The sequence below is a fragment of the Thioalkalivibrio sp. ALJ2 genome (assembly GCF_000378325.1).
Taxonomy (GTDB): Bacteria; Pseudomonadota; Gammaproteobacteria; order Ectothiorhodospirales; family Ectothiorhodospiraceae; genus Thioalkalivibrio.
In genome coordinates this window covers 569,509-617,500 of sequence record NZ_KB899554.1, presented here as the reverse complement: position 1 = coordinate 617,500, position 47,992 = coordinate 569,509, and the positions used below count along the sequence as shown (strand labels likewise).

The following is a 47,992-nucleotide window of genomic DNA, read 5'->3' as shown; positions in this document are numbered from 1 at the left end:
CCAGCAACTACTGGGATCCACCGGCCTGAAGGCCCAGGACATCCTGGCCATCGGTTCGCACGGACAAACTGTCCACCATGCACCCGGCGCCGACCCCGCATTCACCTGGCAGATTGGCGACCCATTCCGGATCGCCGAAGCCACGGGCATCGACGTGATCGCGCACTTTCGCCAACGCGACCTCGCGGCGGGCGGCGAGGGGGCTCCGCTGGCCTGCGCGTTCCATGCCGCCTGGCTGGGCCACCCCTCCGAGACACGCGCGATCCTGAACCTCGGAGGGATCGCCAATCTGACCTGGCTGGAGCCGGGCCAGCCGGTACGCGGATGCGACAGTGGACCCGCCAACACCCTGATGGACGGGTGGACCCGACGGCACCTGGGTCAGCCTTATGATGCCGACGGCGCCTGGGCGCGCACGGGACACATCGACCGGCCACTACTGGAACAGCTCCTCGCGGACCCGTACTTTCAGCGCCCTGCCCCAAAGAGCACGGGGCCCGAGCATTTCTCGCCCCACTGGCTCCGCCAGGTTGGCGGCGAACGGCTCGACCGCCTGAACACCGAGGACGTTCAGGCCACCCTGGTCGAACTTACGGTGGAGGGGGTGCGGCTGACGCTCGAATCCCTGCGCACAACCGCACCCGATCGCGTCATCGTCTGCGGCGGCGGCGCCCACAATGGCTACCTGATGGAACGACTGCAAAGCCAGCTGGCCGGCAGCACGGTCGAGACCTCCGAACACCACGGAATCCCGCCTCAGCAGGTGGAGGGGGCCGCCTTTGCCTGGCTGGCGTATCGCCATCTGCAACACGAGGCCGGCAACCTGCCGGAAGTCACGGGTGCCCGTGGACCACGCATCCTCGGCTGCCGGATCCCCGGACGCGCACCGGAATCCACATAGAAATACGCACAAAAAAGGCCCGACCGAAACGGCCGGGCCCTGACAATGCGATAACAGCCCTGGACGTCAGACCGAGAAGCTGGACCCGCAACCGCAGGTGGTCGTGGCGTTCGGATTGCGAATCACGAACTGCGCGCCTTCCAGACCCTCGGTGTAGTCGATCTCGGCACCCGCGAGATACTGAAAGCTCATCGGATCGATCAGCAGGGTCACCCCTCCGTTCTCGACCACGGTATCGCCGTCGCCCACCGTCTCGTCAAAGGTAAAACCGTACTGGAAGCCGGAGCAACCACCACCACTGACGAACACCCTCAGCTTGAGGTTGTCGTTGTTCTCCTCCTCGATCAGCCCCTTCACCTTGTTCGCGGCGGCGTCACTGAAGATCAGCGGGCTCGGGATCTCCATGTCCATGTCTGCCTCGGTATTGGACGTCATGGCTTCGGACATTGGGTGCCTCCTGTAAGAATCATTTTCATTCACGCTACGGAATACTGACCGTCAGCGTCAAGAATACCCCACGAATGATGCTGGGCCACCTTTGGCGAAACGCGGGTCGCACCGGCCACCGTCAGGAGACCGCAGTCTGCGGCTCACCCTGCTCCACGGGCAGCTCCTCGAGTTCGCCCTGCAGCGGCTCTTCCATTCGCTCGAGCTGGCCGTCGATACTCGCACCCTCGGTGATCTGCAGACTCTTGTAGTACAGATGCCCGTGCAGCCGCGCGGTCGCACCGAGTTCGACGTACTCGCTCATATGCATGTCGCCGCGCACTTCGCCGTTCACGACCAGGTGCGGCACCATCACCTGCCCCTCGACGACCCCCTGGGGAGCGACCATCAGAACGGCGGAGGGATCACTCAGCGCACGAATGCTGCCGACCACGCGCCCCTCGACATACAAGCCCCCGCTAAACTCCAGCTCGCCGCGCACCACGGCGTTCTCCCCAATCATGGTGTCGACCCGGCGCGTCCGCTTGCTGCCGCGCCCCTTCTTGCGTCCGATCATGCCCCTTCTCCCGCCATGCGGCCCCACTCTCCGCGCTTCATGACTGCGTCGGGGCCATCGTCTTCATCGGGCTCCACCCTAACGGCTACAGCTTCCGGGGTGAAATCCTCCGGCAATACAACGCGTACGCGCGCGTTTCGCAGCAACCGGAAACCCTCGATTGTACGTTCCTGCTCCACGCCCAGGTCATCGTGATCGAGGGTTGTATCTTCATCGTCCCCCTCGAAACGCCCGGTAATCTCTACCGACCAACGCACATCCAGCGACCGGTTCAGGCCCGGTCGGTAGATCTGAAACACGACGTCCCAGACCCCGGACTGGCCTGTCTCCTGCAACGCCAGGTCGCGCAAGCCCAGACTCGAGTCATCATTGTTTTCCGCCAGTCGCTCGTAGAACGCCACTTCATCGCGCAACCGTGCGAGCTCGGTCTCCTGACGCTCGACATCGTCGCGATAGGCATCGACCTCGGTCTCCAGCAGCGACAGCCGCCGCAGCGCACGCTGCTGCTCGGCCTCTGCCTGCTGACGCGCCTCGACCTCGCGCTGCAGTTCGTCCGTCAGGGCATCAATGCGTACCTGGGGGTCAATCACGCCCTCGTCCGGCCAGTGCATCCACAACCAGCCGCCGATCCCGGCCACCAGCAGAAAAGGCGCCAGCAACAACACGCCCAACCCCCAGCGCCGCCGACGCTGTCGCACCGGCCGTGGTGGCGGGATCCGGGGGCGGCGTCGCGGCACCGGCGTCGGGAGCTTGGACATAAGGCAACCGAGCTAAGGGAAGACCGCCAACTCGCGCAACCCCTCGTCCTCCGGGCAATCGAACATGAGGTTCATGTTCTGTACGGCCTGCCCGGCCGCCCCCTTGACCAGGTTGTCGATCACCGACAGCACCACCAGTCGATCCGAGTGCGGCGACCGTGCCACCGCGATCCGGCAGCGGTTGGTGCCCCGCACGCTGGCCGTTTCGGGATGCGATCCCGGCGGCAGGACGTCGACGAACGGCTCATCGGCGTAGCGTTGCTCGAAGCAGGCCTGCCAGTCGGTCTCGGACTGTCGCGGCCGCAGATAGAGGGTTGCATGGATGCCGCGCGTCATCGGCACCAAGTGCGGCTGGAAGATCAGCCCGACCTCGCCGCCGGCCACACCACTCAGGGTCTGATGAATCTCCGGCCAGTGCCGGTGACCGCCGGCCGCGTAGGCGCGGAAGTTCTCTTGCACCTCGGCGAACAGACCGCCGATCTGCGCCTTGCGCCCCGCACCGCTGACGCCACTCTTGGCATCCGCGATCACGTCGGCCGGGTCGACCAGACCCTGTTCCAGCAGCGGCAGAACACCAAGCGTCACGGCCGTCGGATAGCAGCCGGGCACCGCAATCAGCCGCGCCGGCCGGATCCGGTCACGATGAATCTCCGGCAGGCCGTAAACGGCCTCGTCCAGGTATTCCGGGGCCCCGTGCGCCTGCCCATACCAGCGCGCCCACAGTTCCGGGTCGCGTATACGAAAGTCGGCCGAGAGATCGATGACCCGCACTCCGCGCTCCAGCAACGCACCGGCCATCGCATGCGCCACACCATGCGGCGTGGCAAAGAACACCACATCACAATCGCCCAGCACATCCGGATCCGGCTCGCGAAAGACCGCGTCCACCGCCCCGCGCAGACTGGGGAACAAGTCGGCTACGGCCGTCCCGGCCTCGCCGCGCGAGGTCACCACCGCCAGTTCCGCCGAAGGGTGCCGGGCCAGCAGGCGCAGCAACTCCACGCCGGTGTACCCGGTCGCACCGACAACCCCGATGCGGATAGGTTTGCTATTGGTTGTTGCTGTCATGCTGCGGCATGATACCGGGTTACCACATGGCACGGAACGAAGGCCCACTCAGGCCAGTCGAAACCGACGAATCATTCGAACCCAACGGGAACCTCTGTATCCATGAGCAGCTTTCGTATCGACCGCAAGGCCATCATTGGCGGCATCTTCATCCTGGCCCTGATCGGGGTTGCCCTGGCGATCTGGCTGACCGATGACGGCATGCGCCCGGCGCCCGACTTTACCGCCACCACCCTCGATGGCGAGGAGGTCTCGCTGTCGGATTACGAGGGGCGCCCGGTGATGATCTCCTTCTGGGCCACCAACTGCCCATCCTGCGTGCGCGAGATCCCGAAGCTGATTCACCTGCACGAGACCTATGCCGAGAAGGGCTTCGAGCTGCTGGCGGTCGCCGTCTCCTATGACCCGATCAACCGGGTGGAGTCGATGCGCGAGGACCGCGAGATGCCGTACAAGGTGATCCACGACGCTGAGGACGGCATGTCGCAGGCCTTCGGAGGCGTGCGCCTGACCCCGACCACCTTCGTGATCTCGCCCGGCGGCCGCATCGTCTACCAGAAACTGGGCGACCCGGACTTCGAACAGATCGAACGCCACCTGCAACGCTGGCTGTCCTGAGCCAACCACCACCGGCACCCTGGGAGACCTGAAGCATGGAAGCCTACAACTGGCTGGTCAGCCTGCATGTGATCTTCATGGTCACCTGGTTCGCCGGGCTGTTCTATCTGCCGCGGCTGTTCGTCTATCACGCGATGACCGACGACGCCCTGGGTCACGAGCGCTTCAAGATCATGGAGCGCAAGCTGTTCTACGGGATCATGACGCCCGGCGGGGTGCTGACTATCGCGTTTGGCGGGGCCATGCTGGCCCTGATCCCGGGGTATCTGAACGAGCCCTGGATGCACTTCAAGCTGACGCTGGTGGCCTTGCTGGTGATTTACCACATCTGGTGCGGCTGGATCGTGCGCGACTTCCGGGATGATCTGAACCGTCGCGAACACACCTGGTTTCGCTGGTTCAACGAGTTTCCGGTGCCGATCCTGGTCGGGGTGGTGGTGCTGGTGATCAACCGCTCCATCGAGGATGCATTGATCGCAATCGGGGTCGTGCTGGCGATCTTTGTGCTGGCCGCACTGATCGGCTGGTGGAAACGCCGGCGCGAGGCCGCCTAACGCAACCGAATCAGTTCTTCCCCGCGCGCACCAGCCCACCGAGCCCGGCCTGCACCAGGGCATTGTTCAGCAGCGAGCGGATCTGCTCCGCGTTCTCCAGCATGCGGCACTGGGCCAGCAGCGCCTCGGCGCGATCCGTGGAGAAGCTGCGGATCACCCATTTCACCCGCGGGATTGCGGAAACACTGACGCTGAGGCTGTCGATCCCCATCCCCAGCAGCAGGATCACCGCGGCCGGATCGGCCGCCATCTCGCCACAGACACTAACCGGCTTGCCCGCCCGGTGGGCCCCGTCGGTGATGGTTTCCAGCGCGCTGATGCAGGCCGGGTGCAGGGTGTCATAGAGGCTGGCCACTCGCGCGTTGTTGCGATCCACCGCCAGCAGGTACTGCACAAGGTCATTGGTCCCCACCGACAGGAAGTCCACGCGCCGCGCCAGCGTCTCCGACAGATAGACCGCGGCCGGGACCTCGACCATCACCCCGACCTTGGGCATCGGGATCATGAACCCCTCGTCCAGCAACTCCTCGCGGGCGCGGTTGAGCAGGGTCATCGCCCCCTTCAGCTCGTCCAGCGCCGAGATCATCGGGAACAGGATCTGCAGGTTGTCGTGCGCACAGCTCGCCTTGAGCATCGCGCGCAGCTGGGTCAGGAAGATCTCCGGGTGGTCCAGCGAGATACGGATGCCACGCCACCCCAGGAACGGGTTGTCCTCCTTGACCGGGAAATACGGCAGCGCCTTGTCGCCGCCGATATCCAGCGTGCGCAGCGTGACCGGCATCGGATCGAATGATGCCAGCACCTGTTCGTAGAGCTGGACCTGCTCTTCCTCCCCGGGGAAGCGGTCGCGAATCATGAACGGGACCTCGGTGCGATAAAGCCCCACGCCTTCGGCCCCGGACTCCAGCGACGGCTTGATATCGGCCAGCAACCCGGAGTTCGCCAGCACCGGGACCGCCACACCGTCACGGGTGGCCGCCGGGTCCTTGGCCAGGGCCCGCAGGTCCTCGGCCAGCTCGCGTTCCTCGCGCACCAGACGCTCAAACTCGGTGCGCAACTCCGCATTGGGGTTCACGAACAACCGGCCACGATAGCCGTCGACCAGGATCTCGCGGTTCTCCAGTCGGCCCACCGGCAGCTCAGAAACCCCCATCACCGCCGGGATGTTGAGCGCCCGCGCCAGGATCGCGATGTGCGAGGAGCCCGTGCCCTTGGCCGAGACCATCGCTCCCAGCCGCTCGATCGGCACCTCGGCCAGGTGGGATGCGGTCAGGTCATCACCCACCAGGATGCCGCCATCCGGGAATTCCTCCTGGCTGCGCTCGGCCGGCAACAGGTGCGACAGCACCCGCCGACCCAGGTCTCGCACATCGGACGCGCGCTCGCGCAGGTACGGGTCCTCCATGTCGTTAAACACGCGAACGCTCTCACGCACGGTGTCACGCAGGGCGGCGGGGGCCCACTGGCCGTTGCGAATGCGCGCCTCCGTCTTTTGCACCAGCGAGTCCGAGCCCAGCAGCATCAGATAGGCGTCGAACAGCACCTGCTCGTCCGCGCCAAGGGCCTCGCCCATGCGCTGCTTGAGATCCTCGATTTCGGTGCGCGTCTCGGCCACCGCCTTGGCAAGGCGTTCGAGTTCCTCGTCGACCCCGACCCCCTCGCGGTCCGGGATGGAGTCGAGATCCGCCAGCCGATAGGCGACCACGGCCCGGCCAATCGCAACCCCGGGAGACCCGGCGATCCCGGTCGCCTCGACATTGACGTGCCCAATCAGCGGGGTCTCGGAGGAGATCTCGTCGTTGAATTCCGCGTAGGCAATCGCACCGGCCAACTGCGCGGCCAGGGTAATCAGAAAGGAGACGTGCTCGTCATCGAACTTGCGCGCCTGGTGCTGCTGCACGACCAACACCCCCAGCAGGCTGCGCTGGTGGATGATCGGCACCCCGAGAAAGGCCAGGAAGTGCTCCTCGCCGGTCTCCGGGAAATAGCGAAAGCGCGGGTGATCCTGGGCACTGTCCAGGTTGACCGGCTCGGCGCGCGAGGCGACCAGGCCCACCAGGCCCTCGGAGGGGTCCATCTCGACATGTCCGATGGATTCCTCGCGCAGACCCTCCGATGCCATCAGCACCAGGCGGCCCGACTGCGGCGACTTCAGGTAGATCGAGCAGACGTCGATATCCAGCGCGGCCTTCACGCGGGTCACAATGATATGCAGCGCTTCGAAGAAATCGGCAGCGCCATTCACCTCCTGCACCACGCGGCGCAGGACCTCCAGCATCGAGGGGGGATTCGGGTTCGTCAACGTGGCGACACCGGGGAGACCTGTGACGGGGCCTGATCGCTGGCGTCACGTCCGTGGGCATTGCGCGGGCGCCGGGCTTCCAGTTCCGGGAACATCAGCGGCACCAGCTCGCACAGCGCACGGCGATAGACCTGGCGCTTGAAATGCACGACCTCGCGTGCCGGGCGCCAGTAATCGATCCAGCGCCAGTCGTCGAATTCGGGGGTACCCATCGCATCCAGGATCACGTCGCTCTCGTTGCCCATCATCCGTAACAGGAACCAGCGCTGTTTCTGGCCGATGCAGACCGGGCGGCGATGACGCCGCACCATGCGCTCCGGCAGGCGGTAGCGCAGCCAGTGCTGGGTATTGCCGAGCACATCGACATGCTCGGGCAGCAGGCCCGTCTCCTCGCGCAACTCGCGGTACATCGCCTGCTCCGGCGTCTCTTCCGCGCGGATACCGCCCTGGGGAAACTGCCAGGCATCCTGGCCCACGCGCTTGCCCCAGAACAGCTGGCGCTCCCGATTGCACAGGATGATGCCTACGTTGGCTCTATACCCCTCACAATCAATCACTTGCATCAACCAGACGCTTTCTTCACTGATTGCATTGTTCCACAGCCCGAGGCCCCGCGGCAAAGACCTTGGGAAACGCTGATGAATGTACACACTCGCGTTGGTACCCCAGGTTTTCCGAGACAAGGCGCGCCGTGCAGCGGGTAGTGGTTCTACCCACAAGCGGCGCAACGCAGGATCGGGGAACCTGAGGTACCAACCCCGCAAGCGATTGAATGCCGGGGCTCGGCCGCTTTTGCATGCGCACGGCGTTGCGGCTCCCTTGTGCAGAATGACTGCACGACAGTCGCCGCGCCTTGTTCGCAAGCAAAAGCGACTTGAGCGCGAGCGTGTACATCCATCACCGTTTCCCACGCATCCCCCGTGGCAGGACGGGCAAAGCTGCGTGCGAAGTCATGCCCCGGTAAACTCCCGCCGTATTCCCAGCGCGACCTCTAATCCGCGGAGCGATCCATGAACCTGGCCCTGTTCGACCTCGACAATACCCTGCTCGCCGGCGACAGCGATCACGCCTGGAACCAGTTCCTGGCCGAGGTGGGTGCCGTGCACCCGACCTGTCACGCCGAGACCAATGACCGCTTCTATCAGGAGTATGTCGCGGGGACCCTCGACATCCACGAGTTCTGCCGCTTCGCGTTCAGCCCGCTGGCCGAGCACCCGCGCGCACAGCTGGAACAATGGCGGGAGCAGTTCATCGAGACGCTAATCCGCCCGATGATCGCCCCCGGCGCCAAGCGTCTGCTGGCCCGGCACCGGGAGGCCGGTGACGAGCTGGTGATCATCACCGCGACCAACCAGTTCGTGACCCAGCCAATCGCCGACATCCTCGGCGTGGATCACCTGATCGCCACCCTGGCGGAAGAACGCGAGGACCGGGAGTTCACCGGTGAGCTGACGGGCGTACCCTGCTTCCAGGAAGGCAAGATCGAGCGCCTGCGTCAGCACCTCGCGGATCACCCGGACCCCGAGGGCACCATCACGCAGGCCAGCTTCTACAGTGACTCGCGCAACGACATCCCGCTACTGGAGCAGGTCGGCCGCCCGGTGGCCGTGGACCCCGACCCGACTCTGGCCGCGCATGCCCGCGAACGGGGCTGGCCAGTGATCTCGCTGCGCGAGCCGGAAGGCTCGGTCAGCTGAACAGACCGGCCATCTGCTCCAGCCGCTGACCGGCCGGAGTATCCCCCTTGCCGGCGGCCACAACCGCATCGCGGTAGCCGGTCACGAGCTCCGGCACCACGGCCGTCACCTGCTTGCGGCGCAGACGCCCGGCGCCAGTGACCGGCCAGGTCGCGCGGAAGTCGCAGTTATCGAGCGCATCACAGACCCACAGGCTCCACTCGTGCCGCGTCACGTCGATCTCGTGCTGGCGGATCACCAGGCGATAGACATGCTCGGCATTCATGTCCGCCATGCCCACCCCGGGACCCACGTGCTCCACCTGCAGCTCGGCGGCGATCCGGTTGATCTCCTGCTCCAGCGCGGCCAGGGCCTGGTCGACCTCCGCATTCAGCGTACCGCCGGCCTTGGCGGCGGCGACCAGGGGACGGATAGTCTCGACTTCGAACTCGTGGCTCATGCTGCGTACACTCCCGGGATTCGGAACAGGAACGCCCCGGGGGTGCCGGGGCGCGCGCAACCTTAGCACGGGAGCCCCCATTCATGAATCATCCCCCGATCGCGCTGACCATTGCCGGCTCCGACCCCGGCGGCGGTGCAGGCCTGCAGGCCGACCTGACCACCTTCACCCGCCTCGGGGTGCACGGGGCCACGGCCGTGACCGCGATCACCGTGCAGGACACCCGCAACGTGGTGGATTTCACCGTGCTGCCGCCGGAGCAGCTGCGCGCCCAGATCGAGGTCACCCTGGCCGATCTCGAGGTCGCGGCGATCAAGATCGGCATGCTGGGCTCGGTGGAAAATGTCACCATCGTCTCCGCACTGCTGAACGCACACCCGCACATCCCGGTGGTACTGGACCCGGTGATGGTCGCCGGCGGCGGCGGGGCACTGGCCACCGAGGCGGTCGTCGACGCCACGCGCGAGGCCCTGCTGCCGCGCGCCACGCTGATCACCCCGAACGGCCCCGAGGCCGCCCGCCTGGCCCGCAGCGAGGACCCCGCGCAGTGGGGCCACCAGCTGCGCCAACTGGGCGCGCGCAACGTGCTGGTCACCGGCGGGCACGAGGGCACCGAACAGGACCCGATCATCAATCGCCTCTACCGCGAGGACGACCACGTGCGCCCGTTCGATCTGCCGCGCCACTCGGCCGGCTTCCACGGCTCCGGCTGCACCCTGGCCGCGGCGATCGCCGCCTTCCTTACCCGCGGCCGCGATATCGAACCGGCCGTGATCGAGGCCCAGGCCTTCATGAACGATGCCATCGCCCGTGGCTACGCCCCCGGCCACGGCCAGCACATCCCCAACCGCCTGTGCCCGCATGACGACTGACAGCCGAGCGCCCCTGCGCGGGCTTTACTTCATCACCCCCGCGGTACCGGAGAGTGCGGACCCGCGCGCGACCCACCTCGCCCATGCCGCGGCCGCGCTGCGCGGCGGCGCCAGCCTGATCCAGTTCCGCGACAAGGAGCTGCAAGGAGACGCGCGCGAGGCGATCACCCGCGAGCTGGTCGCCCTCGCCCACGCGCACGGGGCGCGCTGCATCATCAACGACGACACCGAGCTGGCCGCGCGCATCCAGGCCGATGGCGTACATCTGGGCCGCGACGACCCGGACCCGGCCGCGGCCCGCACGCTCCTGGGGCCGAACGCGGTCATCGGGGTCTCCTGCTACAACGAGCTGGCGCGCGCCGAAGCTGCCGCCCGGGCCGGCGCCAGCTATGTCGCCTTCGGCACCATGTTCGCCTCCCCGACCAAGCCGCAGGCCGCCCATGCCGGGCCGGAGCTGATCCGCCAGGCACGCGCGGCCCTGGACCTGCCGATCTGCGGCATCGGCGGCATCACCCCGGACAACGCGGCGGAGGTGGTCGCGGCCGGGGCGGATCTGGTCGCCGTGATCCAGGGCATCAGCGCCGCGCCCGCCCCGGAGGCCGCCGCCCGGCGCATCAGCACACTGTTCGACTGACCACTTTGCACCGCCCGGCGGCCGCCGCTATGGTTGCCGGGCCTACCGATTCCATTGAACTACAGGAACACCGTCATGCAGGAAACCGAGCGTCTGTTCGAGGCCGCCAAGCAGCACATCCCCGGGGGCGTGAACTCCCCGGTCCGCGCATTCAAGGGCGTGGGCGGCACCCCGATCTTCATGGATCGCGCCAACGGCGCCTACATGTGGGACGCCGACGGCCAGCGCTACATCGACTACATCGGCTCCTGGGGCCCGATGGTCGCCGGCCACGCCCACCCCGAGGTGATCGAGGCGGTGCGCGAGGCCTGCAACAACGGCCTGTCCTTCGGCTGCCCGACGCGGCTGGAAAACGACATGGCCGCGAAGGTCTGCGAACTGGTGCCGTCGATGGACCTGGTGCGCATGACCAACTCGGGCTCCGAGGCCACGATGAGCGCGATCCGGCTGGCACGAGGCTACACCGGGCGCGACCGCATCGTGAAGTTCGAGGGCAACTACCATGGCCATGGCGACTCCCTGCTGGTGAAGGCCGGCTCCGGCGCCCTGACCCTCGGCCAGCCGAGCTCCCCCGGCGTGCCGAAGGAGCTGGCCGCGCTGACCAGCACCCTGACCTACAACGACGCCGATGGCGTGCGCGCCTTCTTCGCCGAGAAGGGCGACGAGGTCGCCTGCATCATCGTCGAGCCGATCGCCGGCAACATGAACTGCATCCCGCCGGAACCGGGCTTTCTCGAGACCCTGCGCGAGGTCTGTGACCAGCACGGCGCGGTACTGATCTTCGACGAGGTGATGACCGGCTTCCGCGTGTCGAAGAACTGCGCCCAGGGCTATCTCGGCGTCACCCCGGACCTGACCACGCTGGGCAAGATCATCGGCGGCGGCATGCCGGTGGGGGCCTTCGGCGGCAAGCGCGCGATCATGGAACACCTCTCGCCGCTGGGCCCGGTCTATCAGGCCGGCACCCTGTCCGGAAACCCGATCGCGATGACCGCCGGGCTCAAGACCCTGGAGATCCTGTCCCGTCCGGGCTTCCACGACGAACTGGAGCAGCGCACGAAGAAGGTCGTCGCGGGCTTCGAGGACGCCGCGCGCGAGGCCGGGGTCGCCCTGACCACCAACCAGGTGCCGGGCATGTTCGGCCTGTTCTTCTCGGACCAGAAGGTCACCGACTTCGCCGGGGCCACCGCCTGCGACACCGCCGCCTTCGGCCGCTTCTTCCACGCGATGCTGGGCGAGGGCATCTACCTGGCGCCCAGTGCCTTCGAGGCCGGCTTCATGTCCAACGCCCACTCGGACGCGGACCTCGACGCCACCGTCGAGGCCGCCCGCAAGTGCTTCAAGGCGCTCTGAGCGCCTGCCCCGTTTCTCCGGCCCGGCCGGCTCCATGCTTGCCGGCCGGGCCCTACCTGACGGCCTCACCCTCACGCCCCGAACATGCTTGAGGCCCTGACCCAGTCACCGTTGGCGCTGGCGCTGCTATTTGTGCTTCTGGGCCTGGTTGCCGGCATCCCGGCCGGGATGTTCGGCATTGGCGGCGGGCTGATCCTGGTGCCGGTGTTCGTCGCGATCTTCAGCCTGCTGGCCTTCGACTCGGCCAGCCTGGTGCAGCTCGCGGTCGGCTCCTCTCTGGGTGCCATCATCCCCACCGCGATCCTCTCCGCACGCGCCCATCATCGCCGCGGCGGGGTGGACGGCACGGCCGTGCGCCGCCTGCTGCCGGGGATCATCGTCGGGGCCCTGCTCGGGGCCTGGCTGGCCACGCGCATCGACTCCGACCACCTGGGGCGCATCTTCGGCGCCTTCGAGGTCGCGATCGGGATCTGGATGCTGCTCAACGTTCAGCCGCCGAAAGCGCCCGTGCCGAGGCGCAGCATCTGGCTGGGCGGCGGCACCGTGATCGGGGCCGTCTCCGCGCTGATCGGCATCGGCGGCGGCACGCTGACCACGCCGTTCCTGGTCAGCCAGGGACTGGAACTACGCCGGGCGATCGGCTCGGCCGCGGCCCTCGGCGTGCCGATCTCCATCGGCGCGAGCCTGGTGTTCGCCCTGCCGCAGTGGACCGATCCGGCCTACCAGGCGCCAGAATGGGCGCTGGGGTATCTCTACCTGCCGGCCATCCTCGGCGTGGTCATCGGCACAGCCATCAGCGTGCGCGCGGGCGTCTGGCTCACGCATCACCTGCCCGTCGCCATCCTCCGCCGCGGCTTCGCCGGCGTCCTGATCCTCGCCGGTATCCTGATGCTCCTGCGCTAGTCCAGCTCATCGCAGCGCCCCCATGCGCGACCACGCGGCCCTGTGCCTCCGCCTGCCTTGTTGAGGCTGGCCTTAGCTCGGCATCCGGTGTTTACGTGCCCTCGTCCGGCCGCCTGCCAAGCGCTCACTCGCGAGCGCGCCGCGAGGCACTTTCTTGCTTGCCCAAGAAAGTACCCAAAGAAGGGCACCCGGATTCCGCCCGGGAACCTTGCTCCAGGGCCCTCGGGCCGGCGGCGCTGAAACTCGCTACGCCTTTGGCTTCGCTCAGACAGTCAGCGCCTCTCTTCCGTCCCGAGGACCCTTCCGCAAGGGGCTTCATACGGGGGGATAAGGTCAAGACAACGGCTGGCCTGACGTTCGTGCCAATGGATGGAGGCAAGGTGTCGCGACATCCCGGGCACGCGCGGCCTGCGGCCCTGGCGTGCCGCGCCCGCCAGCGGGCGCCAGATCCCATCGTAGGATGCCGATGAGCGTAGCGAATCGCATCAGGGTTGCCCCGGTGTCGGGATGGTGCGTTGCGCTGCGCTCAACCGCACCCTACAGTTCGGGGCTTATAACAGGCGCTTGAATACCACCTGTTTTGACCTTCCCTCCCGATATGAGCCCCTTGTGGAGGGCGTGACAGGCCGGACGATTCAAAATAGACACGGGGCGCTGACTGTCTGAGCGAAGCCAAAGGCGCAGCGAGTTTCAGCGCCGCCGGCCTGGCGCGCCCGGAGCAAGGTTCCTGGGCGAATCCCGGGCGTGTTTCTTGGTTACTTCTTTGCACGAGCAAAGAAGCCCGTTTTTGATCAACAACGGGCGCGGCGCGCTCGCGAGTGAGCGCTTGGCAGGCGGCCGGACGAAGGCACGTAAACACCAGAGGACGAACCGGGGCCAGCCTGAAAAGACGGAGCTACCGACGAAGGCGCTCCAGGCACTCGGGGGTGGAGACCCGGGGGGCCCAGCCGAGGTGCTCGCGGGCGCGCGAGCAGTCCATCTGGAGGGCGCCGTCGAGGCCCTGGACCCATCCGGGATCGCCGGCATGGCGGGTGAATCGCCAGGCCAACGGGTGAATCGCCCGGATCAGGCCCGGGGGCACCGGAATGCCCCAGCGGCGCCGGTGTAGCGCCATCCGGCGCATGGACCAGACGGGCTCGGCCCCGAGGTTGAAGATGCCCTCCGCCTGGCGCGTGACCGCTCGTACCACGGCGTCCGCGGCGTCGTCCTCCCACAGGATCTGCACCGGCACCTCGGCGCCACCCGGATACACGCGACTGCGCGCAACCTGGCGCAGCAGCGGGTGGGCATGCGGCCCGACGATTGCCGGGGGCCGGAGGATGCAGGTGGTCAGATCGGGGTACTGCACGCCGACCGCCAGCAGGGCCTGCTCGGTGGCGACCTTGTCCTCGGCGTACGGGAAGCGCGGCCGCGCCGGGCTGCGCTCGGTCAGCGGGCGCGGCGAATTCGGCCACGGCCCGTAGACCGCGGCGCTGGAGAGGAAGACGATCTGGCGCACACCGGCCGCGGCGGCTGCCTGAAAGACGTGGCGGCTCAGCTCGACATTCTGCGCACGCACCCAGTCGCGGTCGCGGCGCCGGCGCCCGCCCTGCCCACCCATCAATTGGAAGGCGAGGTGGATCAGGCTGTCATGCCCGGCCAGGTGTTCCGCGCCGAGATCCGCGAGATCGGCTTGTAAAGGGGTCGTATGCGCGTTCGCCACAACCGGGCGGCGGTCGATCGCGGTAACAGACCGGATACCTTCGGCGGCGGCCAGGGCCGGAACAAGCACCTGGCCCAGGCGCCCGGCGGCGCCGGTCACGGCGACCCGCATGGACGGCTATCCAGCCGTGCCGGTGGCGCCCGGGGCGCGTTCGGCAAAGGCCGGCATGACCTCCTCGGCAAAGCAGTCCATGGACTCCAGCGCGAGTTCGTGGGGCACGGCTCCGGCCCCGAAGGCCAGCAGGACCTGGTCGACCCCCGCCTCGCGCAGCCCCTCGATGCGCTCGCGACACTCGGCGGGCGTGCCGACCAGCGTCATGCCCAGCATGTCGAGGATCTTCAGGTTGATCCCGGCCTTGACCAGATGGCGGAAACGGCCCAGCGAACGGTAGTAGTCGTAGCCCTCGATCAGGCGCTCCAGCACCGGCAGGGTCTGCTGGAACATGTGGCGATAGAACCACTCGAATGCGGGCTTGGCCTCGCGGCGGGCGCGCTTGCCGTCGGGCAGGCACAGCACCCCGAGGGTCATCCCGACGCGCGGCGGGTGGGCGATGTCGGTGCGCGTCGTGTCCCAGGCTTCGTGGTACAGGCGGATGTCCTCACGGATCATCTGCCAGGGCTTGAACGGACCCGCCAGCGCGCCGATGCCCTGCTCGGCGGCCCAGGTGAAGGACTCCGGGCTGACCGCGGCGGTCCAGATCGGCGGGTGCGGGTCCTGCACCGGGCGCGGCATCACGGGCACGTCTTCCAGGTGATGGAACGGGCCGTCCTGGGTGATCCGACCGGTGGCGAAGGCCTGGCGTAGCGCATCCAGACCGGCATCGACCCGCGCGCGGGACTCGCTCATCTCGGCGCCGAATGTGGCATATTCGCGCGGCGAGAAACCGCGCCCGATGCCCAGGTCCAGACGCCCGCCGGAGAGCTGGTCGAGCATGCCGACCCGCTGTGCGACCCGCAGCGGGTGGTGGTAGGGCAGCGGGACCACGCCGAGGCCCAGACGCAGGCGTTCGGTGCGCTGGCTGGCCGCGGCCAGTACCAGATCCGGCGCGGTGCTGTGGGAGAATTCCGGCATCAGGTGGTGTTCCACCAGCCAGGCCGTGCCGTAGCCAAGACGGTCGGCCTGCTCCCACAGGGCCAGGGTCCGGTCGATCACCTCGGTCTCGGAGGTCTGCAGAAACTCCGGGACCGAGAGCTCATGAAAGAGGTCGAAGCGCATGGCATCAACTGTGCCGCGCGCGCGTTGGGGATACAAGCAAGCCCGTCAGACTACGGTTGAACGAAGGACACGCGGATGTCGAAGGATCAACAAGCGCTGGAGCTGCAGGCTGCCGGGGTCGCGGGCCCCGGTGAGCCCTGGTGGGAGACCTTTTTCCCGGACGACCTCCCGACCGACTGGCAGCTGGAGTACTACACCCACTATCACAGCCGTCTGTTGCTGCCCGCCACTGCCTGGGCGGCACCGGATGAAGGCCCGTTCGGGCCCTGGGCCGAGGCGGTCCCCGCCAAGCTGCAGCTGACACTGGAGTGGCCCGGGGGTCTTCCGCCGGAGGCGGGTGCGGCCGCCCTGGCCCGAATCGAGAACGACCTGGGTGAGACGCTGCAGGGTGTGGCCCTCGGTGTCATGGGTGCCGAGGATGCCGCCGCCGTGGAGGCGGCACTCGAGGCCGGCCACGTGAAAACCGCCGTGCTGACCGGACCTGCCGAGGCACACACACTGCCGGGCACCCGCGAGGCCCTGTGGTATCCGGGCCGAGACGGCGCTGGCCTGTGGCAGATCGAACCGGAGGCGGACCTGGACCCGATGGGGTGGCGCGCCCTGGTGGAGGCCCTGACCGCGGCCGGCGGCCAGGCTCCAACACCCGTGTTCCTGAGAGCGAGACCGGATCGACTTTCCGAGTTTCGCACCATCGCCCAGTTGCTGGGGGTGGGATGAACTACCCCCAAACCGGTTTGACCGGGCATCGGTCCCGCGCCAGACTCCCGAGTCCCATAGGCCGTACGGCAAGAGGTGCCCGTGGCTGAGCCGGTCGCCGAAGACAGTCCGCATATCGTCATCGAGAACCTGCGCTTCCGGCGCGGGCGCAAGGTGATCTTCGAGGACCTGTCCATGCGCATCCCGCGCGGGCAGGTGACCACGGTCATGGGCCCGAGTGGCAGCGGCAAGACGACCCTGCTGCGCCTGATCGGCGGCCAGCTGCGCCCGGACGAAGGCCGCATCTGGGTCGACGGCCAGGAGGTCGCACGACTCTCGACCCGACGCCTGTACGCCCTGCGCAAACGCATGGGCATGCTGTTCCAGAGCGGGGCCCTGTTGACCGATCTCTCGGTGTTCGAGAATGTCGCCTTCCCGCTGCGCGAGCACACCGACCTCCCCGAGGACGTGCTGCGCACCCTGGTGCTGCTCAAGCTCGAGGCGGTGGGTCTGCGTTCCGCGCGCGACCTGGACCCTGCCTCGCTGTCCGGCGGCATGGCGCGGCGCGTGGCGCTGGCGCGCGCGATCGCGCTGGACCCGGACCTGATCATGTACGACGAACCCTTTACCGGCCTGGACCCGATCACCATGGGCCAGATCGTGACCCTGATCAGGCGCACCAACCAGAGCCTGGGGCTGACCAGCGTACTGGTCTCGCACGACGTTACCGAGGCCATGACCATCTCCGATCACGTGGTGCTGATTGCCGATGGCCGGGCAGTGGATGCCGGGGCACCCGACGACCTGCGTGCCCGCGCCTCCGACTGGAGCGCACAGTTCCTCGAGGGCCGCCCCGATGGCCCGGTTCCGTTTCATTATCCCGGCGACAGCTACCGCGAGGATCTGCTCGGGGTACGGGAGCGGCGCGATGATTGACGGAATTGCCTCGCTGGGTCGCAGCTCGCTGAATGCCCTGGTGGTCTTCGGCCGCGCGTTCCTCTTTCTGCTCCAGGTGCTCGCCAGCCTCGATATCGTGATCCGGCGGTTCGGGCTGACAGTGGTGCAGATCTATTCGGTGGGCGTGCGCTCGCTGCTGATCATCATCGTCTCCGGACTGTTCGTCGGCATGGTGCTGGGCTACCAGGGATACATCACCCTGGTGAACTTCGGTGCCGCAGAGGCCCTGGGCGGCGTGGTCGCCCTGTCGCTGGTGCGCGAACTGGGCCCGGTGGTGACCGCACTGCTATTCGCCGGTCGCGCGGGCTCGGCACTGACGGCCGAGCTGGGCCTGATGAAGACCACCGAGCAGCTCTCGGCGATGGAGATGATGGCGGTGAACCCCTATCGCCGCATCTTCGCCCCGCGCTTCGTGGCCGGATTCCTCTCCATGCCGCTGCTGGCCGCGATCTTCAGCGCAGTGGGCGTGATGGGCGGTTACATCGTCGGCGTGGGCATGCTGGGCGTGGACAGCGGCGCGTACTTCTCGCAGATGCAGTCGGTGACCGACTGGAACGAGGATGTGCTCTCCGGCGTGATCAAGAGCATTGTGTTCGGCTTCGTGGTGACCTGGATCGCGGTATTCCAGGGCTTCAACGCGATGCCGACCTCCGAGGGCATCTCGCGCGCGACGACCCAGACGGTGGTGGTCTCCTCGCTGGCGGTGCTGGGCCTCGATTTCATCCTGACCGGGCTGATGTTCGGCACGGGCTGACCAACCAGTGTTTTCCTAGGCAGGTGGCAACAATGAAGGTACGTTTCTTCGAACTGGCGGTCGGCGTGTTTGTGCTGCTGGGTGTGGCGGCACTGTTCTACCTGGCGATTCAGGTGAGCAACGTGACCGACTACCACGACCGGGACACCTACACGGTGACGGCCTACTTCGACAACATCGGCGGGCTCAAGACGCGCGCGCCGGTCACGGTCTCGGGCGTGCGCATCGGGCGCGTCGCGGATATTCGCTATGATCCGGAGCAGTTCCGCGCCGAGGTCACGCTGGCGATCCGCGCCGAGCATGACTACCTGCCCATGGACACGCAGGCCGCGATCCATACCGCGGGACTCCTGGGCGAGCAGTACATCGCCCTGGAGCCTGGCGGCGACTACGACACCTTGCAGGACGGTGATGAGGTGATGTTCACCCAATCCGCACTGGTCCTGGAGAACCTGATTGGCCGTTTCATGACCAATATGGGTAGCGACTAAACCCGAACCGGGGACGACACGATGAAGACATTGCGATTTCTGGCGCTGCCGGCGCCGCTCTGGCTGCTCCTGCTGCTGGCCCTCCCGGGTGCCGCGCAGGCGGAGAACCCCACCGAGATCATCAAACAGTCCATCGAAGAGGTCTACGAGAAACTTCGGTCGAACGAGGACCGTGCCCAGGAAGATCCGGATTTCGTGATCGGCGTGATCGAAGACAAGATCCTGCCCGGCGTGGATGTCGAAGGCATGTCCCGGCTGGTGCTGGCGCGACACTGGCGCGACGCCTCCAGCGAACAGCGCGAACGCTTTACCAAGGCCTTCAAGAACACCCTGCTGCAAGCCTACGGCGTGCAGCTGGCGGACCACCTGGACAAGGATATCCGCGTAATCGAGCGCCGCTCGCGCCAGGATGACCGCATGGCCGTCGTTGCAACCGAGATCGTCATGGGCTCGGGGCAATCGAACTTGCAGGTCAACTACCGCCTGCGGCCGGTAAACGGGGAGTGGAAAGTGTTCGACGTCGAGGCCGAAGGCCTCAGCTTTGTCGGCAACTTCCGCAACCGCTTCAACGAGGAAATCAACCGCAATGGCCTCGACGCGCTGATCGAACGCCTCGAGGACGGCGACCGCGAGCTCGTCGATGACGCGATGGAAGGCATCGCCGACGAGGTCGACAACGGCGATGGCTGACGCCCGCCTGCACGCAACACCGGAGGGGCTCGCCCTCTCCGGCACGCTGACGCTGGCCACGGTTCCGGGCCTCGAGTCCCGCATTCGCGCCCTGCTCCCCGGGCTGCCCGCTCGCGCGCGGGTGGATCTCGGCGAGGTTACCCGCATCGACTCGGCGGGCGTGGCGCTGCTGGTCACCCTCTGGCGCCGTGTGCACGAACAGGGTGGCGAACTGGGTTTCCACTCCATCCCGCAGGGCCTGGCACCCCTCGTTGAACTCTACGATCTGCAATCGGTGATCGCCGACTCGGTTCCCGCGGCGCAGACCAACGCGGCCTGACGCCCGCCCCGCGACCGGAAACGCGCGCGCAGCGGGCAGATTCGTTATCATGGCGTGTTTCGCACGGGCCATGCTGGACCCTGCGACCGACCCGGGCTTTCCATGGACAAGCTGATCATCACCGGAGGCCGCCGCCTGGAGGGGCAGGTCTGGATCTCCGGGGCCAAGAACGCGGTGCTCCCGATCCTGTCCGCCACCTTGCTGGCGGACGGGCCGATGACCATTGGCAACGTCCCGCACCTGCAGGACGTAACGACCACCATGGAACTGCTCGGCCGCATGGGCGTAAGCCTGACGGTCAACGAGCGCATGCGCATCGAGGTCGATCCGACCACCCTGACCCAGTGCGTGGCCCCGTATGACCTGGTCAAGACCATGCGCGCCTCCATCCTGGTGCTGGGGCCCCTCCTCGCCCGCTTCGGCGAGGCCGAGGTCTCGCTGCCGGGTGGCTGCGCGATCGGTTCGCGCCCGGTCAACCTGCACCTGCGGGGGCTGGAGGCGCTGGGTGCGGAGATCGACGTCGAGGGGGGCTACATCCACGCCCGCGCCAAGCGCCTGAAGGGTGCTCGCGTCGTGTTCGATCAGGTCACGGTCACCGGCACCGAGAACCTGCTGATGGCCGCCACCCTGGCCGAGGGCGAGACGCTGATCGAGAACGCCGCGCGCGAGCCGGAAGTGGTCGACCTGGCGGACTGCCTGACGGCGATGGGTGCGAAGATCCAGGGCGCCGGGACCGACACCATCCGCGTGCAGGGTGTCGAAAACCTGCAGGCCTGCGAATACGACGTAATGCCGGACCGCATCGAGACCGGCACCTTCCTGGTCGCGGCGGCGGTGACCCGCGGGCGCGTACGCTGCCGCAATACCCGCCCGGAGCTACTGGATGCGGTGCTGGCCAAGCTGGTCGAGGCCGGGGCGCGCATCGAGACCGGCCCGGACTGGATCGAACTGGACATGGAAGGACGTCGCCCGAAGGCGGTCAATCTGCGGACCGCGCCCTTCCCGGCCTTTCCAACCGACATGCAGGCCCAAATGATGGTGCTGAACACCGTCGCCGAGGGCACCGGGTCGGTCGTGGAGACGGTCTTCGAGAACCGCTTCATGCATGCGCTGGAACTGCAGCGCATGGGCGCGGACATCACCATCGAGGGCAATACGGCGATCGTCAAGGGCGTCGAGCGACTGGTGGGCGCGCCGGTGATGGCGACCGACCTGCGCGCCTCGGCCAGCCTGATCATCGCCGGCCTGGTGGCCGAGGGCGAAACCGCGGTCGATCGCATCTACCACATCGACCGCGGCTACGAATGCATTGAGGAAAAACTGAGCCAGATCGGCGCGGGCATCCGCCGCGAGCCGGCCTGACTCGAAACAGACGGACTGACATTCGACATGATGGATCCCAACGCCCTGACCATCGCCCTGTCCAAGGGACGCATCCTCAAGGACACCCTGCCGCTGCTGGCCAGCGCCGGGATCGAACTCCTGGAGGACCCGGACAAGACGCGCAAGCTGATCCTCGACACCAACCGCGAGGACGTGAAGATCGTGGTGGTGCGGGCAACCGACGTCCCCACCTATGTGCAGCATGGCGCGGCAGCAATCGGTGTGGCCGGCAAGGACGTACTGATGGAGCACGGCGCGGCTGGACTCTATGAACCGCTGGATCTGCGCATCGCCGCATGCCGGCTGATGCTGGCCGGACGCCCGGGCCAGCAGCCGGACCCGCAGCAGCGCCTGCGCATCGCCACCAAGTTCGTGAACATCACGCAGAACTACTTCGCCCAGCAGGGCCGCCAGGTCGAGATCATCAAGCTCTACGGCTCGATGGAACTGGCGCCGCTGGTCGATCTGGCCGACTACATCGTGGACCTGGTCGACACCGGCAACACGCTCAAGGCCAACGGCCTGGAGCCGCTGGAACTGATTACCCCCATCAGTTCCCGGTTGATCGTGAACCAGGCAGCCATGAAGATGAGACATAGAACCATTCAAAATCTGATCGAGGGCCTGCGCGACGCCGTCACGCCCGCGACGACGTAACGAGAGCATCATGACCGCCGATACCGACGACCTGAGAATCCGCGATATCCAGGAGGTGTCCGCCCCGGACACCCTGCGCGACGAACTGCCCATCACTGACGCGGCCTCCGAGACCGTGTTCGCGGCACGCCAGGCCTGCCACCGCATCCTGCACGGCGAGGACGACCGCATGCAGGTGATCGTCGGGCCCTGCTCGATTCACGACGTGGACGCCGCGCTGGAGTACGCCGACCGCCTGAAGGGCCTGCGCGAGGACCTGTCCGATGCCCTGCACATCGTGATGCGGGTGTACTTCGAGAAGCCGCGCACCACGGTCGGCTGGAAGGGCCTGATCAACGACCCGGACCTGGACGGCAGCTTCCACATCAACAAGGGTCTGCGCGTCGCGCGCGGGCTGCTGCGTGATCTGGCGATCAAAGGCATGCCGGCCGCCACCGAATACCTCGACCTGATCAGCCCGCAGTACATCGCGGACCTGGTCGCCTGGGGGGCCATCGGCGCGCGCACCACCGAGAGCCAGGTGCACCGCGAGCTGGCCTCCGGCCTGTCCTGCCCGGTGGGCTTCAAGAACTCCACCGATGGCAGCCTGCGGGTCGCGATCGACGCGATCCGCTCCGCCTCGCGACCGCACCACTTCCTGTCGGTGACCAAGGCCGGGCGCTCGGCGATCTTCTCCACCACCGGCAACGACGACTGCCACATCATCCTGCGCGGCGGCAAGCAACCGAACTACGATGCCGAGAGCATCGAACAGGCCTGCAAGGAGCTGCGCATGGCCGAACTGCCTGAGCTGGTAATGGTCGACTGCAGCCATGCCAACAGCCGCAAGGACCCGAAGCGTCAGGTGGACGTGGCCCGCTCGCTGGCCGAACAGATCGCTGGCGGGGATCGCCGCATCATGGGCGCGATGCTGGAGAGCCATCTGGTCGGTGGCCGCCAGGACATCCTGCCCGGCAAGTCGCTGACCTACGGCCAGAGCATCACCGATGCCTGCATGGGCTGGGACGAGACCGAGACCAGTCTGAAACTGCTGGCGGACGCCGTGCGCGCGCGCCGCAAGACCGCCGTACCGGCCTAGGGAAAACGTCCAGAGGATCCCGACCATGCCCTCCATTGCCCGACTCGATACCCAGCAGCCCGACTTCGATCAGGCCCTGGAGCACCTGCTGTCCTGGGAGTCCGTCGCCGACACCGGCGTACGCGATGCGGTGGACGAGATCCTCGCCGCGGTACGCACCGAGGGCGACGCGGCCGTGCTGCGCTACACCGCCAAGTTCGATCGCCTCGATCGCAGCGCGGTCGCCGACCTGGAGATCCCACGGGAGCGCCTGCAGGCCGCGCTGGAATCGATCCCGGCGGAGCAGCGCCAGGCGCTGGAGACCGCCACCGCGCGTATCCGCCAGTACGCCGAACACCAGAAGATGCAGGACTGGGACTTCACCGATGCCGACGGCACGGTGCTCGGCCAGCGCGTGACCGCGCTCGACTCGGTCGGCCTGTACGTCCCCGGCGGCAAGGCCGCCTACCCGTCCTCCGTACTGATGAACGCCGTGCCGGCCAAGGTCGCGGGCGTGGAACTGCTGGTAATGGTCGTGCCCGCCCCGGGCGGCGAACTGAACGATCTGGTGCTGGCCGCGGCCGCCGTGGCCGGGGTGGACCGCGTGTTCACCGTGGGCGGCGCCCAGGCCGTGGCGGCCCTGGCCTATGGCACCGATACCATCCCGGCGGTAGACAAGATCGTCGGCCCCGGCAACATCTTTGTCGCTGCGGCCAAGCGCGAGGTGTTCGGGACGGTCGGCATCGACATGATCGCCGGCCCCTCGGAGATCCTGGTGGTCTGCGACGGAGAGACGGACCCGGACTGGATCGCGGCCGACCTGTTCTCGCAGGCCGAGCATGACGAGCAGGCCCAGTCCATCCTGCTGTCCTGGGACGATGCCTTCCTCGATCGCGTGGCCAAGGCCATGGATCGCCTGCTGGCGGAGATGCCGCGTGCCGAGATCATCCGCACCAGCCTCGAAAAGCGCGGTGCGCTGGTGAAGGTGCGCGACTCCGCCGAGGCCGTTGCCGTCGCCAACCGCATCGCGCCGGAACACCTGGAGCTGTCGGTGGCCGACCCGCAGGCGATGCTGGACGCCGGCCTGCGCCACGCCGGCGCGATCTTCATGGGCCGCTACACCTCCGAGGCCCTGGGCGACTACTGCGCCGGGCCCAACCACGTGCTGCCGACCTCGCGCACCGCGCGCTTCTCCTCGCCGCTGGGGGTGTACGACTTCCAGAAGCGCTCGAGCATCATCCACTGCTCGGCCGAGGGCGCGGCGAAGCTCGGCAAGACCGCCGCCGCCCTCGCGCACGGCGAGGGACTCACCGCCCACGCCCGCTCCGCCGAACTGCGCGGCGGGCAATGAGCCTGCCGCACGAAAGCCGCAGCCCGGATGCCCTGATGCGTCCGGAGGTTCTGGCGCAGTCGGCCTATCAGGTGGCCGACGCGACCGGCCTGATCAAGCTGGACGCGATGGAAAACCCGCATCCCTGGCCCGGCGGGCTGGAAGACGCCTGGCTGGAGGCCCTGCGCGACCCGCAGCTAAACCGTTATCCGGACGCCGGGGCGCGCGAGCTGGAGAAAAAGGTGCGCGCCGCCCACGCCGTGCCCAAGGCGGCCGGGCTGCTGTTCGGCAACGGGTCCGACGAACTGATCCAGATCCTGATCATGGCGGTCGCCGCCTCCGGCCGCCCGATCCTGGCGCCGGAGCCGACCTTCGTGATGTACGGCGTGCTGGCCCTCGCAATGGGCGTACCGTTCGTCGGCGTCCCGCTGAACCGCGATTTCACCCTGGACCTCGCCGCGATGCACGCCGCCCTGGCCGAACACGACCCGGCGGTCGTGTTCCTGGCCTACCCGAACAACCCGACCGGGACCCTGGACGACCCGGCCGCCGTGCAGGCGATCATCGAGGCCAACCCCGGCGTCACGGTGGTCGACGAGGCCTATGCCCCGTTCGCCGCCCACAGCTTCCTGCCGGAGGTCGGCCAGCACGACGGGCTGATGGTGATGCGCACGGTCTCGAAGCTGGGGCTGGCCGGCGCGCGGCTGGGCTATCTGGCCGCCTCCGCGGGCTGGATCGATGCGCTGGACCGGCTGCGCCTGCCGTACAACATCAACACCCTGACCCAGCGCTCGGTCGCCTTCGCCCTGGATCACCGCGAGGCGCTGGATGACCAGGCACGCGGCATCATCGAGGAACGCGGCCGGCTGTCCGATGCACTCGCGGCGATCGACGGCGTCGAACACGTGTTCCCGAGTCAGGCGAACTTCATCCTCTTTCGAGTGCGCGAGGGGCAGGGGCACGCGAGCTTCGCGGCCCTGCGCGACGCCGGCATCCTGATCAAAGATGTTGGCCGCGCGCATCCGCTACTGGCGGACTGCCTGCGCGTCACCGTCGGCCGCTCCGACGAGAACGACGCATTTCTCGCGGCCCTGCGCAACGCCCTCGCCGGCTGAACCCTGATTTCCGAGGCTGGGCCTAGTTCACCCTCGGTGTTTACGGTGGCTTGGTCCGGCCGCCTGCCAAGCGCTGTCTCGCCAGCGCGCCGCGCCCGTTTTAGATCAACAACTGGCTTCTTTGCTCGTGCAAAGAAGTACCCAAGAAACACGCCCGACTGCCGCGACCCCGGCCCGCTGTGCGGGCCGGGCTTTCCCTCGCTCCGAGGCTTTTCGCGGGCGGCGCTGAAACTCGCTGCGCCTTCGGCTTCGCTCAGACAGTCAGCGCCCCCGTTTCTATTTTGAATCGTCCCGCGAAAACCCTCTCCACTCGGCGCGACGACAACGGGGGTGAAGGTCCAAACAACGGCTGCCCCAGCGACGTAGCACATGGATGGAGGCTGGGTCTGCCGACATCTTCGGCACGCTCGGCCTTCGGCCTTGGCGTGCCGCGCCCGCCAGCGGGCGCCAGACCCCATCGTAGGATGTGATGAGCGCAGCGAATCGCATCAGGGTTGCCCCGACCGTCGGAACGGTGCGTTTCGCTGCGCTCAACCGCACCCTACGGCGTTGGAGTTGGCTGCAGGCGTAGGGACAGCTTGTGTTTTGACCTTCATCCCCCCGTATGAAGCCCCTTACGGAAGGGTTCTCGGGACGGACGATTCAAAATAAAAACGGGGGCGCTGGCGAGACAGCGCAGGCAGGCGGCGGACCGAAGCCACCGTAAACACCCGAGATCGAACTAGACACAGCCTCGTAAAGGCATGGCGGCAGGAGAGGGGCTAGGCGTCCTCGCCGAAGCGGTTGGCGACGAGTTCGGTGAGGGCGTCGAGGGCCTCTTCGGCGTCCTCGCCGTCGGTGGTGATGGTAACCTCGGAGCCCTGCGCCGCTGCCAGCATCATCACCCCCATGATGCTCTTGCCGTTGACCTCCTGGGCGTTCCGGGAGACGGTCACATCGGACGCGTACTGGCTGGCCAGGCTCACGAACTTGGCCGCCGCACGCGCATGCATCCCCAGACGATTAACGATGGGGACTTCGCGCTGCGGCATCCGAACACTCCTGGTCACAAAGAAGGATGCCATCGTGCCCGCCAGACAGGGCCTTGTTGACCAGCTCCGTCAGCGGCAGATGGCGGTAGTTCAGCACACGGATCAGCATCGGCAGGTTGATCCCGGCAATGACGCGAGCGTTCGCGCCCCGGGCCACGCGGCTGGCCACATTGGATGGGGTGGAGCCAAACATGTCGGTCAGGATCAGCACGCCGGAGCCGGAATCCAGCTCGCCCAGGCGCGCCCTCGCGCGCGCCAGCACCTCGTCGGGGTCGTCATTCTGCGACATCGCCATGGACTCGCAATCCTCGGGCAGGTCGCCCAGCATGCTCTGGGCCGTCTGCAGCAGGGTGTCGCCGAGGTTTTGATGCGTGATCAGGATCAGACCAACGCCCATGGACTCACTCCGATTCGAGGGGCAGGGATAGCTCGCGGTGACGGGTGCTAACAGTAACATGTTCACGCCCCCGCCAGGCAGCCGCCAGCCGCTCCACAAGATAAACCGAGCGGTGACGGCCGCCGGTGCACCCGATCGAAACGGTCACATAGCTGCGGTGATCCTGCCGGATCCGCGGGACCCACTGTTCGAGAAAGCCCTGGATCCCGTCATACATCTCCTCGACCTCGCCATGGCGCGCAAGAAACTCGCAAACAGCCGCATCGCGGCCAGTCAATGGCGCCAGATCGCGCTCGTAGTGCGGGTTGGGCAGGCAGCGCACGTCGAACACGAAGTCGGAGTCCAGCGGGGCCCCATGCTTGAACCCGAATGACTGAAAAAGCAGGGACAGGCGCTCCTCGCCCAGCAGCCCGACGCGGTCGCGCAGGGTGCGCGCGAGATCGTGCATCGACAGACGGGAGGTGTCCACGGTCAGATCCGCCTCGGCCGCAACATGGCCGAGCCAGTCACGTTCGCGCTCGATCGCGTCCACCAGTGGCACGCCGTCGCGCGCCAGTGGGTGTCGGCGCCGCGTCAGGTGATAGCGGCGCAGCAGGACCTCGCTGGAGGCCTGCAGAAACATCACCTCGACCTGCATCCCCTTGCCCCGGAGCTCGCGCAGGAGGTCGGCAAAGCCCTCGAGGGCCGTCAGCCCGCTGCGGACATCCACCCCGACCGCCAGATGCCGGTCTTCGTCCGCGTCGTAATCGCCACTGCGGACCTGTTCGATCAGCCCGGGCAGCAGCGGCAGCGGCAGGTTGTCGACACAGAAATAGCCGGCGTCCTCCAGCGTATGCAGGGCGACCGTCTTGCCGGAACCCGACAGACCACTGACCAGCAGGAGTCGCATTCAGCCCTCCGGGTCCGGGTTGGGGACGGTGGTTGCAGGGATCGCGCGGTGGTACGGCGGCTCCTCGGGCTCGCCGCTCATCTGCCGGCGCTGACGTGCGCGCAGGTCGTCGCCGGCGACATAGCCCTGCATGTGCAACATGTGGTTGCGTACCGCCGCCTCGATCATCACCGCGATGTTGCGCCCCGGCGCGACCGGCAGGCTGATCAGCGGGATACGCAGCCCGAGGATGCCGATCTCCCCGCGGCGGCCATTCAGGCGGTCATCCGGCACCGGCGAGGGCTCGCCGTGGTCGCGCAGGTCGATAATCAGCCGCAGATACTTGCCGCCCTTGATCGCCGAATCCCCGTACATGGCGCGGACGTTCAACACCCCCAGCCCGCGCACCTCGAGCAGGTCCTGCAACAGGGCCGGGCAGTGTCCGCGCACGATATCCGGGGCGATGCGGGCAAACTCCGGTGCGTCGTCGGCGATCAGCCGGTGCCCGCGCGAGATCAGCTCGAGCGCCACCTCGCTCTTGCCCACGCTGGAGGCCCCGCTGATCAGCACGCCAATGCCGAGGATCTCCATGAACACGCCATGGCGCACCTCGAAATGGGCCAGCCGCTGCTGCAGGAAATAGCGCAGCAGGGAGATAATCTCGTGGCTGCTGGTCGAGGAGCACAAGATCAGCGGCAGCTGCTCATCGGGGACGTCCGGCATCTCCGAGAACGGGCAGGTGTCCTCGGCGAAGATCACCGCGGTCGTCCCGGTGCGGGCCATCTCCAGGATCAGTTGCTCGCGCTGATCATCGCTCAGCCGCGCGATATAGCGCGCCTCGAAATCGCCGATCACCTGGATACGGTTAGGCCGGATCAGGTTGAGGTGCCCGGCGAGGGGCAGGTCGTCGCCGTCACCGCCGACCAGGTTGCGATCCGGTGCGACCTGCTCGCCGTGTACGTAGCGCAGATCCAGGCGATTGCCCATCGCCTGGATCAGGACCTCTACGGTGATGTCGCGCGCGATGCCGCCCTCTCCCAGTGCCTCGTTCATGCACGAATCTCCGGCAGTGCTGGCACGGGGCGTCGTAAGAGAGAAAGTACTGCCGGGAGAGCCATGTTCAGGCGTCGCCGAAGGCCCGGGTCAGTTCGCGTTCCAGGGCGTCCGCGTCGCCGGCACGGCGCAGCGAGGCGATATTGTCGGGCTGCGAGAGACCGCGAGCCAGCTGCGCCAGCAGGTCCAGGTGCGCGCTGGTCGCCGCCTCGGGCACCAGCAGTGCGATCAGGATGTCCACGGGTTCGTGGTCCATGGCGTCGAAGTCGACCCCCTGGTCCAGCCGCAGGACCGCGACCCGGGGGACATCGAGCTCGGCCAGACGCCCATGCGGGATGGCCACGCCATGCCCCAGACCGGTGGAGCCAAGCTTCTCGCGGGCAGACAGGGCCTCGAAGATGGCCCCGCTGGCCGGGCCGGCGGACTCCTCGCCGCCGACGGCCAGCAACTCGGCCAGGGTCTCGAGCGCCCGTTTCTGGCTGGAACACTCGGGCTCCAGCCGGATACGGGCGCGGGTGATCAGCTCGGCAATGGTCATTGCGTTAAAGGGCCTGTTCGCGGTTGCGCTGGGCACCCTCGGCGCGGTGATGGTCCTTGACCTTTTCCTTGTGCTTGATCAGCTGACGATCCACCTTGTCGATCAGGCCATCAATCGCCGCATACATATCCTCGTGACTGGCTTCGGCGTGGATGTGATTGCCGCTGACCTGGAGATTGGCCTCCGCCTTGTTGTTCAGGTTCTGGTTTTTCTCGTGGGTCAGCACCACATGCACGTCGATCACTTTGTCGAAGTGGCGTTCCAGCTTCGCGAACTTTTCGTTCACGTAGTCGCGCAGGGCGTCGGTGATATCGACGTGATGGCCGGTCAGGTTGATCTGCATGGTCAGGCTCCTTTTTGCTTGGTTCCACTGGGCATACTCGCCATCTGCCGGCGTTCGCTGGAAGACGGTATGTGCATAGCCTCGCGGTACTTGGCCACGGTGCGTCGGGCCACATTAATGCCCCGATCCGACAGGATCTGGGCCAGTTTTGCATCACTCAGTGGCTTGTTCGGGGTCTCGCCACCAATCAATTCCCGAATCATGGCACGGATCGCGGTCGCCGAGCATTCGCCGCCATCGGCTGTGCCAACATGACTGGAAAAGAAGTACTTGAACTCGAATACCCCACGCGGGGTGTGCATGTATTTCTGTGTAGTCACCCTCGAGATGGTCGATTCGTGCATCTCCAGGGTCTCGGCGATATCGCGCAGGATCAGCGGTTGCATGGCAACCTCACCATGCTCGAGAAACCCCTGCTGGCGCACGACGATGGCCTGGGCGACCCGCAGCAGGGTGTCGTTCCGGCTGTGCAGGCTCTTCAGGAACCAGCGCGCCTCCTGCAACTGATCGCGCATAAACGCGCTATCACGCGCATCGGAGACCTGCCGCACCATGCCCGCATAGAGATCGTTGATGCGAATGCGCGGCGCAATCTCCGGGTTCAAGTCCACGCGCCAGCCATCGCGGTCATGGCGGACATAGACATCCGGCACCACATATTCCGAAGTGGACTCGCTGATCTGGGCACCGGGCCGCGGATTCAGGGTGCGGATCAGGTCCAGCGCCCGCGCCAGCTCGTCCGGGTCGCGCACGCCGGACTGGCGCTGCAGGGCTCGGTAGTCCCGCTTGGCCAGGCTCTCCATGCCGTTTTCCAGGATGGCTCGAGCCGCGTCACGCGCCGGGGCATCCGGCGCCAAATGGCGCAGCTGGATCTCCAGGCACTCGCGCAGGTCCCGCGCACCGACGCCCAGCGGGTCGCACTGCTGAATCCAGTGCAGCACCGCCTCGACCTCGTCGACCCCCACGGGCTCGTCTTCGCCCTGGCTGATCATCTCCGCCAGCGCCTCGAGTTCACTGTCCAGATAGCCGTCCGGGCTGATCGCGTCGATCAGCGCCGCCCCGATCCGTTGGTCTCGTGGGGTCAGGTGGCTCAGATGCAGCTGCCAGAGCAGGTGGTCCTGCAGGCCCTCGTCCTCGCCGTCGGAGGTATTCTCCAGCGGGTCGCGGTCGTCCAGGCCGCGTGGGCTCGGGGCGGGCTCGTAGATGTCGTCCCAGCGACTGTCGGTGCTCAACTCCTCGGGGATCACGTCATCGCCAGCCGTGTCGGCCTGCATGCGATCCCCGTCGACCCGTTCGCCCCCTTCCTCCGGGCGCTCGGGCGGGGCCTCCTCGCCCTCGTCCTCCACCTGCTCGAGCATGGGGTTGCTTTCCAGCGCCTGCTGGATCTCCGCCTGCAACTCCAGCGTGGAAAGCTGCAGCAGACGGATCGCCTGTTGCAGCTGCGGGGTCATCGTCAGCGTCTGCCCCAGCTGCAGATTAAGCCCGGGCTTCAGCATCGCGGTTTGAGGTCCATGGTGACCATCAAGATCATCTTAAGGAAACACTGATCAATGTTCACAGTCGAAAGTTTTCTCCGAGATACACGCGGCGCACCTGGGGGTCGTCCAGCAGCTCCTGCGGGGTCCCGGCGCTCAGGATGCGGCCCTCACTAAGAATATAGGCCCTGTCGCAGATTCCGAGGGTCTCGCGCACGTTGTGGTCGGAAATCAGCACACCGATCCCGCGCCGGGCCAGATGCCCAATCACGGCCTGGATATCACCCACGGAAATCGGATCCACGCCGGCAAACGGTTCGTCCAGGCAGATAAAGCGCGGGTCACCGGCCAGTGCCCGCGCGATCTCGGCGCGGCGACGCTCGCCCCCGGACAGGGCAATCCCAGGGCTGTGGCGCACGGTCTCCAGCTGGAACTCCTCGATCAGGGCATCGCCGATGCGGCGTCGCTCGTGGCGGTCGAGCTCCGAGCGCAGCTCCAGCACCGCCTGCAGGTTGTCCCAAACACTCAGCCGACGGAAGATCGAGGCCTCCTGCGGCAGGTAGCCCAGCCCGGCTCGGGCCCGCGAATGAATCGGGGCCCGGGTGATGTCCCGGTCACCCAGCGTGATGCGGCCACGATTGGGCCGGATCAGGCCGACCAGGCTGTAGAAACAGGTGGTCTTGCCTGCGCCGTTCGGTCCCAGCAGGCCCACGACCTCCCCTGGTGCCAGATCGACGTCGACACGATCCAGCACCGTACGCTTGCCATAGCGCTTGGTCAGCTCGCGGCCGGTCAGATAGCCGGCCATCGGCGCAGATTCGCCACCGGCCGCGGCGGGCGCGCTGGTGTCGAGCTCGTTCATTCGTCGTCTTCGCGGGGCTGGATCCTGATACGTACACGCTCGTCATCGGCCTCGCCACGCTCGGCCTCGATCACATCCGTCTCCAGGTCGTAGACGATGCGCTTGCCGCGCGCTTCCTCGGCTGCCGTGACCACATGCGCCTGGTCGGTCAGGATCACCCGGTCCTCGTTCAGCAGGTAGTCGATGCGCAGCGCGGTGGCGATGCGCATCTCGCCCGTCTCCGGGTCCGGGGACTCCAGCCGCGCAGGCTCGCCGTGGGCCTCCATCTCGTAAGGGCGTCGGTCGCGGCTGCGCACATAGACCTTGTCGGCCTCCAGTGTCATGTCCCCGCGAATCACCACCACATCACCGGTATAAGTGCTTACGCCCCGCCGGTCGTCCATCTCCGCACGATCGGCGGTAATCTCCACCGGCAGGGGCTGCTGCTGGGCAATGACCGGCGCGGCCAGCAGCAACAAGGCACTGCCCAGCAGCACGGGCCATCCGGCCCGGGCGAGCGACGACCCACCACGTTCAGTCATTTGCGGCTTCCTCCTCGCCCGACTCGCTGTAGAGCGTGTACACGTCATGGAACAGCTCTATGGTATCCCCTCGCGAGTCGACGCGCAGACCCGTGCCCCGCTGGAAAAGGCCAGGCTGCTCCAGCGTCGACGGGGCATCGGAGGTGGCGATCATGGTGTCGGTCGCCACCTTCACATCGGCGGATTCAATCACCGTGCGCACGCGCTCGTCACGCTCGGGCTGCACCCCCCGCGTGGGGCCGATCAGGTCCAGGATCTCGTCCATCGGTCGGTGCAGCGCCTCGGGCGCAGTCCAGTGCCATTCGATGCCGCCAGCGTCAAAGATATCCAGGTCGGGGTCGTCGATCAGCTGCGGGCCGTCGCGGCCAAACTCGCGCAGACGCGTCCCGCGCAGGCGGTGACTCAACTCGCCGTCCTCGCCAGTCGCGTGCAGCGTGAAGCCCTCGATCTCCAGCGTCACCTCGCCCTCCGGCTCGTGCTCGCTGGCAACAGCGCCGGCCACCAGCGCCGCCATTGGCAACAGGATCAGCGCCACCGGTCCGGCCACCCACTTCATCCGTCGACGTACTCCGCGAACAGGGCCTCCAGCCGCCCCTGGGCCGCCAGCAGACCCTCGCAGACCTCGCGCACCGCGCCGCGCCCGCCGGGGGCCTGCGTGACCCAGTCGGCATGCTGCAACACCAGCGGGTGGGAATCCGCCACCGCGATGCCGAGCCCCACACGGCGCATCGCCGGCAGATCGACGATGTCGTCGCCCACGAAGGCGGCCTCGTCGGGCGCATGGCCGGTCTGCTCGAGCAACTCGTGCAGTGCGGCCCCCTTGTCGCGCCGCCCCTGCAGCAGGTGCTGCACACCGAGGTCCCGCATGCGGTGCTCGACCACCCCGGAAGTGCGTCCGGTCAGGATCGCGACCTCCAGCCCCCCGTACAGCGCCAGACGGATGCCGTGCCCGTCGCGCGAATGAAAGGCCTTGTACTGCTCGCCGGCATCTCCCATGAACAGGCTGCCATCGGTCAGCACGCCGTCGACATCCAGGATCAGCAGACGCACCGCCGCCTGGCGGCTGTGCAGGGCCTCGTCGTGACGGTCCATCAGGCCACCCCCGCGCGCAGCAGGTCGTGCATGTTCAACACCCCGACCAGCCTCTGGTCGTCATCCACCACCGGCAGGGCATTGATGCGCTTGCTCTCCATGGTCTCCAGCGCCTCTACGGCCAGCCACTGCGGACGGGCGGCATGCCCGCCCCGCGTCATCACCTGGCCGATGGTCAGCGCCTCCAGGCTTTCGCCACGATCCAGCGTGCGCCGGAGGTCGCCATCGGTAAACACACCGAGGATATGCGCCTCGGGATCGGCGACGATCACCAGCCCCAGCCCCTTGCGCGTAATCTCGAACAGGGCGTCCTTCAGCGGGGCCTCGGGACCCACGCGCGGGATCGCGTCACCGGTATGCATGATGTCCGCGACATGGACCAGCAACCGCCGCCCCAGTCGGCCGCCGGGATGCGAGCGGGCAAAATCGTCCGCGGTAAAGCCGCGCGCATCCAGTACCGCGACCGCCAGGGCATCGCTCATCGCCAGCGCGGCCGTGGTGCTGGAGGTCGGGGCCAGGCCCAGCGGGCAGGCCTCGCGCTCGACCGAGACATCCAGGTGCACGGTGGCATCCTGCCCCAGCCGCGACCCGGGGTTGCCGGTCAGCGCGATCAGCGGTACGTCCAGCCGCCGGATCAGCGGCAGGATGGTCAGCAGCTCGTCGGTCTCGCCGGAGTTGGACAGGGCGATCACCACGTCGTCACGGGTGATCATGCCAAGGTCGCCGTGACTGGCCTCGCCGGGGTGGACGAAAAACGCCGGGGTCCCGGTGGAGGCCAGGGTGGCCGCCAGCTTGGAGCCGATATGGCCGGACTTGCCCATGCCGGTCACCACGACCCGGCCGCGGCACTCGAGGATGTGGCGACAGGCCTCCAGGAACGCATCGTCCACGCGGTCGGCCAGCCGGCGCACGGCCTCGGCCTCGTCGTTGAGGACGGCCAGGGCCAGCTTGCGGGTGGTATCAGGATTGAAATTCATGCGGTTGCCGTCATTCCGAGATGGACAAGGTAGCCCGCGAACACCGCGAGCAGAAGCCCCCCCTGCCAGCGCCGCAGCTGGCTGCCACGCGCCAGGGCAAAGATGAACAGCGCGGCGGTCATGCCGAGCATGATCGGGTAGTCGCGTACCAGCACCTCGGGCTCGATCGCCAGCGGTGCAATCAGCGCGGGGACTGCCAGCACGGCCAGCAGGTTGAACAGATTGGAACCGATCACGTTGCCGATCGCCAATCCCGCCTCGCGGCGAAAGGCCGCCACCAGGGAGGTCGCCAGTTCCGGCAGGCTGGTCCCGATCGCCACGATGGTCAGGCCGATCACCAGGTCACTGATGCCCAGTTGCTCCGCAATCCCCACCGCGCCCCAGACCACCAGCTGGCTGCTGGCAATCAGCAGCGCCAAACCAAGCCCCAGCCAGCCCAGGGCGCGACCGGTAGAGGTGGTCGCCGGGATGGCCTCGACCATGCCACGCACCTCTTCAGGCGCCTCGGCCGGATCCAGCGCCTGCGCACGCCGCGCGATATGGATCACCCAGGCGGTCACCAGCAGCAACCCCGAAATCAGAAGCCCGCCCTCCAGGCGGCCCAGCTCGCCGTCCAGCAGCAGAAACAGGACCGCCAGACTCACCCCCATCAGGATCGGTAGCTCGCGGCGCACCAGGCCGTGCCCGATAACGAGCGGCGCCACCAGCGCCGCCATCGCCAGCACCAACCCGATATTCGCGATGTTCGAGCCGATCGCATTACCCACCGCGAGGCCCGGGTTGCCCTGCAGCGTCGCCAGTACGGACACGACGATCTCCGGTGCCGAGGTGCCGAAGGCGACAATGGTCAACCCGACCAGCAGGGCACTCACGCCCACGCTGCGCGCGAACGCCGAGGCACCGAACACGAAGCGGTCGGCACTCCAGGTCAGCAGGACCAGACCGGCGATGACCGCAATAACGGGAAGGACCATCAGCGAGTGCCGGGACCGGAGGTGGGTGGAGCGGGGTGTCTCTTCACCCGCCAATTGTAGCCGATCGCTGTAACCGATCGCCGAGCCCGACCCGCGCGCACTGTCACCCCCCAGGGATCAGATACCCGGCGATGGCGAACCACAGCGGGAGTGTCACCAGCGACAGCGCCGTCGTCAGCGTGACCGCGGCCGCATACAGGCCGGTATCGAGCCGGAAGCGATCACAGAACACGAGCCCCAGGACCATCGCCGGCATCGCCGCCTCGAGCACCGAACCAATCCCGGGCACACCCTCCAGCCCGACCCACCAGACCAGGCCGAGCGCGAACAGCGGTGCGATCAGCAACTGGATGACGGACACCATCACCAGGGGGCGCAGATCGCGGCCGCGGAAACGGTCGAACACCAGCGCCAGCCCCAGCGAGAACAGCATCAGGGGGGCGACCGAGTCAGCCAGGAAGCCGAGCCAGGTATCCAGCCAGGTCACCAGCGGCAGACCGGCCAGGTTCAGCGCCACGCCCAGGACCGCCGCCCAGATCGAGGGGACAGCGACCAGCCCGCGAATGGCCCCGCCGCCGCCATACAGCCGGACCGCCTCCGGGTCCCCGTAACGCCTGGCCAGCAGGATCCCCAGCGTCAGCACCAGGGGCAGGCAGGCGAACAGGTCGTACTGGATCGCCACCGCCCGGCCGGCATCGCCGAACAGACTGTCGAGTACGGGGAGCCCCAGGTAGGTGGCATTCGGCCAGGCCGCGGCCAGCAGCATCGCCCCGACCGCCGCGCGTTCTGCCAGGCAAAGTCGGCAAGCGAGCAGGGTCACGGCCACCATCGCCAGCACGGTCGTGCCGGCCACCAGGGCGATGCGCAGCGAGTCGAGTCCCAGGGGGGCGGTCCACAGCACCTGCAGCACCAGCGCGGGCAGCAGCAGGTAGTAGACCAGGGTGGTGAGCACCCGGCGGGCGGTGTCGGCGTCCAGCCCGCCGGGGCGCAACAGGCGCCAGACGACGCCCGCAACGATGAGCGCCCCCATCTGGGTCATGACCGTCAGCATGGGGGCGCTCGTTTAGGACTATAGGTTTCGCGTCAGAAGGTAATCAGGCCTGGCCAGCCTGCTGCTCCTGCTGCTGGCGTTCGACGTCGGCACGCACCTGGTCCATGTCCAGCTCGCGCACCTTGCCCAGCACCTCGTCCAGTTGCCCGGCGGACAGCACGCCCGGCTGGGAGAAGACAATGATCTGCTCGCGGAAGATCATCAGCGTCGGGATGGAACGGATCTGGAACGCCCCGGCGATCCCCTGTTCCTCGTCGGTGTTCACCTTGGCGAAGACGACGTCGGAATGCTGCTCGGAGGCCGCCTCGAAGGTCGGGGCGAACTGCTGACACGGGCCGCACCAGGGGGCCCAGAAGTCCAGAATGACAATGTTGTTGCCGGTGATCGTGGATTCGAACGTATCCTGCGTGAGTTCCTGAACGGCCATGATGGCGGGCTCCAATGAAAGTGTGTGCGAAACCTTAACAGCCCCGCCGCAGGGTTTCAGGATTTCGATGCCGCGAGCATGGCCGCTCGCAGGCGCTCCAGGCGCTCGATCGGGTCGTCCGCCTCCAGCAGCTGCTGCTTGATCTCGAGATCGATCGGCAGCAGCTCCGTCAGCCGTCCGACCACCCAGGAGGAATCGTCAAAACGACGCTCCAGGTGTGACCAGGGCGTGCCGAGCTGGTCCAGCAGCCGCTCGAGCAGATCCGCCAGTGAGGCATAGTCCACCGGCAGGCTGACATCGGGGCGCTCCTGCAAAGGCTCGACCTCCGCCAGCCAGAGGCCGTCCTCGGCGCGGCGCGGGTTGTGAAGCTGGTGGCGACGCTCGCCCTTGACGAGGATCCCGAGCAGGCCGTCCGGCCGCTGGTCCCAGTCGACGATCGCGACCTCGGTCCCGATCGGGTGGAAGCCGACGGACGGGTCCGTCTCCGCCTCCGGACGGGGCGCACCGGACTCGGTGTCCGGCTCGATCGCGACGATCACGAAGCGGTCATCCTCGCGCAGGCAGCGGCGCACCATGTCGAGATAGCGCGTCTCGAAGATCCGCAGCGGCAGCAGCCCCTCCGGAAACAGCACGGTATTCAGCGGGAACAGTGGCAGAGTTGTCATGCCGGGCCCTCCGGCGGCAACGACGCCTCGCCCCAGCGCGGGCCCAGGGCATGTTCGATGTCCAGATGGTCCAGTACTCGCGCCACCATGAAATCAACCAGATCGTCGATGGATTGCGGCCGATGATAAAAGGCCGGGTTGGCCGGCATGACCACCGCACCCATGCGCGCCAGGCGCAGCATGTTCTCCAGGTGGATCTCGGAGAACGGCGTCTCGCGTACCACCAGCACCAGCCTGCGCCGCTCCTTGAGCACCACATCCGCCGCGCGTTCGATCAGCCCGCGCGAGGCCCCGGTCGCGATGGCCGATACGGTCGCCGTAGTGCAGGGGCAGACCACCATCGCCTCAGGCACCGCCGAGCCGCTGGCCACCGGTGCGGTCCACTGCTCCGGGCCATAGCAGCGGATCTGTCCATCGGCAGCCCCATGACGCTCGGCGAAAAAGCGAGCGATCCCGGCCGGACGCCCGGGTACGTCGAGATCAGTCTCCAGCCCCAGCACCACTTGTGCCGGTTTCGACAGCATCAGATGCACCTGCACCCCCGCCTGTACCAGGCACTCCAGCAGGCGCAGCCCGTAGGGCGCGCCGGAGGCACCGGTCAGGGCCAGGGCGATCGAACGCGGCTTTCCACTCATGCGGGGGTCCCCGAGGGTTCACGTGACTGCAACCCGGCGATCAGGCGCTGGTGCAGGCCATCGAAACCACCATTGCTCATAATGACCAGCGTATCGCCGGGGCGCGCCGTGGCAAGAATCCCCTGCAACAGGGATTCGATCTCGCGCGCCACCGACAGCCGCCCGCCGAGCTGATGCTGCAGACCGTCAGTGGACCAGTCGATCTCCGGGGCATGATAAAGGTGCACCCCGTCGGCGCGTTCCAGGGCCGCCCCCAGGGCCTTGGCATGAATCCCCATACGCATCGTGTTGGAACGCGGCTCCAGCACCGCGATCAGGCGTCCGCCGGGGGCGACGCGGCCGCGCAGGCCCTCGAGGGTCAGGCGGATCGCGGTCGGGTGATGGGCGAAGTCGTCGATCACGCGGATCCCGTCGATCTCGGCGCGCAACTCCTGGCGCCGCCGCACACCGCGGAAGGCCGGCAGGGCCGCGATCCCCGCGGCCAGCGGTACCCCGGCATGGCGGGCCGCCCCGAGCGCGGCCAGGGCATTGGAAAGATTGTGCTGCCCCGTCATCTCCCAGGCCACGCGCCCCTGGGCCACCCCGTTGGCCAGCACCTCGAACTCCGAGGCATCGTCATTCAAAGGCCGCGCCACCAGGGCCACCGTATCCCCGGTGTCCGGGTCGGTGGTGATGCGCTCCACCGGCGTCCAGCAGCCCATCTCCAGCACGCGCTCCAGCGCGGCATCACCTGCGGGCGCCAGGATCAGGCCCTGGCCGGGAACAGTGCGTACCAGGTGATGGAACTGACGTTCGATCGCGGCCAGGTCCGGGTAGATGTCTGCATGGTCGAACTCGAGGTTGTTCAGCACCAGGGTGCGTGGCCGGTAGTGGACGAACTTGGCACGCTTGTCGAAGAAGGCGGAGTCGTATTCGTCCGCCTCGATCACGAAGAACGGGGTCTCGCCCATCCGCGCGCTGACGCCAAAGTTTCCGGGCACGCCCCCGATCAGGAATCCCGGGCTCAGCCCGGCATGTTCCAGGATCCAGGCCAGCAGGCTGGCGGTCGTCGTCTTGCCGTGGGTACCGGCCACCGCCAGCACCCAGCGGTCATGCAGCACATGCTCGGCCAGCCACTGCGGGCCGGAGGTGTAGGACAGGCCGCGATCGAGCAGGGCCTCGATGACCGGCATGCCGCGAGTCATCACGTTGCCGACCACGACCGGTCCCGTATCCGGCAGGGTCGCCGGGTCATGTCCCTCGTGATAGGGGATACCGGCCTGCTCCAGCTGCTCGCTCATCGGCGGATACAGCTTCTGGTCGGAACCGGTGACCTGGTAGCCACGCGCGCGGGCGAGCTGGGCCAGCCCGCCCATGAAGGTCCCGCCAATACCGAGGATATGCAGCTGACCCGTGTTCACTACAGCGCTCCCAGGGCCACCTGGGTGATCACGCTGGAGACCACCACATACCCCAGCGCGATCAACATGCCGACAAAACGGCTGCCCAGCTCCAGGGCCTGCTGCAGGATATGCCCGAACACCAGCAGCAGCCAGCCCACCAGCGTCAGCAGCGCCAGGAGGGCCCCGGTGGAGACCTCCTCCGGGTCGGCCGGGGCATCGATCAGCATCAACAAGGCCATCAGCAGGCCCAGAAGGGCCCCGGTGCCGGCCATTGCGGTAAAGGTCTGCAGCCAGCGGTCAGGCACACCCCCCATGCGCAGCACCACGACGATAAACATATACAGCACGGCGAGATCGAGCACATTCAGGACCAAGGCCTGGCCCGTGCCGTACATCGGGATGCCGACCGCCATGCCCGTGACCAGGGCAATCCCGAGCCAGAAGATCAGCGTAGCGTTATCGGGCGGCAGGTCCTGCGGGCCACTGCGCAGACGCAGGATGTCCAGCATCGTCCAGAGGCTGTTCAATCCATGTCCTCCTCGGCTTCCATCGCCTCCAGGGCCTCGAGCTCGTCGAGTTCATCCAGCATCTCGGTTGCGCGCTCGTCCGACGCCCCGCGCACCAGGAAGTCGCGGCGCTGCAGATAGGCCTCGCGCATGGCGATGTATCGATCGTCGGAGATCTGCGCCAGCATACGCTCGGTCGGTATCAGTCCGGCGCGCATATCAACCACATCCAGCGCGATCAGGCCCACCCACCAACCGGTGTGATCGGTGCGCAGGTTTGTGTGATAGAGGGGGCTGGTATAGCCGTCAACCAGACGCGCCGGGGCATCGCGCGCGGTACTGGGCCCCAGGAGCGGCAGCTGCAGGTACGGGCCACGTGCCACGCCCCAGGCACCCAGGGTCTGACCGAAGTCCTCGTTGTTCTTCTCGAGGCCCATGGGAGTCGCGACATCGATCAGGCCGAGCAGACCGAAGGTCGTATTGAACATGATGCGCCCGGTATCCGAGGCGGCGTTGTCCAGGTTGCCCTGCAACAGGTTGTTGAACAGGACCGTGAAGTCATTGAGGTTGGAGAAAAAATTGCCTACCCCGGTCTGGACGGGCTGCGGCAGCCGCCGATACTGGACTGCGGCCGGGCGCAGCAGGGCCTGGTCAAAGTCGTCGTTGATCTCGAACACCACCCGGTTGTACGACTCCCAGGGGTCGTCCGGATGACGATCTTCGCTGGGCACGGTCGCACAGCCGGAAAGCGTCAGTACCATCAGGGCCGCCAACCCCATGCGTAAACGGGAAACAACCGACATACGATTCCTTTTTCGCTGCGCCCGACCTCGGGAAACACGGATCAATGTACACGCTCGCGCTCGAGTCGCTTTTGCGTGCGAACAAGGCGCGGTGACTGCCGTGCAGTCATTCTGCACAAGGGAGCCGCAACGCCGTGCGCGCGCCCGTTTTTGATAACAACGGGCAGCCGAGCCCCTGCATTGAATGAGTTGCGGGGTTGGCACCCCAGGTTCCCCGATCCTGCGTTGCGCCCCGCATTCATCAAAAACGGGCGGGTAGAACCACTACCCGCTACGCACCACGCCTTGTCTCGGAAAACTTGGGGTGCCAACGCGAGTGTGTACATTAATCTGTGTTTCCCTAGGCGTCAGGAACCGGTAATGGGGTGAATATCCGCCTTGCGGGCCAGACCAACCTGGCCCCGCCCCTTGCCCTTTGCGGTGTAACAAGCGCGATCGGCGGCCACGAAGGCCGCATCCACACTCGGCAGCGTCTCGCCCAGTTGCACCACACCCACCGAGGCCCCAATGGTGACGTCCCGCGCCTCGACCTGCAACGGCCGGTCGCCCAACGCACTGCAGATCCGCTGCCCCAGGACCCGGGCCTGCTCGGCATCGGTCTCGTACGCGATCACCGCAAACTCGTCGCCCCCGATCCGGGACACGGCATCGCGCGATCGCGTCAGCTGCCGCAGGATCGTCGCCACCCGGCGCAGAAGCTCGTCGCCTACCCGGTGGCCATGGCGATCGTTCACGGCCTTGAAGTAGTCCAGATCCACCAGCAGCAGGCTCGCCACCGACGAGTATTCCCGGGCATTGTCCATCGCGCGCTGCATCTCGCGCTCGAATGCGCGCCGGTTCAACAAACCGGTGAGCGGATCGTGACTCGCTTCATGCACCAGCCGATCCACCAGCTCGCGCTCCTCGGAGATATCGGCCAGCACGAGCAGGGTGCGCACCGAACTGCCCGCCACCGGATCCAGCGCTGTGCGGTCGATGCGCACGATCCGTTCGTGGCCGCTGGGCGTCACCAAGCGTGCCTCGGTATGCTCGCCCAGATGTTTGGCGAGCGGCTGGGATCGGTCTGCACCCAGCGGCCGATCGGTCCCCATCTCGCGCAGGTCCAGGACCTGATCCAGGCTGCACCCCAGTGCCTGCAGACGGACCAGCCCCGCCATCTGCTCGGCCGCGGGGTTCATATAGACGATCCCGCCACGGGCATCCAGCGTAATCACCGCGTTCGGGATCGCGCCCATCGCCCGGCGCAGGTTGTGCCCGGCGATGCGCATACGGGCATGTACCCGCAGCACGTACAGGAGGATCGCCGCGATACCTGCCGCCAGGACGGCGAGTAACGCCGCCAGGTTGTCGCGCGCCCATCGCAGCACGGCGAACGGCTCGGGGGCGTAAAGCCCCACGCCCAGGTCGTACATCAGGCCCTGCACGTCCTCGTAGGAACGCGGCGCGGCCCAGCCCGTAATCCCGACCGCCTGGCTCACCGGGTGCTCGGCATCCAGCGCCAGAAGGGCGCGCAGCACTGCCTGAGCGATATCCACATCGAGATCGCCGCGCATCGCCAGCGGCCACTCCGGGTACAGACGGGTCGAGGTCCGGTAGGGGAAGCGGGGCACGGCCCGCTCGCCGATCAGACGCACTTGTTCGACCCGTGGGTCGCCCTGCTCGCGCAGGTCTTCGAGGATCCCGGTGCGAAAGGTCGCGGCATCCACCTCGCCCGCCAGCAGCAGATCCAGTCCCCGGGAAACCGGGAAGCCCGTGAATACCACGCGATCCAGATCGGTCTCGACATCCAGCCCGGCGGCCTCGAGTTCCCGCCAGGCCATCCACCAGCCGCCAAAGCCGTCGGGGTGGACCGCGGAGACCCGCTGCCCGACCAGGTCGCTCAGCTCGACCAGGTCCGTGCGGTCCTCGCGCGCGATGATCACAGCCCCAAAGCGGTCTTCCTCGCGCCCGACCTCGGCCGGGAGCATGGTCGCGATACGGGAGATGCCGTGACGCTGCTCCAGCATCACGTAGGAGCCGGGGTTAGTCAGGACCAGGTCAAAGCGACCCTCAGCCGCCCCCGCCTGCAGGGCATCATTGTCGACCGGCACCAGGCGGACCTGAACGGCCTCCAGCGCCTGCTCCAGGTACTCGGCGAAAGGCGTCCACTGTTCGCGCGCGGCATCCTCGCCCCGGTGCGCCAGCACCGCGAGGATCAGCTCGCGCTCGGCCGCCCCGGCCTTCGCACCGGCCGGCGTTGCCAGCAGCGCGCCAAAGACCAGCCCCCACAGCAGAACGACACCTCCGAGACCGCCCCTGCCGAACCGGGACAGGCAACCAGACGATCGCCGGAAGTACGCACGCGGGCTCATCTCATGTGGGCTTCCGATTGCGGCTGGCGGCGATGCGCAGGCGCAGTGCGTTCAGGCGAATGAAACCCTCGGCGTCCTTCTGGTCATAGGCGCCGGCATCGTCCTCGAAGGTAGCGATCGCGTCGTCGAACAGGGTGTCCTCCGAGCGGCGGCCGGCGACGATCACGTTGCCCTTGTACAGGCGCAGGCGCACCTCGCCGTTGACCACACCCTGGGTGTCATCGATCGCGGCCTGCAGCATGCGCCGCTCCGGGCTCCACCAGTAGCCGTTGTAGATCAGGCTGGCGTAGCGCGGCATCAACTCGTCCTTCAAGTGCGCGGCCTCGCGATCCAGGGTGATCGACTCCAGCGCCCGGCGCGCCTTGAGCAGGATGGTGCCGCCCGGGGTCTCGTAGCAGCCGCGCGACTTCATGCCGACATAGCGGTTCTCGACGATATCGAGACGGCCGACGCCGTGGGCCCCGCCGCGTTCGTTGAGCTTCGCGAGCAGCTCGGCCGCGCTCATACGCTCGCCATTGATCGAGACCGGGTCGCCCTTCTCGAAACCGATGGTCAGCGTCTCGGATTCGTCCGGTGCCGCCTCCGGGGAGACCGACCAGCGCCACATGTCTTCCTCGGCCTCGGTCCACGGGTCTTCCAGCGGGCCGCCCTCGTAGGAGATGTGCAGCAGGTTGGCATCCATGGAGTACGGCGACTTCGTGCCCTTCTTAGCGTAGTCCACCGGGATGTTGTGCTGCTCGGCGTAGGCCATCAGGCGTTCGCGCGAGTTCAGGTCCCACTCGCGCCAAGGGGCGATCACCTGGATGCCCGGCTTCAGCGCATAGGCCCCGAGCTCGAAGCGGACCTGGTCATTGCCCTTGCCGGTCGCGCCATGGGCGATGGCGTCGGCGCCGGTCTCCTCGGCGATCTCCACCATCCGGCGCGCGATCAGCGGCCGTGCGATCGAGGTACCCAGCAGGTACTCGCCCTCGTAGATGGTGTTCGCGCGGAACATCGGGAACACGTAGTCGCGCACGAAGGTCTCGCGCAGGTCCTCGATGTAGATCTGCTTGACCCCCAGGGCCTCGGCCTTGGCGCGGGCCGGCTCAACCTCCTCGCCCTGGCCCAGATCGGCGGTGAAGGTGATCACCTCGCAGCCGTACTGATCCTCCAGCCACTTGAGGATCACGGAGGTATCCAGGCCACCGGAATAGGCCAGCACGACACGGGAAATCTTCGAACTCATGGGAATACCAATCCTTCTTTCTTCTTGAGAGTTATAGTCGTTTTTGTGACGGGCTTCACTACCAGCCCGCGGAGGCCGGGGCGCCCCGGGGAGACTCCGGCGCCGCCCGCGGCTCGGCCGGGGGCAGCTCGCGGCCGGCGTCAACAGCGGTTTCCGCAACGGAAGATGGTCTGGCTGCGGCGTCCGCGCCACCCAGCCACCAGATATCCACCCGGCGCGAACCCTCGCGCTCGCCGTCCGCGTCCGGGTCGACACCACCGGCCTCGACCGTCAATCCATCGCCCGGCACACCCGCCTCCACCAGCGCCGCGCGCACCGCCTCTGCGCGCTGGCGACTCAGACGCTCGTTAACCTCGCGCGGGCCTTCGGCGTCGGTCAGGCCGACCAGGCGCACGCGCGGGCGTTCTACGGTGCGCAGGGTCTCGGCCGCACGGGCGACGGTCTCGCGCCCCCTGGAATCCAGTTCGCGGCTGCCGGTTGCGAAGTACACCGACCAGCGATCCAGCGCCCCGACATCCGGGCCCTCGGCCCCGGTGTAGCAGGCCTCGAAGGCCCCGGCACGCTGGGCAAAACGAATGCCGCGAAAATGCACCGCGTCCTCGGCACCGGGGAAATCGATCCGCACGTCATGCCCCACCAGAAGGCGGGCCTGGAGCGCCTGAACATGCGCGTCCGGAACCCGGAAACGATCGGGTCGTTCGGCCCGCAACTCGAGATCCAGGGGCGACTTCGGACTCGCCCCAAGCCACTCCGGGGCCCCGGTGCGCAATCGCGCGGTGGCGCCCTCGGGCATTGCGTAGGGGGCAAGCCAGAAGGCGCGAAGCGCCAGGCCTGGCCGGGTCTCGAAGCGCAGCGTACCGCCGTGGCGAACGCCCTGCTCGATGCGGCAGGCATCGTCCAGTTCGATCACCTGCCAGTCGCTGCGCTCCAGCGATTCACGGTGAGGCACGACCCCCGCCTGAGCCACCCCGTGCGCCAGCCACAGTCCCCCGAAAACCAGGAGAGCAAGACGGCGCAGCACGGACACGAAACTAGCGACTCTTGGGCGGCAGGATATCGGTGATCGAACCGTGCGCGACCTCGGCGGCGAAGGCCACCGTCTCGCTCAGGGTCGGGTGCGGATGCACGGTCAGACCAATGTCTTCCATCTCCGCCCCCATCTCCAGCGCCAGCATCGCCTCGCCGATCAGGTCGCCGGCGGACGGGCCCACCAGGCCCGCACCGATCACCCGGCCATCGGCGTCGAACAGCAGCTTGGTCATGCCGTCCTCGGCACCCAGCGCAATTGCGCGGCCGGAGGCGGCCCAGGGGAACACGCCCTTGGTGTACTCGATGCCGTCGGCCTTGGCCTGCTCCTCGGTCACGCCCATCCAGGCGACCTCCGGATGGGTGTAGGCCACCGACGGGATCGCGCGGGCGTCGAAGTGCACCTTGTGCCCGGCGATCACCTCGGCCGCGACCTTGCCCTCGTGGGTGGCCTTGTGCGCCAGCATCGGCTGACCGACGACGTCGCCGATGGCGAAGATGTGCTCGACGTTGGTGCGCTGCTGGCTGTCGACCTCGATAAAGCCGCGCTCGGTCACCTGCACGCCCGCCGCCTCGGCCTTGATCTTCGCCCCGTTCGGGCTGCGCCCCACGGCGACCAGCACACGGTCAAAGGTGTCTTCTTCCGGCAGGCCCTTGGCCTCGCCCTCGAACTGGCAGACGATCCCGGCCTTGGTGGCCTTGGCCCCGGACACCTTGCTCTTGAGGAAAATATTCTCGAAGCGCTTTTTCGCACGCTTCTCGAACGGGCGCACGATGTCGCGGTCCGCGCCCGGCATCAGGGTATCGGACAGCTCGACCACCGTGACCTTGCTGCCCAGCGACTCGTATACACAGGCCATCTCGAGGCCGATGATGCCGCCGCCGACCACCAGCAAGCGCTCGGGGATCTCGGCGAGATCGAGGGCATCGGTGGAATCCATCACCCGCTCGTCGTCCCAGGGGAAGCCGGGCAGCTTGATCGCCTGCGAGCCGACCGCGATGATCGCGTGTTCGAAGCCGATCACTTCACGGCCATCATCGCCCTCCACGGCGATACTGTTGGCGCCGACGAACTCGCCCGTGCCCTGCACCACGCGCACCTTGCGCTGCTTGCACAGCTGCTTGAGCCCGCCGGTCAGCTTCTTGACCGTCTTGTCCTTGTAGCCCCGCAGGCCGTCGAGATCGATCTCCGGCTCGCCGAACTTGATGCCCAGCGCGGCAAAGCGCTCAGCCTCGTGCAGCACCTCGCCGGCGTGCAGCAGCGCCTTGGACGGGATACAGCCGACGTTCAGGCAGACCCCACCGATCTGCGGGTAGCGCTCGACCATCACCACGTCCAGCCCCAGGTCCGCGGCGCGGAAGGCGGCGGTATAGCCGCCGGGGCCGGAGCCCAGCACCAGGACCTGGCACTGGCTGTCGGTATTCGGGTCGGCGGCCGCCTTGGGTGCCGCCTTCTGCGGCTCACTCGCGGCGCCCGATTCCACCTTGGCGGATTCGGTCTTCTCGCCACCGGATGCGGGGGCGTCATCGCTTCCGCCCGCAGCCTCGCCACTGGCCTCGAGATCGAGGAGCTTGCTGCCCTGGGAGACCTTGTCCCCGACCTTCACATGCAGCTTCTTCACGGTGCCGGCCTCTGGGGCGGGCACGTCGATGGTCGCCTTGTCGGACTCCAGCGTGATCAGCGGGTCTTCCGGCGCGATCTCGCTGCCCGGCTGTACCAGGACCTCGATGATCTCGACGTCCTTGAAATCCCCGATATCCGGGACCTCGATGGTCTTGGTCTGGCTCATGACAAAGCTCCGGTCGTTACAGCAGCATGCGGCGCATGTCGGACAGCAATGCGCTCAGCGTGGTGGCAAAACGGGCGCCCAGCGCGCCATCGATCACCCGGTGATCGTAGGACAGCGCCAGCGGCAGGATCAGGCGCGGCTCGAACTCCTTGCCGTTCCAGACGGGCTTCATGCTGGAGCGCGACACCCCGAGGATCGCGACCTCGGGGGCATTCACGATCGGCGTGAACTGGGTGCCGCCGATCCCGCCGAGGCTGGAGATGGTCAGGCAGCCGCCCTGCATGTCCGCGGGCTTCAGCTTCTTGTCGCGGGCGCGCTGGGACAGGTCCATCAGCTCGGAGGCGATGTCGACCAGGCTCTTGCGATCCACATCGCGCACCACCGGGACGACCAGACCGTCCGGCGTGTCCACCGCGATGCCGAGGTTGTAGTACTGCTTCAGGATCAGGTTCTCGCCGGTCGCATCCAGCGAGGCATTGAAGCGCGGGTACTGCTTGAGCGCGGAGACCACCGCCTTCATCAGGAACGGCAG

The 47,992-nt window shown here is 67.2% G+C and carries 53 protein-coding genes (2 of these 53 running past the window's edge); 19 read left to right on the top strand and 34 right to left on the bottom strand.

Annotated features, from left to right (window positions below; genetic code table 11):
* Nucleotides 1-901, top strand: the 3' portion of a protein-coding gene (locus F468_RS0102905) for an anhydro-N-acetylmuramic acid kinase (RefSeq protein ID WP_026182174.1). Its footprint begins 230 nt before the window's first position; the window shows 901 of its 1,131 coding nt (coding positions 231-1,131); its start codon lies off the left edge, out of view; its stop codon occupies nt 899-901.
* Nucleotides 902-967: 66 nt separating this feature from the next.
* On the opposite strand, the gene erpA is transcribed toward F468_RS0102905, so the two are convergent.
* From erpA to argC, 4 genes are all read right to left on the bottom strand, one after another.
* On the bottom strand, nt 968-1,348 hold the full coding sequence (erpA, locus tag F468_RS0102900) for an iron-sulfur cluster insertion protein ErpA (protein ID WP_018137831.1): 381 nt from the start codon (nt 1,346-1,348) through the stop codon (nt 968-970).
* A 121-nt stretch (nt 1,349-1,469) separates the two neighbouring features.
* Entirely contained in the window at nt 1,470-1,904 is a 435-nt protein-coding gene (locus F468_RS0102895) for a polymer-forming cytoskeletal protein (RefSeq protein WP_018137832.1), read from the bottom strand.
* Nucleotides 1,901-2,569: a DUF6776 family protein gene (locus tag F468_RS0102890; RefSeq protein ID WP_018175376.1), complete on the bottom strand. Its 669-nt coding sequence runs from the start codon at nt 2,567-2,569 to the stop codon at nt 1,901-1,903. Before F468_RS0102890 ends, F468_RS0102895 begins: the two co-directional genes overlap by 4 nt.
* A 105-nt stretch (nt 2,570-2,674) precedes the next feature.
* Entirely contained in the window at nt 2,675-3,730 is a 1,056-nt protein-coding gene (gene argC, locus F468_RS0102885) for an N-acetyl-gamma-glutamyl-phosphate reductase (protein WP_038048888.1), read from the bottom strand.
* Between the two features lie 102 nt (nt 3,731-3,832).
* Here argC and F468_RS0102880 point away from each other — a divergent pair, with 102 nt between their 5' ends.
* Complete coding sequence (locus F468_RS0102880) at nt 3,833-4,348, top strand: peroxiredoxin (RefSeq protein WP_018137835.1); 516 nt, start codon at nt 3,833-3,835, stop codon at nt 4,346-4,348.
* A 35-nt stretch (nt 4,349-4,383) separates the two neighbouring features.
* On the top strand, nt 4,384-4,902 hold the full coding sequence (locus tag F468_RS0102875; RefSeq protein ID WP_018137836.1) for a CopD family protein: 519 nt from the start codon (nt 4,384-4,386) through the stop codon (nt 4,900-4,902).
* A gap of 10 nt (nt 4,903-4,912) precedes the next feature.
* On the opposite strand, the gene ptsP is transcribed toward F468_RS0102875, so the two are convergent.
* Nucleotides 4,913-7,180 (bottom strand): phosphoenolpyruvate--protein phosphotransferase, encoded by a 2,268-nt coding sequence (gene ptsP / locus F468_RS0102870; protein WP_018137837.1) that lies wholly within the window; start codon nt 7,178-7,180, stop codon nt 4,913-4,915.
* Between the two features lie 20 nt (nt 7,181-7,200).
* Entirely contained in the window at nt 7,201-7,767 is a 567-nt protein-coding gene (locus F468_RS0102865; RefSeq protein ID WP_018137838.1) for an RNA pyrophosphohydrolase, read from the bottom strand.
* A gap of 447 nt (nt 7,768-8,214) precedes the next feature.
* On the opposite strand from F468_RS0102865, the gene F468_RS0102860 reads away from it, so the two are divergent.
* A complete protein-coding gene (locus F468_RS0102860; RefSeq protein ID WP_018137839.1) occupies nt 8,215-8,901 on the top strand; it encodes an HAD family phosphatase in 687 nt (228 codons plus the stop codon).
* Here the strand turns inward: F468_RS0102860 and F468_RS0102855 are convergent.
* Nucleotides 8,894-9,340 carry a hypothetical protein gene (locus F468_RS0102855; RefSeq protein WP_018137840.1) on the bottom strand — a complete coding sequence of 149 codons (447 nt, stop codon included), beginning with the start codon at nt 9,338-9,340 and terminating at the stop codon, nt 8,894-8,896. The genes F468_RS0102860 and F468_RS0102855 overlap by 8 nt on opposite strands.
* Before the next feature lie 83 nt (nt 9,341-9,423).
* Here F468_RS0102855 and thiD point away from each other — a divergent pair, with 83 nt between their 5' ends.
* The 4 genes from thiD (at nt 9,424) to F468_RS0102835 (ending at nt 13,102) form a co-directional block, all read left to right on the top strand.
* Nucleotides 9,424-10,212 (top strand): bifunctional hydroxymethylpyrimidine kinase/phosphomethylpyrimidine kinase, encoded by a 789-nt coding sequence (gene thiD / locus F468_RS0102850; RefSeq protein ID WP_018994596.1) that lies wholly within the window; start codon nt 9,424-9,426, stop codon nt 10,210-10,212.
* Nucleotides 10,202-10,846: a thiamine phosphate synthase gene (thiE, locus tag F468_RS0102845; protein WP_018994595.1), complete on the top strand. Its 645-nt coding sequence runs from the start codon at nt 10,202-10,204 to the stop codon at nt 10,844-10,846. The genes thiD and thiE overlap by 11 nt, the downstream gene beginning before the upstream one ends.
* A 75-nt stretch (nt 10,847-10,921) precedes the next feature.
* Entirely contained in the window at nt 10,922-12,199 is a 1,278-nt protein-coding gene (hemL, locus tag F468_RS0102840; protein ID WP_018872751.1) for a glutamate-1-semialdehyde 2,1-aminomutase, read from the top strand.
* Nucleotides 12,200-12,283: 84 nt separating this feature from the next.
* On the top strand, nt 12,284-13,102 hold the full coding sequence (locus tag F468_RS0102835) for a sulfite exporter TauE/SafE family protein (RefSeq protein ID WP_018994594.1): 819 nt from the start codon (nt 12,284-12,286) through the stop codon (nt 13,100-13,102).
* Nucleotides 13,103-13,997: 895 nt separating this feature from the next.
* On the opposite strand, the gene F468_RS0102830 is transcribed toward F468_RS0102835, so the two are convergent.
* Nucleotides 13,998-14,915, bottom strand: a complete 918-nt coding sequence (locus tag F468_RS0102830; RefSeq protein WP_018175368.1) for an NAD-dependent epimerase/dehydratase family protein — start codon at nt 14,913-14,915, stop codon at nt 13,998-14,000.
* Nucleotides 14,916-14,921: 6 nt separating this feature from the next.
* Complete coding sequence (locus tag F468_RS0102825) at nt 14,922-16,019, bottom strand: LLM class flavin-dependent oxidoreductase (protein WP_018994593.1); 1,098 nt, start codon at nt 16,017-16,019, stop codon at nt 14,922-14,924.
* 75 nt (nt 16,020-16,094) lie between these two features.
* Between F468_RS0102825 and F468_RS0102820 the strand changes: the two genes are divergently transcribed.
* The 11 genes from F468_RS0102820 to hisC all read left to right on the top strand — a co-directional run bounded on the left by F468_RS0102820 (nt 16,095) and on the right by hisC (nt 25,468).
* A complete protein-coding gene (locus tag F468_RS0102820; RefSeq protein WP_018994592.1) occupies nt 16,095-16,736 on the top strand; it encodes a hypothetical protein in 642 nt (213 codons plus the stop codon).
* A gap of 81 nt (nt 16,737-16,817) precedes the next feature.
* Nucleotides 16,818-17,651, top strand: a complete 834-nt coding sequence (locus F468_RS0102815; protein WP_018137786.1) for an ABC transporter ATP-binding protein — start codon at nt 16,818-16,820, stop codon at nt 17,649-17,651.
* The gene (gene mlaE / locus F468_RS0102810; protein WP_018137785.1) at nt 17,644-18,426 is read left to right on the top strand and encodes a lipid asymmetry maintenance ABC transporter permease subunit MlaE; all 783 of its coding nucleotides are present in this window, start codon (nt 17,644-17,646) and stop codon (nt 18,424-18,426) included. Before F468_RS0102815 ends, mlaE begins: the two co-directional genes overlap by 8 nt.
* Nucleotides 18,427-18,458: 32 nt before the next feature.
* Nucleotides 18,459-18,917, top strand: a complete 459-nt coding sequence (mlaD, locus tag F468_RS0102805; RefSeq protein WP_018137784.1) for an outer membrane lipid asymmetry maintenance protein MlaD — start codon at nt 18,459-18,461, stop codon at nt 18,915-18,917.
* A 21-nt stretch (nt 18,918-18,938) separates the two neighbouring features.
* The gene (locus F468_RS0102800) at nt 18,939-19,607 is read left to right on the top strand and encodes a phospholipid-binding protein MlaC (RefSeq protein WP_018137783.1); all 669 of its coding nucleotides are present in this window, start codon (nt 18,939-18,941) and stop codon (nt 19,605-19,607) included.
* The gene (locus F468_RS0102795) at nt 19,600-19,926 is read left to right on the top strand and encodes a lipid asymmetry maintenance protein MlaB (RefSeq protein WP_018137782.1); all 327 of its coding nucleotides are present in this window, start codon (nt 19,600-19,602) and stop codon (nt 19,924-19,926) included. The genes F468_RS0102800 and F468_RS0102795 overlap by 8 nt, the downstream gene beginning before the upstream one ends.
* 102 nt (nt 19,927-20,028) lie before the next feature.
* Entirely contained in the window at nt 20,029-21,288 is a 1,260-nt protein-coding gene (gene murA / locus F468_RS0102790; RefSeq protein WP_018137781.1) for a UDP-N-acetylglucosamine 1-carboxyvinyltransferase, read from the top strand.
* A 27-nt stretch (nt 21,289-21,315) separates the two neighbouring features.
* Nucleotides 21,316-21,966 carry an ATP phosphoribosyltransferase gene (gene hisG / locus F468_RS0102785; protein WP_018994591.1) on the top strand — a complete coding sequence of 217 codons (651 nt, stop codon included), beginning with the start codon at nt 21,316-21,318 and terminating at the stop codon, nt 21,964-21,966.
* 10 nt (nt 21,967-21,976) lie between these two features.
* Nucleotides 21,977-23,044, top strand: a complete 1,068-nt coding sequence (locus F468_RS0102780) for a 3-deoxy-7-phosphoheptulonate synthase (protein WP_018994590.1) — start codon at nt 21,977-21,979, stop codon at nt 23,042-23,044.
* Nucleotides 23,045-23,069: 25 nt separating this feature from the next.
* A complete protein-coding gene (gene hisD, locus F468_RS0102775) occupies nt 23,070-24,374 on the top strand; it encodes a histidinol dehydrogenase (RefSeq protein ID WP_018137779.1) in 1,305 nt (434 codons plus the stop codon).
* A complete protein-coding gene (hisC, locus tag F468_RS0102770; RefSeq protein ID WP_018994589.1) occupies nt 24,371-25,468 on the top strand; it encodes a histidinol-phosphate transaminase in 1,098 nt (365 codons plus the stop codon). Before hisD ends, hisC begins: the two co-directional genes overlap by 4 nt.
* A gap of 761 nt (nt 25,469-26,229) precedes the next feature.
* Here hisC and F468_RS0102765 read toward each other — a convergent pair.
* The 25 genes from F468_RS0102765 to aceF all read right to left on the bottom strand — a co-directional run.
* Nucleotides 26,230-26,499: an HPr family phosphocarrier protein gene (locus F468_RS0102765; protein ID WP_012981789.1), complete on the bottom strand. Its 270-nt coding sequence runs from the start codon at nt 26,497-26,499 to the stop codon at nt 26,230-26,232.
* Nucleotides 26,471-26,896 (bottom strand): PTS sugar transporter subunit IIA, encoded by a 426-nt coding sequence (locus F468_RS0102760; protein WP_018137777.1) that lies wholly within the window; start codon nt 26,894-26,896, stop codon nt 26,471-26,473. The genes F468_RS0102765 and F468_RS0102760 overlap by 29 nt, the downstream gene beginning before the upstream one ends.
* A 4-nt stretch (nt 26,897-26,900) precedes the next feature.
* Entirely contained in the window at nt 26,901-27,785 is an 885-nt protein-coding gene (rapZ, locus tag F468_RS0102755) for an RNase adapter RapZ (protein ID WP_018137776.1), read from the bottom strand.
* A complete protein-coding gene (gene hprK / locus F468_RS0102750; protein WP_018137775.1) occupies nt 27,786-28,817 on the bottom strand; it encodes an HPr(Ser) kinase/phosphatase in 1,032 nt (343 codons plus the stop codon).
* A gap of 67 nt (nt 28,818-28,884) precedes the next feature.
* On the bottom strand, nt 28,885-29,355 hold the full coding sequence (locus F468_RS0102745; RefSeq protein ID WP_018175360.1) for a PTS sugar transporter subunit IIA: 471 nt from the start codon (nt 29,353-29,355) through the stop codon (nt 28,885-28,887).
* 4 nt (nt 29,356-29,359) lie between these two features.
* A complete protein-coding gene (hpf, locus tag F468_RS0102740; protein WP_012981784.1) occupies nt 29,360-29,698 on the bottom strand; it encodes a ribosome hibernation-promoting factor, HPF/YfiA family in 339 nt (112 codons plus the stop codon).
* A gap of 2 nt (nt 29,699-29,700) precedes the next feature.
* Nucleotides 29,701-31,194, bottom strand: a complete 1,494-nt coding sequence (locus tag F468_RS0102735) for an RNA polymerase factor sigma-54 (RefSeq protein WP_012981783.1) — start codon at nt 31,192-31,194, stop codon at nt 29,701-29,703.
* A gap of 58 nt (nt 31,195-31,252) precedes the next feature.
* Entirely contained in the window at nt 31,253-31,981 is a 729-nt protein-coding gene (lptB, locus tag F468_RS0102730) for an LPS export ABC transporter ATP-binding protein (RefSeq protein WP_155997842.1), read from the bottom strand.
* Nucleotides 31,982-32,031: 50 nt separating this feature from the next.
* A complete protein-coding gene (gene lptA / locus F468_RS0102725) occupies nt 32,032-32,556 on the bottom strand; it encodes a lipopolysaccharide transport periplasmic protein LptA (RefSeq protein WP_038048885.1) in 525 nt (174 codons plus the stop codon).
* Nucleotides 32,549-33,112 carry an LPS export ABC transporter periplasmic protein LptC gene (gene lptC / locus F468_RS0102720; RefSeq protein ID WP_018137772.1) on the bottom strand — a complete coding sequence of 188 codons (564 nt, stop codon included), beginning with the start codon at nt 33,110-33,112 and terminating at the stop codon, nt 32,549-32,551. Before lptC ends, lptA begins: the two co-directional genes overlap by 8 nt.
* Nucleotides 33,109-33,648: a 3-deoxy-manno-octulosonate-8-phosphatase KdsC gene (kdsC, locus tag F468_RS0102715; protein WP_018175357.1), complete on the bottom strand. Its 540-nt coding sequence runs from the start codon at nt 33,646-33,648 to the stop codon at nt 33,109-33,111. Before kdsC ends, lptC begins: the two co-directional genes overlap by 4 nt.
* Nucleotides 33,648-34,625, bottom strand: a complete 978-nt coding sequence (locus F468_RS0102710; protein WP_012981778.1) for a KpsF/GutQ family sugar-phosphate isomerase — start codon at nt 34,623-34,625, stop codon at nt 33,648-33,650. Before F468_RS0102710 ends, kdsC begins: the two co-directional genes overlap by 1 nt.
* The gene (locus tag F468_RS0102705) at nt 34,622-35,599 is read right to left on the bottom strand and encodes a calcium/sodium antiporter (RefSeq protein WP_018994587.1); all 978 of its coding nucleotides are present in this window, start codon (nt 35,597-35,599) and stop codon (nt 34,622-34,624) included. The genes F468_RS0102710 and F468_RS0102705 overlap by 4 nt, the downstream gene beginning before the upstream one ends.
* A gap of 103 nt (nt 35,600-35,702) precedes the next feature.
* Nucleotides 35,703-36,650 carry an AEC family transporter gene (locus F468_RS0102700; RefSeq protein ID WP_012981776.1) on the bottom strand — a complete coding sequence of 316 codons (948 nt, stop codon included), beginning with the start codon at nt 36,648-36,650 and terminating at the stop codon, nt 35,703-35,705.
* A 43-nt stretch (nt 36,651-36,693) separates the two neighbouring features.
* Nucleotides 36,694-37,077: a thioredoxin gene (gene trxA, locus F468_RS0102695; protein WP_012981775.1), complete on the bottom strand. Its 384-nt coding sequence runs from the start codon at nt 37,075-37,077 to the stop codon at nt 36,694-36,696.
* Nucleotides 37,078-37,133: 56 nt separating this feature from the next.
* On the bottom strand, nt 37,134-37,742 hold the full coding sequence (locus F468_RS0102690; protein WP_012981774.1) for an LON peptidase substrate-binding domain-containing protein: 609 nt from the start codon (nt 37,740-37,742) through the stop codon (nt 37,134-37,136).
* A complete protein-coding gene (locus F468_RS0102685) occupies nt 37,739-38,377 on the bottom strand; it encodes a flavin prenyltransferase UbiX (RefSeq protein ID WP_018994586.1) in 639 nt (212 codons plus the stop codon). Before F468_RS0102685 ends, F468_RS0102690 begins: the two co-directional genes overlap by 4 nt.
* Nucleotides 38,374-39,777, bottom strand: coding sequence for a UDP-N-acetylmuramate:L-alanyl-gamma-D-glutamyl-meso-diaminopimelate ligase (mpl, locus tag F468_RS0102680; protein WP_018993516.1), 1,404 nt, complete (start codon nt 39,775-39,777; stop codon nt 38,374-38,376). Before mpl ends, F468_RS0102685 begins: the two co-directional genes overlap by 4 nt.
* Nucleotides 39,777-40,286 carry a hypothetical protein gene (locus F468_RS0102675; protein ID WP_018993515.1) on the bottom strand — a complete coding sequence of 170 codons (510 nt, stop codon included), beginning with the start codon at nt 40,284-40,286 and terminating at the stop codon, nt 39,777-39,779. Before F468_RS0102675 ends, mpl begins: the two co-directional genes overlap by 1 nt.
* Nucleotides 40,283-41,068, bottom strand: coding sequence for a VacJ family lipoprotein (locus F468_RS0102670; RefSeq protein ID WP_038038428.1), 786 nt, complete (start codon nt 41,066-41,068; stop codon nt 40,283-40,285). The genes F468_RS0102675 and F468_RS0102670 overlap by 4 nt, the downstream gene beginning before the upstream one ends.
* A gap of 347 nt (nt 41,069-41,415) precedes the next feature.
* Nucleotides 41,416-43,419 (bottom strand): diguanylate cyclase, encoded by a 2,004-nt coding sequence (locus tag F468_RS0102665; protein WP_018994585.1) that lies wholly within the window; start codon nt 43,417-43,419, stop codon nt 41,416-41,418.
* A gap of 1 nt (nt 43,420) precedes the next feature.
* Nucleotides 43,421-44,644 carry an argininosuccinate synthase gene (locus F468_RS0102660; RefSeq protein ID WP_018137621.1) on the bottom strand — a complete coding sequence of 408 codons (1,224 nt, stop codon included), beginning with the start codon at nt 44,642-44,644 and terminating at the stop codon, nt 43,421-43,423.
* Between the two features lie 58 nt (nt 44,645-44,702).
* Nucleotides 44,703-45,671 (bottom strand): OmpA family protein, encoded by a 969-nt coding sequence (locus F468_RS0102655; protein ID WP_018137622.1) that lies wholly within the window; start codon nt 45,669-45,671, stop codon nt 44,703-44,705.
* Between the two features lie 4 nt (nt 45,672-45,675).
* The gene (gene lpdA / locus F468_RS0102650) at nt 45,676-47,460 is read right to left on the bottom strand and encodes a dihydrolipoyl dehydrogenase (RefSeq protein WP_018994584.1); all 1,785 of its coding nucleotides are present in this window, start codon (nt 47,458-47,460) and stop codon (nt 45,676-45,678) included.
* 16 nt (nt 47,461-47,476) lie between these two features.
* A protein-coding gene (gene aceF / locus F468_RS0102645) for a dihydrolipoyllysine-residue acetyltransferase (RefSeq protein ID WP_081616957.1) crosses the window boundary here: on the bottom strand, nt 47,477-47,992 show its final stretch. 927 nt of this gene lie beyond the right edge of the window; only the last 516 of its 1,443 coding nucleotides appear in the window; its start codon lies off the right edge, out of view — the gene reads right to left on this strand; it ends in the stop codon at nt 47,477-47,479.

Bases quoted from the DNA above. Each gene is read 5' to 3' on its own strand.
- thiE (WP_018994595.1), top strand. From the start codon at position 10,202: ATGACGACTGACAGCCGAGCGCCCCTGCGCGGGCTTTACTTCATCACC.
- hprK (WP_018137775.1), bottom strand. From the start codon at position 28,817: ATGAACGAGGCACTGGGAGAGGGCGGCATCGCGCGCGACATCACCGTA.
- F468_RS0102800 (WP_018137783.1), top strand. From the start codon at position 18,939: ATGAAGACATTGCGATTTCTGGCGCTGCCGGCGCCGCTCTGGCTGCTC.
- F468_RS0102835 (WP_018994594.1), top strand. From the start codon at position 12,284: ATGCTTGAGGCCCTGACCCAGTCACCGTTGGCGCTGGCGCTGCTATTT.
- F468_RS0102735 (WP_012981783.1), bottom strand. From the start codon at position 31,194: ATGCTGAAGCCCGGGCTTAATCTGCAGCTGGGGCAGACGCTGACGATG.
- F468_RS0102855 (WP_018137840.1), bottom strand. From the start codon at position 9,340: ATGAGCCACGAGTTCGAAGTCGAGACTATCCGTCCCCTGGTCGCCGCC.
- rapZ (WP_018137776.1), bottom strand. From the start codon at position 27,785: ATGCGACTCCTGCTGGTCAGTGGTCTGTCGGGTTCCGGCAAGACGGTC.
- murA (WP_018137781.1), top strand. From the start codon at position 20,029: ATGGACAAGCTGATCATCACCGGAGGCCGCCGCCTGGAGGGGCAGGTC.
- F468_RS0102820 (WP_018994592.1), top strand. From the start codon at position 16,095: ATGTCGAAGGATCAACAAGCGCTGGAGCTGCAGGCTGCCGGGGTCGCG.
- F468_RS0102660 (WP_018137621.1), bottom strand. From the start codon at position 44,644: ATGAGTTCGAAGATTTCCCGTGTCGTGCTGGCCTATTCCGGTGGCCTG.
- thiD (WP_018994596.1), top strand. From the start codon at position 9,424: ATGAATCATCCCCCGATCGCGCTGACCATTGCCGGCTCCGACCCCGGC.
- F468_RS0102830 (WP_018175368.1), bottom strand. From the start codon at position 14,915: ATGCGGGTCGCCGTGACCGGCGCCGCCGGGCGCCTGGGCCAGGTGCTT.
- argC (WP_038048888.1), bottom strand. From the start codon at position 3,730: ATGACAGCAACAACCAATAGCAAACCTATCCGCATCGGGGTTGTCGGT.
- F468_RS0102860 (WP_018137839.1), top strand. From the start codon at position 8,215: ATGAACCTGGCCCTGTTCGACCTCGACAATACCCTGCTCGCCGGCGAC.
- F468_RS0102865 (WP_018137838.1), bottom strand. From the start codon at position 7,767: ATGCAAGTGATTGATTGTGAGGGGTATAGAGCCAACGTAGGCATCATC.
- F468_RS0102705 (WP_018994587.1), bottom strand. From the start codon at position 35,599: ATGGTCCTTCCCGTTATTGCGGTCATCGCCGGTCTGGTCCTGCTGACC.
- F468_RS0102700 (WP_012981776.1), bottom strand. From the start codon at position 36,650: ATGCTGACGGTCATGACCCAGATGGGGGCGCTCATCGTTGCGGGCGTC.
- F468_RS0102670 (WP_038038428.1), bottom strand. From the start codon at position 41,068: ATGTCGGTTGTTTCCCGTTTACGCATGGGGTTGGCGGCCCTGATGGTA.
- F468_RS0102690 (WP_012981774.1), bottom strand. From the start codon at position 37,742: ATGACAACTCTGCCACTGTTCCCGCTGAATACCGTGCTGTTTCCGGAG.
- hpf (WP_012981784.1), bottom strand. From the start codon at position 29,698: ATGCAGATCAACCTGACCGGCCATCACGTCGATATCACCGACGCCCTG.
- lptB (WP_155997842.1), bottom strand. From the start codon at position 31,981: ATGGCCGGCTATCTGACCGGCCGCGAGCTGACCAAGCGCTATGGCAAG.
- hemL (WP_018872751.1), top strand. From the start codon at position 10,922: ATGCAGGAAACCGAGCGTCTGTTCGAGGCCGCCAAGCAGCACATCCCC.
- F468_RS0102880 (WP_018137835.1), top strand. From the start codon at position 3,833: ATGAGCAGCTTTCGTATCGACCGCAAGGCCATCATTGGCGGCATCTTC.
- hisG (WP_018994591.1), top strand. From the start codon at position 21,316: ATGATGGATCCCAACGCCCTGACCATCGCCCTGTCCAAGGGACGCATC.
- hisC (WP_018994589.1), top strand. From the start codon at position 24,371: ATGAGCCTGCCGCACGAAAGCCGCAGCCCGGATGCCCTGATGCGTCCG.
- lpdA (WP_018994584.1), bottom strand. From the start codon at position 47,460: ATGAGCCAGACCAAGACCATCGAGGTCCCGGATATCGGGGATTTCAAG.
- erpA (WP_018137831.1), bottom strand. From the start codon at position 1,348: ATGTCCGAAGCCATGACGTCCAATACCGAGGCAGACATGGACATGGAG.
- F468_RS0102825 (WP_018994593.1), bottom strand. From the start codon at position 16,019: ATGCGCTTCGACCTCTTTCATGAGCTCTCGGTCCCGGAGTTTCTGCAG.
- F468_RS0102685 (WP_018994586.1), bottom strand. From the start codon at position 38,377: ATGAGTGGAAAGCCGCGTTCGATCGCCCTGGCCCTGACCGGTGCCTCC.
- F468_RS0102875 (WP_018137836.1), top strand. From the start codon at position 4,384: ATGGAAGCCTACAACTGGCTGGTCAGCCTGCATGTGATCTTCATGGTC.
- mlaE (WP_018137785.1), top strand. From the start codon at position 17,644: ATGATTGACGGAATTGCCTCGCTGGGTCGCAGCTCGCTGAATGCCCTG.
- F468_RS0102665 (WP_018994585.1), bottom strand. From the start codon at position 43,419: ATGAGCCCGCGTGCGTACTTCCGGCGATCGTCTGGTTGCCTGTCCCGG.
- F468_RS0102895 (WP_018137832.1), bottom strand. From the start codon at position 1,904: ATGATCGGACGCAAGAAGGGGCGCGGCAGCAAGCGGACGCGCCGGGTC.
- F468_RS0102745 (WP_018175360.1), bottom strand. From the start codon at position 29,355: ATGACCATTGCCGAGCTGATCACCCGCGCCCGTATCCGGCTGGAGCCC.
- F468_RS0102760 (WP_018137777.1), bottom strand. From the start codon at position 26,896: ATGGGCGTTGGTCTGATCCTGATCACGCATCAAAACCTCGGCGACACC.
- F468_RS0102710 (WP_012981778.1), bottom strand. From the start codon at position 34,625: ATGAATTTCAATCCTGATACCACCCGCAAGCTGGCCCTGGCCGTCCTC.
- F468_RS0102780 (WP_018994590.1), top strand. From the start codon at position 21,977: ATGACCGCCGATACCGACGACCTGAGAATCCGCGATATCCAGGAGGTG.
- ptsP (WP_018137837.1), bottom strand. From the start codon at position 7,180: ATGCTGGAGGTCCTGCGCCGCGTGGTGCAGGAGGTGAATGGCGCTGCC.
- F468_RS0102795 (WP_018137782.1), top strand. From the start codon at position 19,600: ATGGCTGACGCCCGCCTGCACGCAACACCGGAGGGGCTCGCCCTCTCC.
- F468_RS0102765 (WP_012981789.1), bottom strand. From the start codon at position 26,499: ATGCCGCAGCGCGAAGTCCCCATCGTTAATCGTCTGGGGATGCATGCG.
- lptC (WP_018137772.1), bottom strand. From the start codon at position 33,112: ATGAAGTGGGTGGCCGGACCGGTGGCGCTGATCCTGTTGCCAATGGCG.
- lptA (WP_038048885.1), bottom strand. From the start codon at position 32,556: ATGACTGAACGTGGTGGGTCGTCGCTCGCCCGGGCCGGATGGCCCGTG.
- kdsC (WP_018175357.1), bottom strand. From the start codon at position 33,648: ATGGACCGTCACGACGAGGCCCTGCACAGCCGCCAGGCGGCGGTGCGT.
- hisD (WP_018137779.1), top strand. From the start codon at position 23,070: ATGCCCTCCATTGCCCGACTCGATACCCAGCAGCCCGACTTCGATCAG.
- mlaD (WP_018137784.1), top strand. From the start codon at position 18,459: ATGAAGGTACGTTTCTTCGAACTGGCGGTCGGCGTGTTTGTGCTGCTG.
- trxA (WP_012981775.1), bottom strand. From the start codon at position 37,077: ATGGCCGTTCAGGAACTCACGCAGGATACGTTCGAATCCACGATCACC.